This is a genomic window from Nocardia sp. NPDC046763 (assembly GCF_040645495.1).
Classification (GTDB): domain Bacteria; phylum Actinomycetota; class Actinomycetes; order Mycobacteriales; family Mycobacteriaceae; genus Nocardia.
The window spans coordinates 1-57,671 of the sequence record NZ_JBEYYI010000038.1 but is presented as its reverse complement, the minus strand read 5'-3'; the positions used below and the strand labels follow the sequence as shown (position 1 = coordinate 57,671).

General features: G+C 68.1%; 49 protein-coding genes and 2 tRNA genes (1 of these 51 running past the window's edge). 32 read left to right on the top strand and 19 right to left on the bottom strand.

The genetic code is table 11. The annotated features are described in order from the left end of the window. Together ABZ909_RS39130 and ABZ909_RS39125 are read left to right on the top strand one after the other, a co-directional pair. Nucleotides 1–658, top strand: the final stretch of a protein-coding gene (locus ABZ909_RS39130; RefSeq protein ID WP_357010673.1) for an elongation factor G-like protein EF-G2. It extends 1,538 nt beyond the left edge of the window; 658 of the gene's 2,196 nt are visible here — the last part of the coding sequence; its start codon lies off the left edge, out of view; its stop codon occupies nt 656–658. A gap of 126 nt (nt 659–784) precedes the next feature. Beyond that, the gene (locus ABZ909_RS39125; protein ID WP_357010672.1) at nt 785–1,528 is read left to right on the top strand and encodes a DUF4191 domain-containing protein; all 744 of its coding nucleotides are present in this window, start codon (nt 785–787) and stop codon (nt 1,526–1,528) included. A gap of 122 nt (nt 1,529–1,650) precedes the next feature. On the opposite strand, the gene ABZ909_RS39120 is transcribed toward ABZ909_RS39125, so the two are convergent. Continuing rightward, nucleotides 1,651–2,538, bottom strand: a complete 888-nt coding sequence (locus tag ABZ909_RS39120; RefSeq protein ID WP_357010671.1) for an alpha/beta hydrolase-fold protein — start codon at nt 2,536–2,538, stop codon at nt 1,651–1,653. Nucleotides 2,539–2,764: 226 nt separating this feature from the next. After that, nucleotides 2,765–3,295, bottom strand: coding sequence for an RDD family protein (locus tag ABZ909_RS39115; RefSeq protein ID WP_357010668.1), 531 nt, complete (start codon nt 3,293–3,295; stop codon nt 2,765–2,767). A gap of 450 nt (nt 3,296–3,745) precedes the next feature. Here ABZ909_RS39115 and glnA (ABZ909_RS39110) point away from each other — a divergent pair, with 450 nt between their 5' ends. The 4 genes from glnA (ABZ909_RS39110) (at nt 3,746) to ABZ909_RS39095 (ending at nt 8,071) form a co-directional block, all read left to right on the top strand. Next, a complete protein-coding gene (gene glnA, locus ABZ909_RS39110) occupies nt 3,746–5,182 on the top strand; it encodes a type I glutamate--ammonia ligase (RefSeq protein WP_357010665.1) in 1,437 nt (478 codons plus the stop codon). A 182-nt stretch (nt 5,183–5,364) separates the two neighbouring features. Continuing rightward, nucleotides 5,365–5,808 (top strand): SRPBCC family protein, encoded by a 444-nt coding sequence (locus ABZ909_RS39105; protein WP_357010662.1) that lies wholly within the window; start codon nt 5,365–5,367, stop codon nt 5,806–5,808. 225 nt (nt 5,809–6,033) lie between these two features. Beyond that, entirely contained in the window at nt 6,034–6,894 is an 861-nt protein-coding gene (locus ABZ909_RS39100; protein ID WP_357010660.1) for a tyrosine-protein phosphatase, read from the top strand. 511 nt (nt 6,895–7,405) lie between these two features. Then, complete coding sequence (locus ABZ909_RS39095) at nt 7,406–8,071, top strand: trypsin-like serine protease (protein ID WP_357010658.1); 666 nt, start codon at nt 7,406–7,408, stop codon at nt 8,069–8,071. Between the two features lie 35 nt (nt 8,072–8,106). Here the strand turns inward: ABZ909_RS39095 and ABZ909_RS39090 are convergent, their stop codons facing one another. The 3 genes from ABZ909_RS39090 to ABZ909_RS39080 all read right to left on the bottom strand — a co-directional run bounded on the left by ABZ909_RS39090 (nt 8,107) and on the right by ABZ909_RS39080 (nt 9,854). After that, nucleotides 8,107–8,562 (bottom strand): hypothetical protein, encoded by a 456-nt coding sequence (locus ABZ909_RS39090; RefSeq protein ID WP_357010656.1) that lies wholly within the window; start codon nt 8,560–8,562, stop codon nt 8,107–8,109. Between the two features lie 119 nt (nt 8,563–8,681). Beyond that, the gene (locus ABZ909_RS39085) at nt 8,682–8,852 is read right to left on the bottom strand and encodes a hypothetical protein (protein ID WP_357010653.1); all 171 of its coding nucleotides are present in this window, start codon (nt 8,850–8,852) and stop codon (nt 8,682–8,684) included. 135 nt (nt 8,853–8,987) lie between these two features. Continuing rightward, nucleotides 8,988–9,854 (bottom strand): sigma-70 family RNA polymerase sigma factor, encoded by an 867-nt coding sequence (locus tag ABZ909_RS39080; protein WP_357010650.1) that lies wholly within the window; start codon nt 9,852–9,854, stop codon nt 8,988–8,990. A gap of 212 nt (nt 9,855–10,066) precedes the next feature. Here ABZ909_RS39080 and tsaA point away from each other — a divergent pair, with 212 nt between their 5' ends. The 12 genes from tsaA to ABZ909_RS39020 all read left to right on the top strand — a co-directional run bounded on the left by tsaA (nt 10,067) and on the right by ABZ909_RS39020 (nt 24,072). Next, nucleotides 10,067–10,573 (top strand): tRNA (N6-threonylcarbamoyladenosine(37)-N6)-methyltransferase TrmO, encoded by a 507-nt coding sequence (gene tsaA, locus ABZ909_RS39075; protein WP_357010647.1) that lies wholly within the window; start codon nt 10,067–10,069, stop codon nt 10,571–10,573. 77 nt (nt 10,574–10,650) lie between these two features. Continuing rightward, complete coding sequence (locus ABZ909_RS39070; RefSeq protein WP_357010645.1) at nt 10,651–11,853, top strand: helix-turn-helix domain-containing protein; 1,203 nt, start codon at nt 10,651–10,653, stop codon at nt 11,851–11,853. A 175-nt stretch (nt 11,854–12,028) separates the two neighbouring features. After that, nucleotides 12,029–13,486, top strand: coding sequence for a dihydrolipoyl dehydrogenase (gene lpdA / locus ABZ909_RS39065; RefSeq protein ID WP_357010643.1), 1,458 nt, complete (start codon nt 12,029–12,031; stop codon nt 13,484–13,486). An 11-nt stretch (nt 13,487–13,497) separates the two neighbouring features. Beyond that, complete coding sequence (pdhA, locus tag ABZ909_RS39060) at nt 13,498–14,682, top strand: pyruvate dehydrogenase (acetyl-transferring) E1 component subunit alpha (RefSeq protein ID WP_357010641.1); 1,185 nt, start codon at nt 13,498–13,500, stop codon at nt 14,680–14,682. A 22-nt stretch (nt 14,683–14,704) separates the two neighbouring features. Beyond that, nucleotides 14,705–15,688 carry an alpha-ketoacid dehydrogenase subunit beta gene (locus ABZ909_RS39055; protein WP_357010639.1) on the top strand — a complete coding sequence of 328 codons (984 nt, stop codon included), beginning with the start codon at nt 14,705–14,707 and terminating at the stop codon, nt 15,686–15,688. 15 nt (nt 15,689–15,703) lie between these two features. Beyond that, entirely contained in the window at nt 15,704–16,966 is a 1,263-nt protein-coding gene (locus tag ABZ909_RS39050) for a dihydrolipoamide acetyltransferase family protein (RefSeq protein WP_357010637.1), read from the top strand. Nucleotides 16,967–17,260: 294 nt separating this feature from the next. Continuing rightward, nucleotides 17,261–18,169 (top strand): oxygenase MpaB family protein, encoded by a 909-nt coding sequence (locus ABZ909_RS39045; RefSeq protein WP_357010634.1) that lies wholly within the window; start codon nt 17,261–17,263, stop codon nt 18,167–18,169. Nucleotides 18,170–18,255: 86 nt separating this feature from the next. Continuing rightward, nucleotides 18,256–18,783 carry a hypothetical protein gene (locus ABZ909_RS39040; protein WP_357010631.1) on the top strand — a complete coding sequence of 176 codons (528 nt, stop codon included), beginning with the start codon at nt 18,256–18,258 and terminating at the stop codon, nt 18,781–18,783. A gap of 533 nt (nt 18,784–19,316) precedes the next feature. Then, complete coding sequence (locus tag ABZ909_RS39035) at nt 19,317–20,342, top strand: ParB N-terminal domain-containing protein (protein ID WP_357010628.1); 1,026 nt, start codon at nt 19,317–19,319, stop codon at nt 20,340–20,342. A gap of 149 nt (nt 20,343–20,491) precedes the next feature. Then, on the top strand, nt 20,492–21,361 hold the full coding sequence (locus tag ABZ909_RS39030; protein WP_357010625.1) for an alpha/beta fold hydrolase: 870 nt from the start codon (nt 20,492–20,494) through the stop codon (nt 21,359–21,361). Between the two features lie 84 nt (nt 21,362–21,445). After that, nucleotides 21,446–22,825 (top strand): cytochrome P450, encoded by a 1,380-nt coding sequence (locus tag ABZ909_RS39025; protein WP_357010622.1) that lies wholly within the window; start codon nt 21,446–21,448, stop codon nt 22,823–22,825. Next, on the top strand, nt 22,756–24,072 hold the full coding sequence (locus ABZ909_RS39020) for an epoxide hydrolase family protein (RefSeq protein ID WP_357010697.1): 1,317 nt from the start codon (nt 22,756–22,758) through the stop codon (nt 24,070–24,072). Before ABZ909_RS39025 ends, ABZ909_RS39020 begins: the two co-directional genes overlap by 70 nt. A 116-nt stretch (nt 24,073–24,188) precedes the next feature. Here the strand turns inward: ABZ909_RS39020 and ABZ909_RS39015 are convergent, their stop codons facing one another. Next, a complete protein-coding gene (locus tag ABZ909_RS39015) occupies nt 24,189–26,471 on the bottom strand; it encodes a LuxR C-terminal-related transcriptional regulator (protein ID WP_357010619.1) in 2,283 nt (760 codons plus the stop codon). Nucleotides 26,472–26,894: 423 nt separating this feature from the next. Beyond that, nucleotides 26,895–27,452 carry a GyrI-like domain-containing protein gene (locus ABZ909_RS39010; protein ID WP_357010616.1) on the bottom strand — a complete coding sequence of 186 codons (558 nt, stop codon included), beginning with the start codon at nt 27,450–27,452 and terminating at the stop codon, nt 26,895–26,897. Nucleotides 27,453–27,521: 69 nt separating this feature from the next. Here ABZ909_RS39010 and ABZ909_RS39005 point away from each other — a divergent pair, with 69 nt between their 5' ends. From ABZ909_RS39005 to ABZ909_RS38970, 8 genes are all read left to right on the top strand, one after another. After that, nucleotides 27,522–29,258, top strand: a complete 1,737-nt coding sequence (locus ABZ909_RS39005) for a CocE/NonD family hydrolase (protein WP_357010613.1) — start codon at nt 27,522–27,524, stop codon at nt 29,256–29,258. 4 nt (nt 29,259–29,262) lie between these two features. Further along, a complete protein-coding gene (locus ABZ909_RS39000; RefSeq protein ID WP_357010610.1) occupies nt 29,263–30,630 on the top strand; it encodes a M20/M25/M40 family metallo-hydrolase in 1,368 nt (455 codons plus the stop codon). A 162-nt stretch (nt 30,631–30,792) separates the two neighbouring features. Further along, on the top strand, nt 30,793–31,632 hold the full coding sequence (locus tag ABZ909_RS38995) for a lysophospholipase (RefSeq protein ID WP_357010607.1): 840 nt from the start codon (nt 30,793–30,795) through the stop codon (nt 31,630–31,632). A gap of 198 nt (nt 31,633–31,830) precedes the next feature. Next, the gene (locus ABZ909_RS38990) at nt 31,831–32,655 is read left to right on the top strand and encodes a class I SAM-dependent methyltransferase (protein ID WP_357010695.1); all 825 of its coding nucleotides are present in this window, start codon (nt 31,831–31,833) and stop codon (nt 32,653–32,655) included. A gap of 55 nt (nt 32,656–32,710) precedes the next feature. Then, a tRNA-Lys gene (locus ABZ909_RS38985) sits at nt 32,711–32,785 on the top strand. Nucleotide 32,786: 1 nt separating this feature from the next. Next, nucleotides 32,787–32,858 (top strand) — tRNA-Arg (locus ABZ909_RS38980). Nucleotides 32,859–32,885: 27 nt separating this feature from the next. Next, nucleotides 32,886–35,219: a hypothetical protein gene (locus tag ABZ909_RS38975; protein WP_357010604.1), complete on the top strand. Its 2,334-nt coding sequence runs from the start codon at nt 32,886–32,888 to the stop codon at nt 35,217–35,219. A 122-nt stretch (nt 35,220–35,341) separates the two neighbouring features. Beyond that, nucleotides 35,342–36,583, top strand: coding sequence for a hypothetical protein (locus ABZ909_RS38970; protein ID WP_357010601.1), 1,242 nt, complete (start codon nt 35,342–35,344; stop codon nt 36,581–36,583). 142 nt (nt 36,584–36,725) lie between these two features. On the opposite strand, the gene ABZ909_RS38965 is transcribed toward ABZ909_RS38970, so the two are convergent. From ABZ909_RS38965 to ABZ909_RS38955, 3 genes are all read right to left on the bottom strand, one after another. Continuing rightward, nucleotides 36,726–39,740 (bottom strand): bifunctional [glutamine synthetase] adenylyltransferase/[glutamine synthetase]-adenylyl-L-tyrosine phosphorylase, encoded by a 3,015-nt coding sequence (locus tag ABZ909_RS38965; RefSeq protein WP_357010598.1) that lies wholly within the window; start codon nt 39,738–39,740, stop codon nt 36,726–36,728. 267 nt (nt 39,741–40,007) lie between these two features. Further along, nucleotides 40,008–41,348, bottom strand: a complete 1,341-nt coding sequence (gene glnA / locus ABZ909_RS38960; protein WP_357010596.1) for a type I glutamate--ammonia ligase — start codon at nt 41,346–41,348, stop codon at nt 40,008–40,010. A 73-nt stretch (nt 41,349–41,421) separates the two neighbouring features. Further along, a complete protein-coding gene (locus ABZ909_RS38955; RefSeq protein ID WP_357010693.1) occupies nt 41,422–42,897 on the bottom strand; it encodes an alpha/beta hydrolase in 1,476 nt (491 codons plus the stop codon). A 321-nt stretch (nt 42,898–43,218) separates the two neighbouring features. On the opposite strand from ABZ909_RS38955, the gene ABZ909_RS38950 reads away from it, so the two are divergent. From ABZ909_RS38950 to ABZ909_RS38930, 5 genes are all read left to right on the top strand, one after another. Further along, nucleotides 43,219–44,358: a trypsin-like peptidase domain-containing protein gene (locus ABZ909_RS38950; protein ID WP_357010593.1), complete on the top strand. Its 1,140-nt coding sequence runs from the start codon at nt 43,219–43,221 to the stop codon at nt 44,356–44,358. A 164-nt stretch (nt 44,359–44,522) separates the two neighbouring features. Continuing rightward, a complete protein-coding gene (panB, locus tag ABZ909_RS38945) occupies nt 44,523–45,395 on the top strand; it encodes a 3-methyl-2-oxobutanoate hydroxymethyltransferase (RefSeq protein WP_357010590.1) in 873 nt (290 codons plus the stop codon). Between the two features lie 168 nt (nt 45,396–45,563). After that, on the top strand, nt 45,564–46,037 hold the full coding sequence (locus ABZ909_RS38940; RefSeq protein ID WP_357010587.1) for a hypothetical protein: 474 nt from the start codon (nt 45,564–45,566) through the stop codon (nt 46,035–46,037). Further along, a complete protein-coding gene (gene pip / locus ABZ909_RS38935) occupies nt 46,037–46,993 on the top strand; it encodes a prolyl aminopeptidase (protein ID WP_357010584.1) in 957 nt (318 codons plus the stop codon). The genes ABZ909_RS38940 and pip overlap by 1 nt, the downstream gene beginning before the upstream one ends. Next, nucleotides 46,994–47,890 carry a CHAD domain-containing protein gene (locus ABZ909_RS38930; protein ID WP_357010581.1) on the top strand — a complete coding sequence of 299 codons (897 nt, stop codon included), beginning with the start codon at nt 46,994–46,996 and terminating at the stop codon, nt 47,888–47,890. It begins immediately after the preceding gene. 58 nt (nt 47,891–47,948) lie between these two features. Here the strand turns inward: ABZ909_RS38930 and dgoD are convergent, their stop codons facing one another. Genes dgoD through ABZ909_RS38890 form a run of 8 tightly spaced genes read right to left on the bottom strand, consistent with a single transcriptional unit; the run spans nt 47,949 to nt 56,025 of the window. Continuing rightward, a complete protein-coding gene (gene dgoD, locus ABZ909_RS38925; RefSeq protein WP_357010578.1) occupies nt 47,949–49,094 on the bottom strand; it encodes a galactonate dehydratase in 1,146 nt (381 codons plus the stop codon). Further along, nucleotides 49,091–49,846, bottom strand: coding sequence for an SDR family oxidoreductase (locus ABZ909_RS38920; RefSeq protein WP_357010575.1), 756 nt, complete (start codon nt 49,844–49,846; stop codon nt 49,091–49,093). Before ABZ909_RS38920 ends, dgoD begins: the two co-directional genes overlap by 4 nt. 17 nt (nt 49,847–49,863) lie before the next feature. Beyond that, entirely contained in the window at nt 49,864–50,817 is a 954-nt protein-coding gene (locus ABZ909_RS38915) for a sugar kinase (protein WP_357010572.1), read from the bottom strand. Beyond that, nucleotides 50,814–51,482 carry a bifunctional 4-hydroxy-2-oxoglutarate aldolase/2-dehydro-3-deoxy-phosphogluconate aldolase gene (locus tag ABZ909_RS38910; protein WP_357010569.1) on the bottom strand — a complete coding sequence of 223 codons (669 nt, stop codon included), beginning with the start codon at nt 51,480–51,482 and terminating at the stop codon, nt 50,814–50,816. Before ABZ909_RS38910 ends, ABZ909_RS38915 begins: the two co-directional genes overlap by 4 nt. After that, nucleotides 51,472–52,383 carry an SMP-30/gluconolactonase/LRE family protein gene (locus ABZ909_RS38905; protein WP_357010567.1) on the bottom strand — a complete coding sequence of 304 codons (912 nt, stop codon included), beginning with the start codon at nt 52,381–52,383 and terminating at the stop codon, nt 51,472–51,474. The genes ABZ909_RS38910 and ABZ909_RS38905 overlap by 11 nt, the downstream gene beginning before the upstream one ends. A 16-nt stretch (nt 52,384–52,399) precedes the next feature. Then, entirely contained in the window at nt 52,400–53,467 is a 1,068-nt protein-coding gene (locus tag ABZ909_RS38900; protein WP_357010565.1) for an ABC transporter permease, read from the bottom strand. 6 nt (nt 53,468–53,473) lie between these two features. Next, a complete protein-coding gene (locus ABZ909_RS38895; RefSeq protein ID WP_357010562.1) occupies nt 53,474–54,985 on the bottom strand; it encodes a sugar ABC transporter ATP-binding protein in 1,512 nt (503 codons plus the stop codon). Next, nucleotides 54,976–56,025 (bottom strand): substrate-binding domain-containing protein, encoded by a 1,050-nt coding sequence (locus ABZ909_RS38890; protein WP_357010559.1) that lies wholly within the window; start codon nt 56,023–56,025, stop codon nt 54,976–54,978. The genes ABZ909_RS38895 and ABZ909_RS38890 overlap by 10 nt, the downstream gene beginning before the upstream one ends. 155 nt (nt 56,026–56,180) lie before the next feature. Between ABZ909_RS38890 and ABZ909_RS38885 the strand changes: the two genes are divergently transcribed. After that, nucleotides 56,181–57,428, top strand: coding sequence for an ROK family protein (locus tag ABZ909_RS38885; protein ID WP_357010556.1), 1,248 nt, complete (start codon nt 56,181–56,183; stop codon nt 57,426–57,428). 54 nt (nt 57,429–57,482) lie between these two features. Here the strand turns inward: ABZ909_RS38885 and ABZ909_RS38880 are convergent. Further along, the coding region (locus tag ABZ909_RS38880; protein WP_357010553.1) for a hypothetical protein at nt 57,483–57,671 on the bottom strand (189 nt) is incomplete at its 5' end.

Genomic DNA, 57,671 nt, shown 5'->3' with positions numbered 1-57,671 from the left:
CCACCGGGTCGCGCTGCGCGAGACCTTCGCCACCCAGTCGTCCGGGCGCGGGCGGCATGTGAAGCAGTCCGGCGGACACGGGCAGTACGCCATCTGCGAGATCGAGGTGGCGCCGCTCCCCGAGGGGTCCGGGATCGAGTTCGTGGACAAGGTGGTGGGCGGAGTCGTTCCGCGCCAGTTCATTCCGTCGGTCGAGAAGGGCGTGCGCGCGCAGGCCGCGCGCGGTGTGGCGGCCGGATATCCGCTGGTGGACGTGCGAGTGACGCTGTTCGACGGGAAGGCGCACTCGGTCGACTCCTCCGACGCGGCCTTCCAGATGGCCGGGGCGCTGGCCTTGCGGGAGGCGGCCGGAGCGGCGCGCATCAACCTGCTGGAGCCGATATCCGAAGTGCACGTGGTGGTTTCGGACGACTACGTGGGACCGGTGCTGGTCGATCTGTCGAGCCGTCGCGGCCGGGTGCTGGGCACCGAGCCGGTCGGGCTGGGGCGCACCGCGATTCGCGCCGAGGTGCCGGAACTCGAGCTCAGCCGCTACGCCGTGGACCTGCGTTCACTGGCGCACGGCGCGGCCACCTTCACCCGCGCCTACGCGCGGCACGAGGCCATGCCCACGCAGCTGGCGGAGTCGATGCGGGACAAGTCCGGGAGCGCCGGCTGAATCCGGCCGATCCGGCCGCCGCCGATCCCACCGGGTGACATGACGGCCGCCGCGGCGGTACCGACCGCTCGCCATCCCGGTGATCCCGTCGCGAACCAGGTGTACCCGGCCATTAAGCTGGACGTCATGGCAGCAGGCAAGGGCGGTAATCCGTCGAAGGAAGCGAAGGCCGCGGCGAAGGCGGCGCGCAAACAGGCGTCGAAGGAGCGCCGCCAGCAACTCTGGCAGGCATTCCAGATTCAGCGCAAGGAAGACAAGCTGCTGCTGCCGCTGATGATCGGCGCCTTCGTCGGCGTGACCGTGCTGTTCCTGGTGATCGGCCTGATCTTCGGCATGCAGTGGTACCTGCTGCCGATCGGGCTGCTGCTGGGCGCGCTGGCCGCGTTCATCATCTTCGGCCGCCGGGTCCAGAAGAACGTGTACGCCAAGGCCGAGGGCCAGGCCGGCGCGGCCGCCTGGGTGCTGGACAATCTGCAGGGCAAGTGGCGCGTCTCCCCCGGCGTCGCCGCCACCACCCAGCTCGATGCCGTGCACCGCGTGGTCGGCCTGCCCGGTGTCATCCTGGTCGCCGAGGGTTCGCCGCAGCGCGTGAAATCCCTGCTCGCGCAGGAGAAGAAGAAGGTCTCCCGCCTGGTCGGCGACACCCCGATCTACGACGTGGTGATCGGCAACGAGCAGGACCAGGTGCCGCTGAAGGAACTGCAGCGCTACCTGACCAAGCTCCCCCGCAATATCGACGCCAAGCGCATGGACCTCATCGAGGGTCGGCTGTCCGCGCTGGCCACCCGCGGCGGCCCGGCCCTCCCCAAGGGCCCGCTGCCGAGCGGCGCCAAGATGCGCGGCGTCCAGCGCAGCATCCGCCGCCGCTGACCCACCGGAACCGACGAGGCCCGCGTCCCCAGGACGCGGGCCTCGTCTTTTTCCGAAATGCCTTCGGCCACAACACCCGACGCTCGCACGCCGACCGGGTGGACCCGGTACCGACCGGAAGGTCAGCCCACGTGGCGTGAGAGGAAGCGGACGACGTCCGGGGTGACCGTGCGCCAGAACTCGTCGGTGTGTGTGCCCGGGGTGACCAGACCGACCTCGGGGCGGGCGGCGGCGATGTAGCGGCGGCAGCCGTCGATGAAGCGGTCGCGGTCGCCGCACCACACGCCGACGGGGGCCGGGCCCGCCTTGTCGAGGTTGCGCAGCGGGTCGAGTGCCGCCCACTGATCGGCATTGGTGAATGCGTTCCGTTTGGCCATTTCGGTCCACGAGGTGAGCAACCCCGGCGACATGGCGGCAACCGCGTTCAGCGGCCGGCCCTGTTCGAAGCGGAGGCGCGAGTACACCAGCGCGCCGAAGCCACCCATGGAGGTGCCGGTGCAGGCGAACGGCAGTCCGCCCGGCGCGCCCAGGCGGCGCTGCGCCAGCCAGCCGGGAACCTCGTTGAGCAGCATGGACATTGGATCGTCGCCGGTGCCGTGGTCGTGCCAGTAGTTGTCGCCGCCGTCCAGGGCCACGAAACCGAAGGCCGGGGACAGCCGGGTGGCGACCCCGGCGGCCAGCACGTCGGCGATATTGCCGACGGCCGCGGTGCGGGCGGTGCCGTGCAGGCCGTGTAGCAGCAGCGATACGGGCAGGTTCTCGGTGGGGACGCCGCGCGGCAGGATGGTGACCAGGTCCACGTCGCGGCGGCGGGTGGCCGAATAGACCCGTTCCACCCGGACGTCCGGGGTGATGCCGACCACGGTCTGCCCGATCTCCGCCGGATCGACCGCCGCATTGCCGCCGGCGCTGACGGCCGCGCCCGCGCCGGCCAGGCCGAGCAGGCCGGCGGTCGCGAACAGGGACCGCCGGCTGAATCTCCACGCGGCAGCCCGGTAGTCCTCGACCATCGATCCTCCATCGGCACAACATCAGCTATCTGCCAGACGTCAACCTGGCGGCTGCATCACGGCAAATCGCCGCAACCATACCGATCGAAAGCAAACTACGGTGAACGTTTGGCAACGGCTTGCCACACACTGCACCAACAGCATCGCAGGTCACAGGCCCGGCGCAGGCCGACGCGCGCGCTGTGCCGTGTTTGGAATCAACCCGCGCGGAAGTTCGCGACGAGGGTCAGCGGCTGTAGACGAGGGCGGTGCCGGTGGCGCGGTCGTGCATGCCGCGGCCGTCGCTGTCGGTGAACAGGGCGGGGATGACGAACAGCAGGATGAGCTGCCGGACCAGGGCACGAACGAACCCGACCGGTGCATCGGCATCGACCCGGCTGACCCGCAGCTTCAGGAAGTACTGGCCGGGCGTGAAGCCGAACAGCGTGACCGCGGCGATCCCCAGCACGAACCACACCAGCAGCGTCGGCGTCGACAGCGCCTGGGTGATGACCTCGAAGTGCGAGGGCGGTTGCTGGCCCTTGGGAATGGTCATCTTCGAGATGATGTGCTCGGCATCGGGCCGCACGATGATCGCGGCCAGGCCCATCGAGATGAACCAGTCGACGAGCAGCGCCAGAACGCGGCGGGTGAAGGGGGCGAGCGCGCCGCGTCCGGATGGCGGCAGGCCGAGTTCCTTGCCCTGGTAGTCACCGGGCGGGTTGTCTCCGGATTCGGCGTTCGGTCCGGACAGCCAGGAGCCGGTGATACGAGCCATGGGCTCAGCTTATGCGGCGTCGGCGGGCCGGTTTCGCGCCCCTGCCGGTCGGGGTGCGAGGACGGAACCGTATCTGGGTGCGTCCTAGCGGTTCACCCGATTCCGGACGGGCGCGCAATCGCTCAGCATTCGAGATTGCCAGGTGGATGCCCGGCGGTGAGGATTGTCACGATGACCGGGCCGGAGCTGGCAAGGCCCCTAACTTTTCAGAGTCTTAACAGCCGCTTCGGGCAGGTCGGTGGCAGGATGTCCCTGCTGGTCGAGCATTGCTCGGCGACCGCTGCGGCGTCTTCGCGAACCCGGGGGCACCGCCGAACCCCCGGCCAGCAGTGCGTGTAACACTGGCGAAACACAGCCTTGATTACAGGGAAACACCGCGTCCATACCGTGTGGTCGCGACGAACCCATGCAGTCACCACTGGCTGGGAACCGATCCGTAAGGAGTACTAAGTGGCGTTCAGCACGGCCGACGAGGTCATCAAGTACATCAAGGAGGAGGAGCTCGAGTACGTCGACGTTCGGTTCACCGACCTCCCCGGTGTGCAGCAGCACTTCTCGATCCCGGCGAAGGCGTTCACCGCTGATCTCGCCGAAGAGGGCCTCGCCTTCGACGGTTCGTCGGTGCGCGGCTTCCAGTCGATCGACGAGTCGGACATGCTGCTGCTGCCCGACTTCAGCACTGCCCGGATCGATCCCTTCCGCGCCGCGAAGACGCTGAACATGAACTTCTTCGTGCACGACCCGTTCACCCGCGAGGCCTACTCCCGCGACCCGCGCAACATCGCGCGTAAGGCCGAGGAGTACCTGCGTTCGACCGGCATCGCCGACACCTGCTACTTCGGTGCCGAGGCCGAGTTCTACATCTTCGACTCGATCCGCTACGACTCGGCCATGAACGGCGCCTTCTACGAGATCGACTCGATCTCGGGCTCCTGGAACACCGGCGCCGAGTACAACGCGGACGGCACCCCGAACCGTGGCTACAAGGTCCGCAACAAGGGTGGTTACTTCCCGGTCGCCCCGTACGACCACTACGTCGACCTGCGCGACAAGATCTCGACCAACCTGCAGAACGCGGGCTTCGACCTGGAGCGCGGCCACCACGAGGTCGGCACCGCCGGTCAGGCCGAGATCAACTACCGCTTCAACACCCTGCTGGGCGCCGCTGACGACCTGCAGCTGTTCAAGTACATCGTGAAGAACACCGCGTGGCAGGAGGGTAAGACCGTTACCTTCATGCCGAAGCCGCTCTTCGGCGACAACGGCTCGGGCATGCACGCCCACCAGTCGCTGTGGAAGGACGGCAAGCCGCTGTTCCACGACGAGTCCGGCTACGCGGGCCTGTCGGATCTGGCGCGTCACTACATCGGCGGCATCCTGCACCACGCCCCGTCGCTGCTGGCGTTCACCAACCCGACCGTGAACTCCTACCACCGTCTGGTGCCGGGCTACGAGGCCCCCATCAACCTGGTGTACTCGCAGCGCAACCGCTCGGCCGCGATCCGCATCCCGATCACCGGCTCGAACCCGAAGGCCAAGCGCATCGAGTTCCGCGCGCCGGACTCCTCGGGTAACCCGTACCTGGCCTTCGCCGCCATGATGATGGCCGGCCTGGACGGCATCAAGCGCAAGCTCGAGCCGATGGCCCCGGTCGACAAGGACCTCTACGAGCTCCCGCCGGAGGAGGCCAAGAACATCCCGCAGGCCCCCACCTCGCTGGCGTCGGTCATCGACCGCCTCGAGGAAGACCACGACTACCTCACCGAGGGTGGCGTGTTCACCGAGGACCTGATCGAGACCTGGATCGACATCAAGCGCACCCAGGAAATCGCGCCCGTCAACCTGCGGCCGCACCCGTACGAGTTCGAGCTGTACTTCGACGTGTAAATCGTCGGGTCGCAAGCGATCTCAGGAGCCCCAGCCGCATCGCGGTTGGGGCTCCGCCCTTTTCCGGACGCTGCTGGAGCCGGGACCGACCGGCCCGGGGGGCGTCCGCGTCTGGGGAATGTGCAGGTGACGCGGGTAGTGCGCTACCCCGGAACGACCGGGTGCGGGCCTATGATCGGCGCATGCCTGTGGACGTGGTGACCACGATCGAGATCGCGCGGCCTCGGGGGCGGGTCGCGGAGTACACGATGGATCCGGCGAATGCCCCGGTCTGGTACAAGAACATCGGGTCGGTGGCGTTGCAGACGCCGGGTCCGCTGGCGATCGGGTCCGAGATGGCGTTCGAGGCTCGATTCCTGGGGCGTTCGCTCGCCTACACCTACGCGGTGACCGAGTTCGAGCCGGGCCGTCTACTGGTCATGCGGACCGCCGACGGACCGTTTCCCATGGAGACCACGTACGCGTTCGAGGACACCGCGAGCGGCGCCACCACGGTGACTCTGCGCAATCGCGGTGAGCCTGCCGGATTCTCCCGTTTCATCGGCCCGCTCATGGTGCCGGCCATGCGGCATGCCAATCGTCAGGATCTGAAGAAGCTCAAGGAAATCCTCGAAGCGACCCCGTGACGCATCCGAGGGGTATCGGGCCAGGAAGCTCGCCTATAGTTGCGTGAAATTCACTGGGGCGCAAGCGTATTGATGACGGTCCAGGTGCGGTCCCGGTGGGTGGGGTGGGAGGTTCGGTGGGTGGGAGGAAGCGTGAGTAGGACTGCGGGGGACACGTAAGCACCCCTAGCGTCCCGGGGTGTGAAAACCAAACGTTTTGCACGACTTCGTGTTTCAGTATTCGCCTTGACCGCTATCGCTACTGCACTACTCGGTGCGGGAGGGCTGCCGACGGCCGTGGCCGCGCCGATATTGCGGGCGGATGCCACCCAGATCACACTGCAGGGGGCGGTGAATGTCCGGGATGTGGGCGGGTATGTCACCTACACCGGGGATCCGACGCTGTCCGGCAAGGTGATTCGGTCCGATGCGCTGAACAAGCTGACCGATGCCGATGTCCAGAAGCTCGGCACGCTGGGCATTCAGGAGGTGATCGACTTCCGCACACCGGCCGAGGTACAGGCGCTGGGTGCGGACCGGCTGCCGGCCGGGCTGACCGCGGTGGCGCGGCCCATCGACGACGGCGGCATGTACGTGAAGATGGCGCAGGCCATCGGATCCAAGGATCCGGTGCAGCAGCAGGCCGCGCTCGGGGACGGCAAGGCCGAGCAGATGATGAAGGACGCCTATGTCAGCTTCCTGAGCGCGGATGCGGTGGCCAAGTTCGGTCAGACCATCAAGGACATCGCGGCCGCCAACGGCGCGACGCTCTACCACTGCACGGCGGGCAAGGACCGGACCGGGTGGATGACGTATGTGCTGCTGCGCGCGGTAGGTGTACCGGAGACCATCGCGCGCCAGGACTACCTGCTGTCCAACCAGTACCGCGCCGCGGCCGACGCCGCCCAGCGGGCGCAGTTGAAGGCGGCCGGGATCATGCAGAACCCGGACCTGCTGATCCCGCTGCAGGTGGTCAGTGACGAGTACCTGGACACCGCGGTCAACCAGATGAACCAGCAATACGGCGATTTCGACGACTTCCTCACCCAGGGCCTCGGCCTGGACGCCGGCACCATCCTTCGCCTCCACCACAACCTGGTGGGCTGACCCCACATCTCCGGGCCCCGTCGCGGGATCTGCGGCGGGGCTCTGGTCATCCGAAAGCGGCTCGCGGCCCAGCCGCGGTCCGATCCGCGCGAGTAGCAACAACCGTCCGATTCGGGTATCGCACTACCCGTGTCGGAGCGACGGGTCCGGCGCAGGATCGTAGTGGTCAGAACCCTGTTCGTCACCTATTTCGGGGGGATTCACGATGAGGCGCCTCTTGGAACGCCGACCGCTCACGGCCGAGGAGTTCGAGACCTGCGCGGGCAAGTTCGAGCGGAGCGGTCGGTCCCATGCCGCGACGACGCCACAGCGAGCCGGTCGCGGCGTTGTCGTACTGCCGTGTCGGGGGCGCGGCGAATACGCGCCGGGACAGCTGGCCGGATTCCTGCCGAAGGATACGCCGGTTCATACCCGCCCGCACACGGAAACCATTGCACCGCAGATACATTCGCGCAGATCCACGGGTGATGCCCGGCCGCCGGTCGTCTCTTCCAGCGCTCGGTGGCACCTGTTGACCGACCACACCTGGCCGTGGATTCTGACCGGGCGGGTCACCAACAGTGATGGCATGGCGGGATCCGGCGTGCTGGTCGGCGCCCGGCTCATGCTGACCGCGCACCATCTGCGGCCGAGCCAGAGCATCGGCCAGGGCAGCTGGTGGATGACCTTCTCGCCGCACTTCGACAGCGGCGCCGATCCGAACACGCCGTTCGGTTCGAGCAATGTCAGCGATCTGGCGCACTACAACGCCGAGCACGACACCGAATACGTTGCCGGGCACGACTTCATGCTGTGCCGGTTGTTCGAGCCGATGGGCCTTCAGCTCGGCTTCCTGGGCGCCACCTCGTTCGCGGACAGCTGGCGCGGGCTCCAGGTCTGGCACCACATCGGCTACCCGGCCGACGTAGGTGGCGGGATGCGCCCGGCTGTGCAGATCAGCCAGAGCATGGACGACGAATACGAGGAGGACAACGGCCGGTGCATCGAGACCGAGGCCAGTCTCGATCATGGCAATGCGGGTGGCCCCTTCTTCTCCTGGTTCGATGACGGCCATGTCCGGCTGTGCGGCGTCGTATCAGGTGCGGCGAGTTCCGACGGCGATCTCGACAGTGCCCTCACGAGCGGCGACGCCATGGTGTGCTTGATCGATTGGGGTCGCTCCGCCTGGCCCGCGTGAACCGAAGCGCCGGGTATGCCCCGGCCGCGGGCAGATCAGGATCGGGGCGGCGCGGCGAACGCGGAGAGGTCCAGGGCGGTGGTCTCGGTCCAGCCGGTGGCGCGCAGGTCGTCGGGGGTGGGGACGCCGAGGGCCTCGTGCAGGCCCCGAGCGGCCGAGCGGGCCAGGTCCTCGAAGCCGGTGCGGGTGATGGGCCAGTGCATGGTGCGCCGCCAGTTCTCGATTTCGTGCTGGAGGGTGGGCGCGGTCCAGCCCAGCTCGCGCAGGAGGCGGTCGGCGGTCCGGGAAATCGGTTCGGCGAGATAGTAATTGCCGGTGAGTTCGGCGGAGAGTTTGATGTCGAACTGCTGGAATTGCACGTAGCGATTGCCGGTGGCGGCGAGGATGACGGTGGCGCGGGAGGGTAGTTTCGCAAGGCAGCCGGCCAGGCCGTGCACAAACACGTCCCAGTCGGTCGTGACAACTTGCAGGGGCTGACTCCGGATGCCCATCGCGGCCGATCATACGCCGTCAAAACACGGCGTCGGCGAAAAACCGTGGCGCCCAGTCCGATCAGCGGAAGCCGCGGCGGTGTCGACTGGAGAGCCGTCGCGGTTTCCTGGTGATCGGCTTACCGCTGTCGGGGCATCGGGGCGGGGCCGAGTATGGCGAGGGGTGTGCGGGCCAGCGTCCGCTCGTCACTTTCCCGCGACGGGAGCAGCTGGCGGGCAACGAATTCCCGCACCCGCCGCGACACCGAGTCGAAGACCGGAATCGACGCGGCCGGCGCCGGAGCGGCCATTACGTTCATTGCACTCCCCTCGATGGGTCAGGATGTTCGACAATTCATTCTGCCCATCGAACATCGGTGCGGCCGTTAATCTCCCGTGAATATTTGCTCGCCGCGCGCGGATTTACGATTCCTTGACGACCGCTCTCAGCCGAGCACTTCGAGAGTCAGATCGCCCAGCAGATCGGGGTCGGCCAGCATTTCGATGGCGGTGATACGGCCGTCGACGACGGTGAAATCGAAGACGACGCGCGCGGTGCCGCCGGTCGACCACACCAGGCCGGCGAGGCCGTCGACGAGGGCCGGGCGGGCGGCCTTGGCGCGGCCCGCGAAGGTGGTCGCGACCGCCTGTGCGCCACGGACTTCGGGGTCCGCGCCCATGGTGACGCCGATGGCGTCGGCGCGCACCACCACGTCGGGGTCGAGCAGTTCCAGCAGGGCCGCGAAGTCGCCGCCGCGGGAGGCGCCCAGGAAGGCGTTGACGACTTCCTGCTGGCGTTCGCGGTCGGTGGCGATCTCGTCGCCGCCGCGCACGCGGCGGCGGCCGCGGCTGGCGAGTTGCCGGGCGGCGGCGGGGGTTTTGCCGAGAATGGGGGCGATGTCCTCGAACGGTACGGCGAACATGTCGTGCAGGACGAAGGCCAGTCGCTCGGTGGGGGTCAGGGTGTCGAGCACGACCAGCAGCGCGGCGCCGATCGAATCACCCAGCAGCGCTTCCTGTTCCGGGCCGAAGGTGGCCTCCGGCGCGTCGTAGTCCGCGAGCGCGTCCTCACGCCGGGTGCTGCGGGACTGGAGCATGTTCAGGCAGACGCGGGAGACGACGGTGGTGAGCCAGCCGGCCAGATTGTCGATCCCGTCGGTCTCGGAGCGGCTGAGCCGCAGCCAGGCTTCCTGGACGGCATCCTCGGCTTCGGCGGTGGAGCCGAGCATGCGGTGTGCGAGCGCCTGCAGCCGACCACGCTGCAGCTCGAATTCCCGTGCCACCAGGTCCAGTTCGTCACGCTCGTTGCCCATTGCCGAAGTCTCCTCGATCACGACCGGTCGGTCCATCCGAACCGTGCGGGCGCATCCGGGAAATCGGGGCCCACACCTCCCTGACCGAGCAACCCGGCCGAATGTGACAGCGGCGACGAAACACCAGGTCAGAGGGGGCAAGACTCGGTTCACCATCGCCCTCGGCCAGGATCCGATCATGGACGCCACCCACCACGTCGGCTATAACGGCAATGGCCAGGGCTTCGGCCTCGACCCCGCACGGCATGGCCGCCGCATCGCCACGGTGGAAGGAGCAGACGATCTTGTCCTCGGAACACTCCGACAACCCCGATCATTTCGAGGTGCGACCGGTGGGCCGGGTCCGCTCCCCGCTCACCGACCGCACCGGCGCGCCGCGCCAGGCCGACGAGGACGCTCCGCCGGCCGATATCGTCCTCGCCCCCGAATTCGCCGCGGCCGCAGCCGATCTGCGCCCGGGTATGCGCGTCGTGCTGCTCACCTGGCTGCACGCCGGAAGTCGCGATGTCCTCGCGGTCAATCCGCGCGGCGATCGCACCCGGCCGCCCACCGGCGTCTTCGCCACCCGCTCCCCCGACCGCCCCAACCCGATCGGCCTGCACGAGGTCACCATCACCACGGTGTCCCCCGAGGTGCTCGGCGTAGCCGGCCTGGAAGCCATCGACGGCACCCCGATCCTCGACATCAAGCCCGTCCTCGGCTCGATCGAGACCCGCTGACGCACCGGGCCACCCCACCCGCGCCGGGCCGACCGGGTGTGGACGAGCGTCCGGGACCGCGGCGTAGGTTGAGGGTCATGGCGGCACCCAGGCATCCGATCCCGGCGGTCGGCACGCAGCGGCTGGCCGCGGCGTGTCAGGCCGAGGTGCCCGCATTGACCAAGCAGCTGATCGCGGCCATCTTCACCGACAATCCGGGGTGGACGGACTACACGGCGGTGCCGCGGGCGGACCTGCGAGACGGGTGCCGGCGGTATCTGACGCGGATCCTGGATCTACTGGGCGGGCAGCCGCCGGATCCGGACGGGGACGATGTGGCCGCGGCCATCGGGCGGCGCCGGGCCGAGCAGGGCGTGCCGTTGGAGGCCATGCTGCGGACCTTCCGGCTGGGCGGCCAGATCGTGTGGGAAGCGTTGCTGGACAAGGCCGATGACATCGGTTCGGCGGAGACCCGGCTGGTCGGTTCGGCAATGTGGGCGGTGGTCGACGGCATGTCGTCGGCGCTGGTCACCTCGTACCGGAACACCGAACTCGACCGGGTGCGCAGCGATGAGCGGCGCAGGCATTCGCTGATCGAGGATCTGCTGGCGGGGCGGGCCCACGACGCCACCTTCGCCGCGCGGGCGGGACGCGAGCTGAATCTGCCCGCGAACGGCGCGTATCTCGTGGTGGTGGCGCGCGGCGAGGGCGGGCCGCGGCTGCACATGGGGGCGGAGGCGGCGCTGGGGGTGTCGGGGATCCGGTCGGTGTGGCACGAGCGGGTGGATTCCACCGTCGGGCTGGTGTCTCTGGAGCATCGCGGGAGTTCCGCTGTGCTGCAACAGATTCGGCCTCTAGTTCGGGGGCGTGCGGGGGTGTCCCCGGCGGTGCCGGGCCTGGCGGCGATCGATACCGCGCACGGGCTGGCGGTGCTCGCGCTGGAGACGGTGCCCGGTGACGAACAGGGGCTGCTGGTCTCGCTGGACGAGCGCTACCCGGAGGCGTTGCTGCTGCGCTCCCCCGATCTGACCGATCTGCTCGTCGCGCGCACGCTGGGCCCGGTGCTGGATCTGCCGCCCAAGGAGCGCGACATCCTGCTGCGCACGCTGGCCGTCTGGCTGGCCGAGAACTACTCGGCCGCGAACGCCGCACCGAAGCTGCACTGCCATCGCAACACGGTCATCAACCGCCTGCAGCGCATCACCCTGCTGCTCGGCCGCCCGCTCGAGGGGCAGCGCGCCTACCTGGAGCTTTCCCTCGCCCTGGCCGCCCTGGACCTGACCGGCGCCACCGGCGACTGAGCCGCCGAAAACACGCTACTCACGGGTACTAATTGTGCTCTGCGCCCAGTCCCGCCCTGTCATATATGGGCTTTGAGTGCATTGATTGTGCATTTGGTGACCGACAAACTCGATCGGAATGACTCGCATCACAACCGATGGCGGGTCGAGCAATCGAGAACGAGGAGCACCACGAGTGCCGGAATTCGATCTTCTGGTGATCGGCGGCGGTCCGGGCGGTTACGTGGCCGCCATCCGCGCCGCTCAGCGGGGCCTGAAAGTGGCCCTAGCCGAAAAGGAACGCCCTGGCGGCGTCTGCCTGAACTGGGGCTGCATCCCGACCAAGGCCATGCTGCGCTCCGCCGAGGTCTTCCACACCATCGCGCACGCCGCCGATTTCGGCATCTACGCCGATAACCTGCGCTTCGACTACGCCGCGGTGCGGCAGCGCAAGGACGGCATCGTCAAGGAGCTGACCGACGGTGTCGCGGGTCTGCTGAAGGCCAATGGCGTGACCGTCATCGAGGGCCACGCCCGCTTCACGAGCCCGACCACCGTCGAGGTGGTCGAGGCCGGTCCGTCGCCGATCTTCGAGGGCGGCCCGCGCTACGCCGCCGCCCCGACCGCGAACGCCGTCCGGACCGTGAGCGCGCAGGATGTCATCGTCGCCACCGGTTCGATCCCGGCCGTGCTCCCCATCCCGGGCGCTGATCTGCCGGGCGTGATCACCTCCGACGGCGCGTTCGGCCTCACCGAGGTGCCGAAGCGCCTGGTCGTCATCGGCGGCAGCGCGGTGGGCGCGGAGTGGGCCAACCTGTTCCACGAGTTCGGCAGCGATGTCACCGTGGTCGAGATGCAGGATCGCCTGGTTCCGTTGGAGGACAAGGAGATCGGCACCGCCCTGGTGCGCTCGTTCACCAAGCGCGGCATCAAGGTGCTGACCGGCGCGACGGTCACCGCCATCGCCCAGAGCGGCAATGGACTCACCGTCACCGTCGGCGGCCCGCAGGCGCAGGAGCTCGCCGCGGACGTGGTGCTGGTCGGCGTCGGCCGCCGCCCGAATACCGCCGGGCTGGGCCTGGACGTCGCCGGAATCGACACCGACGCACGGGGTTTCATCCCGGTCGACGCGCAGCTGCGCACCGCCGTCGAGCACGTCTACGCCATCGGCGATGTCACCGGCAAGGCGCTGCTCGCGCACGTCGCCTCGCATCAGGGCCTGGTCGCGTCCGACACCATCGCCGGCCACGACGCCCACATCGACTACAACGTCATCCCCGCCGCGACCTTCACCCACCCGGAGATCGCGAGCGTCGGCCTCACCGAGGACGCCGCGAAGGCCGCGGGCCACGACGTCATCACCGCCAAGTTCCCGTTCGCGGCACTGGGCCGGGCCAAGTCGTTCGGCGATCAAGAGGGCTTCATGAAGATCGTCGCGGGCAGGCAGCACCAGGAGGTGCTGGGCGTGCACATCATCGGCCCGTCGGCCAGCGATCTCATTACCGAAGGGGCCCTGGCGATTTCGCTGGAGGCGACCCTCGACGAGCTCGCCGACACCATTCACGCCCACCCCACCCTCGGCGAGATCGGCATGGAGGCCGCCCTGGTCGGGCTGGGCCTGCCGGTTCACGTCGCGCCGCCCCGGAAGCGTTGAGGAGTTCCGTCATGACCACGACCACCGCCGCGCCGCGCAAGACGGCGCGCAAGGCGACCCGCCCGGCCGACAAGACCGCCGACGTAGCCGCGTTCGGCAAGGACGCAGCCGAAAACCTGCTCGGCGGAGCCGATTTCGGCGGCACGGATGCGAACACGCTGCGCGAGCTGTACACGGACATGCTGTTCATCCGCCGCTTCGAGGAGCGCACCGCGCAGGCGTACCAGCAGGCCAAGATCGGCGGCTACTGCCACCTCAACCTGGGTGAGGAAGCCACCGTCGTCGGCGTCGGAAAGGCCATGCGGCCCACGGACTATCTGTTCACCAACTACCGCGAGCACGGTTATGCGCTGGCCAAGGGCATCGAGCCCGGCCGCGTCATGGCCGAGCTGTACGGCCGCTCCACCGGCACCTCCAAGGGCTGGGGCGGATCGATGCACATGTACGACACCGAAACCCGCCTGCTCGGCGGTTACGCCATTGTCGGCGGCCAGGTTCCGCTCGCCATCGGCGCGGCACTGGCCATCGACTACCGGGGCGGCGACGACGTCGTGGTGTGCCAGATGGGTGAGGGCACCACCAATATCGGCGCCTTCCACGAGTCGCTGAACATCGCGGCGCTGTGGAACCTGCCCGTCGTGTTCCTGGTCATCAACAACCAGACCGGCATGGGCACCACCGTCGAGAAGTCCTCCGCCGAACCGGATCTGTGGAAGCGGGCGTCCTCCTACCGCATGCGCGGTGAACGCGTGGACGGCACCGATGTGCTGGCCGTGCGCGAGGTCGCGAGCGATCTCATCGAAACCGCCCGCCGCGAGGGCAAGCCCGCGCTGCTCGAGGCCGTCTCCTACCGCCTCAAGGGCCATTCCGTGGTCGACCCGGCCAAGTACCGCACCGAGGACGCCGTCTCGACCGCGGTAGAGCATGACCCGATCGTGCTGTGGCACCACCGCTTGCTGGACGCGGGCGTGCTGAGCGAGGACTCCGCCGCCGCCATCGAGGCCGATGTCAAGGAACGCGTCCGCGCCGCGGTCGATTTCGCCGATCAGTCCCCGCACCCGGACCCGGCCACCCTGTTCGATTACAACTACGCGACCCCGGTCGCGGGCGATTCCCGTCGCCTGCCCGGCGATCCGCTCTTCGCTGTGCCCGATGCGGGGCCCTCCGTAGTTGCGCAAGCTACCGCTACCGCCTGAAAAGGACATCACCGTGGCTGTCATGACCTACCGTGAAGCGCTGCGCGAGACCCTCCGCGAGGAGATGCGGCGCGACGACGACGTCTTCCTCATCGGGGAGGAGATCGGCGTGTTCGAGGGCTCCTACAAGATCACCGCCGGCCTGCTGGCCGAGTTCGGCGAGAAGCGGGTGCGCGACACCCCGATCGCCGAAGAGGGTTTCGTCGGCGCGGCCATCGGCGCCGCCATGCTGGGCCTGCGCCCGGTCGTCGAGATCATGACGATCAACTTCTCGCTGCTGGCGCTGGACCAGATCGTCAATCACGCCGCCAAGATCTACGGCATGTTCGGCGGGCAGACGTCGGTGCCGATGGTCATCCGCACCCCCGGTGGCGGCGGCCAGCAGCTCGGCGCGACGCACTCGCAGAACATCGAGCTGTACTACGCGTTCGTGCCGGGCCTGAAGGTGGTCGCGCCGAGCACCCCCGCCGATGCGAAGGCGCTGCTCAAGGCCGCCATCGACGATGACGATCCGGTGCTGTTCCTGGAGAACCTCTCGCTCTACAACACCAAGGGCGAGGTGCCGGACGACCTGCCGCCCGCCGAGATCGGCAAGGCCGCGATCACCCGCGAGGGCACCGACATCACGCTCATCGGCTACTCGCGCATGGCAACCGTGTGCACCCAGGTCGCCGAAAAGCTTGCCGCCGAGGGCATCTCGGCGGAGGTCGTCGACCTGCGCAGCCTGCGGCCGCTGGACCGCGACACCATTGTCGCCTCGGTCAAGAAGACCGGTTGTGCCGTCATCGGCGAGGACGACTGGCTGACCTACGGCATCGGCGCGGAGGTCGCGGCCTCCATCTCCGACGGCGCGTTCGACTACCTCGACGCCCCCGTGCGCCGGGTGGCCATGGCCGAGGTGCCACTGCCCTACGCCAAGCCCCTGGAGAAGCTGGCGCTCCCGTCGCCCGACTCCCTCTACAGGGCCGCCCTCGAAACCCTTGCCGCCGTGGGCAAGCGACGCTGAGAACCGGAAGGAATCATGCCTGAAGTAACCATGCCCCGGCTCTCCGACACCATGGAGGAGGGCATCGTCTCGGCCTGGCTCAAGCAGGTCGGCGACCAGGTCAAGGCCGGCGAGATCCTCGCCGAGATCGAGACCGACAAGGCGCTCATGGAGCTCGAAGCCTACGAGGACGGCGTGCTCGAGCAGATCATCGCCGAGCCCGGCACCACCGTCGCCATCGGCGAGCCGATCGCGATTCTCGGCGACGGCAGCGGGGCCTCCGCTCCGGCTGCGGCTCCCGTACCCGCGCCGCCGGCTCCCGCCGCCACGACCGTTAGCGTGCAGGCGAATTCGGCTGCAGCCGCCGGAAACGGCAGTGCCCCTGCGGTTCCGGCCGAGTCCGGCGAGCGCAAGAAGTCGTCGCCGCTGGCCCGCAAAGTCGCCAAGGAACTCGGCGTCGACATCGCCGCCGTGACCGGTACCGGCCCCGGCGGCCGCGTCACCAAGCAGGATGTCGAAAACGCAGGCAGCGCAGTCGCTCCGGCCGCTCCCGCCGCCGTGCCCCCGGCTCCTGCCGCCCCGGCTCCCGCGATCGCTCCGGCCACCGGCGACTACGAAGAGATCCCGCTGACGACCATCCAGCGCGTCTCGGCTCAGCGCCTCACCGAGTCCAAGCAGCAGGCCCCGCACATCTATCTCACCAGTGCGATCGATGTGACCGAGCTGCTCGCCTTCCGCACGCAGATCAACAAGACCCTGGAGGAGGCCGGCTCCGGCAAGGTCAGCGTGAACGACCTGCTGGTGAAGGCGGTCGCCACCGCGCTGCGCCTGGATCCAGCGGTGAACGTCTCCTTCGCGGGCGACAAGCTGTTGCGGCACAACGCGATCAATATCGGTATCGCGGTCGCCACCGAGGCGGGCCTGCTGGTCCCGGTCATCCACGACGCCGACCGCAAGAGCGTGTCCGCCATCGCCGCCGAGGGCCGCGACAAGGCCGCGCGCGCCCGCGACCGGAAGCTGAAGGGCGATGACATGTCCGGTGGCACCTTCACCATCTCCAACCTGGGCATGTTCGGCATCGAGCAGTTCACCGCGGTCATCAACCCGCCGGAGTCCGCGATCCTCGCGGTCGGCGCGGCCCAGGACGAGCTGAAGCTGGACGGCGAGAAGGTGGTGGCGCGCAAGATCCTTCGCGTCACGCTGTCGGCCGATCACCGTTCCATCGACGGCGCCGTCGCGGCCCGCTTCCTGCAGCAGCTGAAGGAGCTCATCGAGCACCCGCTGCGCATCGTGACCTAGTCACGCCCCGATCGCCGTCCGATTTTCGATCCAGGATCGGACGTCGCCCGCCATCCGGCGCGCGCGGTTACCCATGCCACACCGCGAGACCGGAAGCCGAACTCACCCGGCGGCGGGTAGTGAACGCCGGATGGCGTGGACCGGGTTACCCGGCCGGTCCCCGCCGTCCGGCCTTTCGCGTCTCAACGGTCGGTGACGGTTGCCATGCTCGCGACATGATGAGAAGATTTGTTAGTAACTCTCTCATTCTGTCGGAGTGTGGCGCTCCGGCGGGAGTGATCAAAGGAGATCAGGATGACCACCGCCGCCGCGCTCGACCATGAGACCAACGGCCGTCCCGAACGCCGCGCGTTCGAACCCGGCAGCCGGATGTGGGACGACGTCGGCCTGCTCACCTTCTCCCTCACCGCCGGGTCCGCCTTCCTGCTGCAGACCATGGAACCGACCATCGCCGCGGTGGTCGACGAGCACTCGACCTTCCGCACCGACCCGATGGGCCGGGCCACGCGCAGTATCGCCTCGGTCATGATGTGGATCTATGGCGGTGACGAGGCGCTCGCCGAGGCCGACCGGCTGCGGCGGATGCACGCCACCCTGAACTCCACCGACGCCCAGGGCGTCAAGCACCAGGCCCTCGCGTCCGCGCCCTGGGCGTGGGTCCTGCACACCGGCGTCTTCGCCTTCACGGAGGGCAACAAGTACTTCTCCGGCGAGAAGCTCACCGACGCCGACAAGGAGTCCTACTACCAGGAAACCGTGCAGCTCATGCGCAATTTCTCGGTGGCCCCCAAGGAGATTCCCGCGACCTATGCGGAATGGGAGCCCTGGTTCCAGGATCAGGTCGAGAACCACCTCGTCGCAACGAATGTCGCCTACGACTATCTGAAGGTGATCCGGAAGATCGCCCCACCCAAGCAGATCCCCGCTCCACTGCATCCCGTCTGGCGCGCGGTCACCAACCCGGTCGGCCGCCTCCAGTACTTCGTCACCGTCGGCACCACTCCCGAGCTGGTCCGCGACCGGCTGGGCCTGGAGTGGACCGCCAGAGACGAACGCGCCCTGCGCCTGCTGGGTCGCGTCATCGGCCGCACCGTCCCCCTGCTCCCCGAGCGCATCCGCTACTTCCCCATCGCCTACGAGGCCCGCCGCCTCGAACGCGACCGCGCCCGCCTCCGCAAGATGATCAACCTCCGTCCCGTGTAATCACCGGGATCGGGGAGCTCTCAGCGCGGGAAATCGGGCGAAAAACCACAGCGAGAGCTCCCTCGTCAGAAAACGGGGCGGACGGGGTGGCGGAGGAGGGTGCGCAATTGATTGCGGCGTGGCGCGAAGATCGCCGGTGGCAACGTGACATCTCCAGGCATCAAGACGATCGGCTGTTCGCTGCCCGGAGTGATGCCTACGCCCATCTACTGGGCTCCATCGAGTACTGGGATGCTGCGTTGTTCCGACCGGTGCGAGACAGGGATGTGATACCCGGAGACTTGGACCGCCTCGATGCCGCATACGAAGCAGCGATCCGTGGTCTGGGCTCGGTGAACCTCTTTGCGCCCGAGCATGTTCGGGCCTGGATATTGGAGGCCATGCGGCCGAGGATGGACATGACTCAGATGGTTGCCCGGGGTGCAGATTCCGACGTGAAGAGGATGCTGGACGCCTGGCGCGAAGCTCAGATTGCATATAGAACGCTACGCGCATTGATGCGTGCCGACCTTGGCATGGACGCGGAGGCGGCGTTCCTCGAACACGCTGGCAACAATGCGCCCGAACACATCCTGCCGTGGGCAAACCCCGAACTTGATGGATCCACAGGGTGACATCAGTTCATTGGAGGATTCCAGGAGCAGTTCGATGAGCTCGCGGACGCGCTCGGAGGTCGTCGCGGGACGGACGGGGACGACGGGTTCCAGCAGCTGCTGGGTGTAGGCGCTGTGGGTTCGTCATCGCATTGGGCGCGTCGAGATCGCAGATTGTCGAACTCACTGCCCAATGCCACGAGTGTTGGCCGGTGCACGAACTCGTGGCTGCACGGCGCCGGGCAGATGAAGTTGGTTCGCCCGGCAGCGGCACCGAACGCACCTTCCACCTACGGAAACATGACTGAAACACGTTTCGTGACAGCAATGTATTGCTACGCGTCATCAGATCGGGCATGGATGCAAGCGCATTGGGTTTCCATGAAATGCAATGTGGCACAACCATATTGATGCGATCTTCGGATCACTCCGGCGTCGATCGGGGCGCGGGCATGGCCCGATTCATCGTTGGACCGCCTGATGAACGGGTTCTAATGTCGTTTGCGGTGCGAAGGTTCACCAGCTATCAAATCCGTTGAGGGACAAGGGGAGCCATGAAATCGAGTGATCAACCGCCGGTGCGGCGAGCGGCAGGGTCGATGTCGGGTGCGGAAGTCCCCTTCGGCGGCGGGGAGGGCGAGGTGGTCTGGGCCGCGACAGCGACGCTGCTCGTCGGGGATCATCCGCGGATCGGCGGAGTGGATGCCGAGCACGTCAAGATGCTGGCGGAATCGCAGGCTCGGCTGCCGCCGATCCTGGTGCACCGTCCGACCATGCGGGTGATCGACGGTGTGCATCGGTTGCGGGCGGCCGAGTTACGTGGCGACCCTCGGATCGAGGTCGTGTTCTTCGACGGGAACGAGTCGGACGCATTCGTGCTGGCAGTGCGGGCGAACATCTATCACGGACTGCCGCTGTCGTCCGCCGACCGAACTGCAGCAGCGCTGCGGCTGCTGCAGACCCACTCGCAGTGGTCCGATCGCGCGCTGTCCACGGTCACCGGCCTGGCGGCGAAGACGATCGCGGCGCTCCGGACCGATTCCGATGGTTCCGTCCCGCAGGTAGCGGCCAGGCTCGGGCGTGACGGCAAGGTCAGGCCGGTGGACAGCGCCGCGGGACGCACCCGGGCGAGCCGGCTCCTCGCGGCACGGCCGGATGCCTCCTTGCGCGAGATCGCCAACGCTGCCGGCATTTCGCCGGCGACGGTACGAGATGTCCGAGCCCGGTTGGATCGGGGTGAGGCCCCGGTGCCTGAGCGAGGCCGGCGAACACCGAAGCCGGTCCGCGTCCGCGACCAGACGGCCAGCGAGCTCCTGAGTGCGATGTACCGGGATCCGTCCCTGCGGCTGACCGGTTCCGGCCGCACGCTACTCAGGCTGCTGAGCTCTCCACTCTTGGGCGAGCGCACCCGCGAACAGCTGGTCATGACCGTGCCACCGCACTGCGCCGACCTGGTCGCGCAGATAGCTCGCGAATGCGCCGCGGGCTGGCACAAATTCGCCGATGAACTGGCCGCACGCCCGCGGACGCTGGTCGATGGTATCCATCCGGCCGCGATCGGGGAACCCCAAAAGAATTAGCGTCTCGTGTTCAAATGACAACGCGATGGCAGTTGAACATCCACCACACCCGTCTATTGCGCTGGAATTATGCGAACCTCTAACCTCTGGCCGTAGATTCGCAAAATTCCGGCTTGCGCCGAAACGAGCAGTGGAAAGGGTCTCCAACTATGTCCGACATGCGATCAGAACATTCCATAGAGTTACCGGACGGCACCGTATCCGTGGCCAATACGTTCCCTGCCGAAAATGCAGAAGATGCGCCCGTTGTCATCGTCTGGCCCGGCATCGCAGCGCCTGGAATGCTGTATTCCGGGCTCGCGTCGGAGCTTAGTCGTCAGGGGTTCACTGTCGTGGTCGGTGAACTACACGGTCAAGGGAATTCGTTTCCGCGCCCGAAACGGTCCAGCCGTTACGGCATGCATGACCAGATCATCTACGACTACCACCTGACCACCGAATACGCGCGCGGTCTCGCACCCGGACGCCCTGTCTATGTCATGGCGCACAGCTTCGGCGGGCAGCTGGCCGCCTGCCATGTGGCCCGTGATCAGCGCATTGCCGGGCTGATCTTGGTCGCCTCCGGGCTTGCGCCGGTGGACGAGCTGCGGAGGGTGTCCAAGCCGCAGTGGTTGTTGGCCAAGGCGCTGTTCGGCGCCATCGCCAGGACCGGGTGGGCGCCGGCCACCAAGGTCCTCGGACGGCCGACCCGTGGTTTGGCCATGGACATCGCGCATATGGTGCTGACCGGCAGATTCGAGCTGCACGGAGCCGAGTTCGATTACGAAGCGGCGATGCGGCGGAGTGAGACCCCGGTACTCGCGATCAATTTCTCGGGAGACCGCCGCGTTTCGATTCGTGAGACCGACCTGCTGGTGAGTAAATTCCGCCGCGCTCCGCTGCGTCGAGAGGTCATCGACTCGGGACTCGGCCACATGTCGTGGTTGAAATCACCGCAGTCGGTCGCGGCGATGGCGGCGGAATTCATCGGGAAGTCGACTGTGGTCGGGTCGTCGAAAGATTCCCGGGCCTTGGCCTGAAGTGCGCAAATTTCGATCTACAATTCGTTTCGAGGTGGAATAGAAATGGCTGACGTCAACGGCTGTCCGGTGGATCATTCACAAATGGAGGCCAGGGACGGCAACGGCGAGATACTCCCCATGCCCGGAACCCATGACAAGTACGGCATCGCCACAGCCGTGAACACCAAGAAGTACGGTCTGCTCGGCGTGGTCGAGCAGCTGTGGCGCGAGCACGGAGACGTCTCCGAGCTTCGGGTCGGTCCGCGCCGGATCGTCGTGCTGGCGCACCCCGATCACGTCCGGATGGTGACGCTGGAGCAGATGGACAAGTACACCAAGGGGGCGAGCTACGATCCGGTACGCAAGTACTGGATGGGTGAAGGCGTCGCGACCAGCGTTGGCGCGCAATGGAAGTCGCAGCGGCAGGTGCTGGCGCCCTTCTTCACGCCGAAGTCCGTGCGCGAGTATGTGCCGCTGTTCTTCGACGACGTGCGGTGGTTCAGTACCCAGTGGACGCCGGAGTCTGCGGGTGGCGAACCGGTGGACATGGTGCCCGAAATGGCGACCCTGACCGCCTCCATCCTGCTCAAGACGCTCTTCAGCACGGCGGGCCGGGAGGTGATCGCCCAGTTGAAGGGCGCTGTGGAGATCATGATCACGTATACCTCCGGGCGCAATACCGACAAGTTCAAGGCGCCCGAGTGGATCCCTACGTCGGGCCGAAGGAGCTACGACGACGCTCGTCGCCGTGTCGACGATTTCATTCTCAGTGTGATCGCGGAGCGCAGGCGGATGCCGGTCGAGGACCGTCCCGCTGATCTGCTCACCAAGATGATCGCCAACGAGGCGAAGCTCGGCCCAGCCGACCGGGCCGACCGCGTGCTGCGCGATCAGTGCGTGACCATGTTCATCGCCGGATACGAAACTACTGCGCGCACACTGGCTTTCGTGTGGTATCTGCTGGCCAACAACCCTGAGGCCGCGGTCCGGCTGTGGGCCGAGGTGGATGCCCTGCCCGACGATTTCACCGTCGACGACCTCGAACGGGCGCCGTACTCGCTCTGCGTGATCAAGGAGGCCCTGCGTCTGCATCCGCCCGCGCCGCTCTACCTGCGCGACGTGGTGGAGCCGGTGCGTATCGGCCCGCACGTCGCGGCGGCGGGCTCGATCGTGGTGGTGGCACCCTATCTGACGCATCGGCATCCCGAATTCTGGGCCGACCCGGAGCGATTCGATCCGGATCGCTGGGCGGACGACGCCGAGAAGCGCATGCATCCTTTCGCTTTTCATCCGTTCTCCGCGGGGCCTCGGGTGTGCATCGGCAGGAGCTTCGCCTATCTGGAGGCGCAGATCCTACTGGTCACCTTGGCCCGCTTGTTCGCTCCGGAGCGGGTCCCTGGGTACGCACCGAAATGGCGTATGCGCGGCGTGCTCGGTCCAGAGGGCGGAATGCCGATGCTCATCAGGCGGCGGGTGAAGTGATCGAACTCCAGGATCAGGAGGCCACATCCATGACAGATTCCACGGACACATTCGTCGTCTCGGTTCCGCAGTCGCAACTCGACGATCTGAAGGCCCGGCTGATGGGCACCCGCTGGCCGGTCGACATCGACGAGCACGAGACCTATTACGGCACCAGCATCGCGTTCATGAAGGAGCTGGTCGACTACTGGATCAATGACTTCGACTGGCGCGCAGCAGAAACCGAGATCAACACTTATGACAACCATCGGGTGCTGGTCGACGGCGTCCCGATCCATTACCTGAGGGAACGGGGCAAGGGGCCGGCGCCGATACCCCTGATCCTGTCGCACGGCTGGCCGTGGAGCTTCCGGGAGTGGACCAAGGTCGTCAAGCCGCTGGCCGACCCCGCCTCCTACGGAGGCGATCCCGCCGACGCGTTCGACGTGATCGTGCCGTCGCTGCCCGGCTTCGGCTTCTCCACGCCCATCGACCGGCCGGATATGAACTTCTGGAAGATGGCCGAACTGTGGCACGCGCTGATGACCGAGCACCTCGGTTTCGCGAAGTACGCCGCCGGCGGCGCGGATTACGGCGCGCTGATCACCGCGCAGCTCGGCCATGCGAATGCAGCTGCGTTGCACGGTATCTGGCTAGGTCACCCCGTCCATCTCGATGTGTTTCAGGGCGAACGCCCGTGGGACGGGACCGGCGGATTCATGGTTCCGCCGGGCGTGCCCGACGAGATCCGGAACGGGATCTTGGCCTTCCAGTACCGCTATGCCTCGCACGCTGCGGTCCACATTCTCGATTCCCAGAACCTGTCGCTCGGTCTCGCCGATTCGCCGGTCGGCATGCTGGCGTGGATCTTGCGGCGCTGGACCGAGTGGAGCGATTCCGACGGCGATGTCGAAAGCGTATTTCCCCGCGACCATCTGCTGGCCAACGCAACCCTGTGGTGGGTGACCAATACCATCACCACGTCCGTTCGGTCCTATGTCAACGCTAACCGATATCCGTGGCAGCCATCCCATGACCGAGTGCCGATCATCGAAGCCCCAACGGGTTTCACATTTCTCGGTTTCGAGAACCCACCCGGTGTCGGCACAGAGGACCGGGTCCGGGTCTTCCTCGACGATGTGCGCCACAAGGGCTGGTACAACCCGGTCCACCTCGGAGCACATGACCGGGGAGGTCACTTCACTCCCTGGGAGAACCCCGAAGCGGTCGTCGAAGACATTCGGGCTACCTTCCGAAACCTGCGGTGACAGAGGAGGAGTGATGGATCTCGGAGTGGCACTGCCCACCACCGGCAGGTCCACCTCCACCGCCGCGATCGTGCGGGTCGCGCGGTTTGCCGATCGCCGCTACCGACGGCCGTCCGTCATGCGGTCTGCTGCGTCCCCCGCTCGATGACGAGCGCGACATGCAGGCGGGACGGGCAATCCAGCTTCGTCATGACCTGACGTAGATGGTTCACCACCGTCCATTCCGCGATTCCCAAGCGGCTGGCGATCATTCGGTTGGTCATGCCTTCGGCGACCAGCCGAGCGATCTCCAGTTGCCGCTTGGTAAGCCGGGAGAGCAGCGGCGATCCGAGATCCGCGCTGGACAGTAGTGGCGTGGACAGCGCATAGGCGATGGCCTCGTCGATGTCGAGGACCGTGCCGATTGCGCTGACAGCCGGATCCTCCGACTCCTTCGACGATTCGAATCCCTCGACGGGCAGTCCCGGAGAATGCTCGGTGAGCTGGGAAAACGAGTACGTGACCCGGATCCAGTGCGCCGCCGCCGAGAGCCGGTGAATCTGTTCGGAATATTCCGTGCCCGCGGCACGATAGGCGCGCGCGCAACCCTCCAGCGCCGTAACCAGCTCGAGGAGGTTCATCACCGGTTCCGGCGTGCGCAACACGAGATGGAAGACCTCCAGTGCGCGATGTGGAGCCCGGGCGCGCAGCAGGGTACGGCCGAGAGCGTTCAGGACGGCGAGCCGATCGCGGCGACGCGGTAGCTCGGCGGCACGATCGCGGAGGGCCAACCAGGTTTCGTCGTCGTCCACCGGTCCGTCGCCGAGATCGATCAGCGCTTCCATGAGCTCGCCGACCGCCTGTTCCCCGGGCGTCGCGGCGGCCAAGGGAAAACCGTCGAGTAAGTCTCGCGCCTGCGCGGTCTTGCCGATCTCGTGGTAGGCATGGGCCAGGTATCGGGCGGTCCGGTAGGCGAGGGCGGGGTCGGTTGTGCCGACCACCGCCGCGAGCAATCGGACCGCGTCGTGGTAACGCCCGGAGCGAAAGGCCCAGCGGCCGAGGAGTTCACGGCAGGCGGCCGCCACGGTGGGATCGCGGGTATCCGAATCGGCGGCCAGCAGTAGCGCGGCGACGATCGACTCGGTGTCCGCGAGCATCGCCCGCTCGATCCAGACATCCTCCAGATCGGACAGCAGCTGGATCGCGTCCCGGTATGCGCTGTGGTCGATCAGGTAGTGGACGGTCGCGATCAGATCGGGCAACCAGCGATCGATGAGGCGAAGCGCCGCAGGGCGTCTGCCGGGTTCGGACAGCAGCCGCGTTATCTCGTTTGCGAGCCGGCGTAGCCCGCCGGCCCGCCGGGAAGACACACGCGCGGCGCGCTCTGGATCCGCGTGCAGCAGCTGTCGGCAGAACGAGCGGGTGAAACCGGAGATCGCATAGGTGTAGTGGCCGTTGTCGGCGACCGCGTGGTCGAGCAGGCTGCGATTGACCAGTTCGACCAGTTTCTCGGCGACGATGTCGCGCTGCTCTCCGCTGAGCAGCAGAACTTCCTCGAGATCGGTGAGCACATCGGACGCGGCGACATGCAGCAAGAGGATGACGGCCACGTCGTCGAGGTCGGTCATTCCCCACTCCACGCAGGATCGAATACTGCGGTGCCGCACCGGGATATCGACGAATGGTGAGTTGGGCAGCGGCTGCCCGGACCGGATCCGCCGGAGTGTCCGCTCGGCGCCGAAGCGGCCGATGGCGGTCGCGGCAAGTTCCAAAGCGACTGGCACGCCGTCCAATTCGGTCGCGATCTCTTCCAGTACGGATCGGTCCGCCGCGGCCGCGGCACCGCGAAACCGGGTTTCGATGCTGTTCGACAACAGCTGCGCGGCGGGGCTGAGCCCGTGCCGGTCGGGTACAGCCGTGGTGCGTAGGGGCGGCACCAGGTACAAGACCTCTTGATAGAGGTCGAGCGCGCGTCGGCTGGTCGCGACCACGGCGAGATTCGGACAGCGGGCCAGCAACAAGGACAATCCGTCGGCGAGATCCCCGGCGAGATGATCACAATCGTCGGCCAGCAGGATCATCGGTTCGGTACCGATGCCTGCCGCGACGACATCAGGGCCCGGTGCGGCGGCGCTTGGCTCCGGAGTGCGCCCGATCGCATCCAGTATTGCGCGCCAGGCCTGTGTGAGATCACTCGTCTCGGCCAAATCGACTGCGATGATTGGAGTCTCGCCGTTTCTCAAGGCCGTGGCGGCCAGGCGGCTCTTGCCGACGCCGGCTCCCCCGGTCACGGTCAGCAACCGAATCCGTTGGTCGAAGACGAGCCGTCGAAGCTCCGCCAGCTGCGAATCCCGTCCGATCAGGATCGGATTGCGATGGTCTGCTGCCGGGGCATTCCGGAGGGACTGAAGATCGGTCATTCTCCACCTGTTTCCTGTTTTGGAGCTCGGGTGGACGACGCGCGGCCAGTCCGGCATGGAATCTGGCGCCGCTGCCTATCGATTCACGAGTTTAGTGAACTCGTCACGTTTCGCCGAGCGGGCGCAGCAATCCGAGCCTGACAGATAGTTGCCCTCGTCCTTCACCCTGCACGGCGGTAGGCGCAGCCACCATTCACCTTGCGGGCGAAGCAAATTCAGGTGGCACACGCGATCGACGGTATCGGGTGGACCTGGACTGCGGCCGCTGGAACCACCTACGGCCCGTGCGTGGCGCTCCGGGAGGCGGTCACGTTGCCCCTATGCTGGTGCTTCGGTCACAGTGATCGTGACCGACCAACTCCGCAACGCGCCGACGGCGACACCCGAAACCGGGAATCGAATGCCACGGTGAGACCTCCCTCGTCAGGAGACGGAGCGGACCGGATGACGAAGCAGTGTGCGCATGGCGGCATCCTGGGCCCGGCGCGGGTCCGAGAGGTAGATCTCGTGGTGGCGGCCGTTCATCGTCAGGTTGTGTTCGACCATGAAGGTTTCCATGCGGGCGAGGGTCTCGGGCTCGGTGGCGTACGGGCCGCGGTGCATCACCTGGATCGCGTCGCCCTCGGTGAGCTGTTCGAAAGTGGCTCCGGAGACCATGTCCGGGGTCACCGGATCGGGCATGCGGATCATCATGGTCCAGTGCCATTCGTCACGCGGCACCTGCAGGGCGGGGCGGTCCGATTCGACCCACCACAGGCCCTCCAGCTTGGGGACCACGAAGTCGTTGCCTTCGGCCTTGGCGATCTTCTTCGCGCCGTAGGCGGCTCGGTACAGGGTCGAGACGGCCTCGGTGTAGGCGTCGCCCAGGGGTGCGCCGACACCGCTGACCGTGGCGTAGTTGCAGGTCCGGAAGGTGCGCAGGACGGGGTCGGTGGGGGCGTCGTAGTAGTGCCTGTCGGTTTTGGTCAGGTCCAGTTTCATGGCTGCTCCTCCTCGGGGTCGATTCGAGAATGCGGTCTCCCGTGACGGGAGGGTCAAACCCGGCGCGGTGTGGCGACCGGGAAACGGACCGCGCACCCCGGTTCCTGGGGCTGGATCGCGGCCGCCGCAACCACCAAGGTCACTATGGTGAGCATGCGGATGGTGTTGTGGCGCGCGTTGATCGGCGTGCTGCTACTGGTGGTGGGAGCTGTGGCGGTGCCGGGGCGGGCGGGGGCCGAGGCGCGGTTTCAATGGCACGAGGAGTTCATCACCGCACCGGACGGGACCCGATTGCACGCGGACGTGCTGCGGCCCGTCGGAATCGCCGACGATGTGCGCACGCCCGTTATCATGACCGTCAGCCCGTACCGGGCACACCTCATGCGGCTGAGCGAGCCGCGGCTCGCGGGCGGGCCGTCCACCGACGATCTGCCGGTGTCGATGTTCCTGCAGGCCGGATACACCTACGTGATCGTGGATCTGCGCGGGTTCGGCGGCTCCAACGGCTGCCCCGACTTCGGCGGGCCGGGCGAGCGGTCGGATGTGAAGACCGCGGTGGAATGGGCTGCGGGACAGCCGTGGTCGACCGGCCGGGTCGGGCTGGCCGGCACCTCCTACGAGGGCTGGACCGGGCTCATGGGACTGGCCGAGCAGCCCGCGGGCCTGGCGGCGGTGGCCGCCTTCGAGCCGGTCGTGGATCCCAACGCCTACTTGTACATGCAGGGCATCGCCTGGAAGTTCTCACTCAAGCCGATCAGTGAGAACGGCTTCCGGCCCGGCGATCTCGCGGGCTTCGAGCATCTGCTGATCGCCTCCACGCCCGCGCATCCGACCGATTCGGCCGAGTACAAAGCGAATGCTTCGAGCATCGATCCGGCCTGCTATCAGCACTACCTCGCCGAAACCACCAACCACGACGCGAATTCCGCATTCTGGCGGGACCGGGATCTGGTTGAGAAGGTGCGGGGCAACACCATTCCGCTGTTTCTCAGCCAGGGCTTCGTCGACTACAACACCCGCCCCGATCGGGTCTTCCCGCTGTGGAACGCGCTCGGCCCGGGCGAGCACAAGGCCTGGTTCGGGCAGTGGGGTCACCGCGACTGCACCGAGAAATGTGGTTCGCCCGACTTCGCCGCCGAGCTGCTGGCATTCTTCGACCGGCACGTGGCGGCCAAGGATGTGGGGGTGCCCGGACCCCGGATCACCGTCGGCCAGTTCGACGGCCGGTGGCGTTCGGAGACCGCATGGCCGCCCGCCGACAGCCACGCCCTCGACATCGATCTGCGTACCGGACGCTACAACGACCGCGGCCTGCTCCCGGGCGCGGACCGCGAGATCTGGACCGTCACCCAGCCGCTCGACCAGGACCAGCACCTGTCCGGCGCGGCGACGGCCACCCTCGGCCTGGACGGGCCCGCCGCCGCGGCCGTCACCGTCGAGGTCTACGACATCGACCCGAACAACCGAGCGACCGTCATCACCCGCGGCATCGCCCCGGTCACCCCGACCGCCCAGGTCCGGCTGCTCGCCCAGGACTGGCCCATTGCCGCCGGCCACCGGATCGGCATCCGCATCACCGACGTGGTCGACGACGTGTGGGCGCATCCGCCGGCCTTCGCACCGGTCACCGTCACCACGGCTCAGATCCACCTGCCGCTGCTCGCCACCATCCGCAACCCCGACCTGCCCGGCGACATGAGCGAGGCCATTCCGAAGTGGCGGAACGAGAAGTCGGTCTCGCTGGCCCCCGATGTGGTGAACAATGCCAGTGTGACCGTGAACTTCCCGCCCAGGGCCGGCGGCTAGGCCCATGACCAGCACCGCGCCGACCGACGCCCCCACCGTCGACGATGTCACCGCCGAGCGGCTGGCCGCGGCGCTACGCTGCCGAACCGTCTCCTACGAGGACCGCAGCCGCATCGACCCCACCGAATTCGACCACCTCACCGCCCACCTCGAACAGTCCTTCCCACTGGTCCACACCCACCTCACCTGGGAAACCTTCGGCCACAGCCGCCTGTACCGCTGGGCGGCCACCGATGGTGGGCCGGATGGGGCCGTGGCGGCGATTCTGCTGGCGCATCAGGATGTCGTGCCGGTGGACGATCTGGCGGGGTGGACGCATCCGCCGTTCGATGGGGTGGTGGATGACGAATTCATCTGGGGGCGTGGGGCTATCGATGACAAGAGCCGGGTGCTGGCGATTCTGGAGGCGGTCGAGCGGGCGCTGAGTGCCGGCGTAAGACCCAGGGAGACCATCTATCTCGCGTTCGGGCACGACGAGGAGATCTTCGGCGCCGAGGGCGCGGGACGGATGGCGCAGCGGCTGCGTGACGCCGGCGTCCGGGCCCGGTTGCTGGTCGACGAGGGCGGCGTGATCACCACGGGTGTGGCCGACGGGATCGACGTGCCGGTGGCCACGATCATGGTGGGCGAGAAGGGGTTCGCGACGGTGCGGCTGTCGGTGACCGATGTGGGCGGACATTCGTCCATGCCGGGACGGCAGACCGCGGTCGGGCGGCTGGCGCGGGCGGTGGCGCGGATTCAGGATCACCCGTTCCCCTTGCGGTTGACGCCGGTCGCGGTCGACATGCTCACGCGGGTACGGGAATTCATGTCCGAACCGCGCCGGACGCTGCTCGGGCTGGTGCACGTGGCCGGTGCCATCGCGGCGCGGGTGCTGGCGGCCCGGCCGCAGACCGAGGCGCTGGTGCGGACCACCACCGCGCCGACCATGATCAGCGGCGGCGTGAAGCCCAATGTGCTGCCGCAGCGGGCCGAGGCGTTCGTGAACTTCCGCATCCTGCCGGGCGATTCGGTGGCCGACGTGCTGGCCCACTGCCGGAAGGTGGTGCGGGACAAGGTTGTGTCCATCGAACTCGACGGCACCACCTCGGAGCCCTCGGCCGACCCATCGGCGGGCCCGGACTTCGATCTCGTCGCCGCCCTCGCGCGCGAGGTGGCGCCAGGCATCGCGGTCACGGTCGGCATCGTCCCGGGCGCCACCGATTCCCGCTACTACGACGATCTCGCCGCCACCCGCTGCAATTTCGCGCCGATCATCCTGACCGCCACCGATCTGGAGCGCATTCACGGCACCGACGAACGCATCTCCCGCGCCGATTACGCCCGATTGATCCGATTCAACCGGCTGCTGCTCGACCGCCTGGTCGGCTGACCCCGGCAACCACCGATCCCACCGCACGGATTCGCCCGTCCGGCCCCGCCACGCACCGGATGCGCGAGAATGACTCCGCCGGTACTCGACATTTCGGGCGCACCGTGTTGGGCGGGCGCGTCCTCCGGCAGCATGACGACCTCGAACCGAAGGGAGCGGCGAATGACCCGCACGGAAACCGGTGAATTCGAAGGAGCGGAGGGCCGCGTGTTCTGGCAGGCGTGGCTGCCCGACGGCGAACCCCGCGCCGTCGCCGTGATCGTGCACGGGTATGCCGAGCACTCCGGCCGGTACGCGCATGTCGCGCAGCGGCTGACCGAGTCCGGGTTCGCGGTCTACGCGCTCGACCACACCGGGCACGGCAAGTCGGAGGGCCCGCGGGCCAATGTCGTCTCGCTGGATACCGCGGCCGACAATGTGCGCACCATGCTCGCCACCGCCACAGGACGCCATCCCGGGCTGCCGAGCTTCCTCATCGGCCACAGCATGGGCGGCCTCACCACCGCCTACCTGGCCACTCGCGACCAGCCGGAGGTGACCGGCATCGTGCTGTCGGCCCCGGCCATCGAGATCGAGGCGGGCAATGCGGTGCAGCGCCTGGCCGCGCCGCTGGTGTCGAAGTACCTGCCGAATCTGCCGGTGGTGAAGCTGGATTCGACGCTGGTGAGCCGCGACCCCGACGTGGTGCGGGCCTACGACACGGATCCGCTGGTGCACCACGGCGGCGTCCCGGCCCGCACCGCCGGTGAGATGCTGCGCGCGGGCGAGTTCGTCAAGTCCCACCTGGACCGCCTGACCGCCCCGCTGCTGGTCCAGCACGGCGCCGCCGACGCTCTCGCCTCGCCCACCGGCAGCGACCTGCTGGAGCGGAGCGCGGCGTCGAAGGACAAGACGGTCATCCGCTACGACGGGCTCTACCACGAGATCTACAACGAGCCCGAGCAGGACAAGGTGCTCACCGACCTGGTGAACTGGCTCGAAGCGCACCTGCCGCCGAACTGATCCGGCCGTACGACCGGTCTTCCGGCCGGAATCCGCTGCACCACACCGGATTCCGGCCGCTACCGGTGGGCCGTCAGGCAGGCGTCCGCGCCGTCCAGCACCCCCGTCCGGAAAGCGTCGAAGGCCCGGGCACGGCGCGGGCGACACGCATCCGGAAAATCAGCTGAGACGGCCGCCGCATCCATGGCACAGTCGAGGATCATGAGCGACTACCGCCGCCTGAACCGGGCCAATTGGGACGATCGCGCTCCGCTGCACGCCGGTTCCGGCGACTACGCCCTCGACAAATTCCGGACCGATCCGTCGTTCCTGAGCCACGTGGTCCGCTTCGACCTGCCGCGCCTCGGCGACATCCGCGGTCTGGACGCGGTGCACCTGCAATGCCACATCGGCACCGACACGCTCTCCCTCGCGCGACTGGGCGCCACCATGACCGGCCTCGACTTCTCCCCCGCCTCCCTGGCCGAGGCCCGCAAACTCGCCGAAGCCAGCGCCACGCCAATCGATTTCGTCGAGGCCGACGTCTACGACGCCGTAACCGTGCTCGGCGCTGCGCGATTCGATCTGGTCTACACGGGCATCGGGGCGCTGTGCTGGCTGCCCGACATCCGCCGATGGGCCGAGACGGTGGCCGGGCTGCTGCGGCCGGGCGGGCGGCTGTTCATCCGTGACGACCATCCCGTCCGGATGGCGGTGGACGAGGCCCGCACCGACGCTCTCACCCTCGGCTACCCGTACTTCGAGACGCCGGAGCCGATCGTGTTCGACGACGGAACCACCTATGTGGACACCGATTTGGCGGTCGCCCACAGCACCACCCACGAGTGGAATCACGGCCTCGGCGAGATCGTGGATGCCGTGCTGCAGGCCGACCTGACCCTCACCCAGCTCGTCGAGCACCACAGCGTGCCGTGGGAGGCGCTGCCCGGTCGCATGGTGTGCGGCGAGGACTCCGAATGGCGGCTCGCCGAACACCCCGAACGGCTGCCCCTCAGCTTCACCCTCCAGGCGCGCAAACCCTGACATCGAAAAATGTTCGTGCGCATCCGGTTCCACCCCGGATACGATCCGGACGCCACATGGAGTAGATCAGCGGTAGATCACCCGGCTCTTATCCGGGAGGGCGCAGGTTCGAATCCTGCCTCCATGCCCACCCTGGCCTAGCTCAGCGGCAGAGCACCCGGCTTCGGACCGGGAGGGCGCGAGTTCGAATCTCGCGGCCAGGTCTGCTCGTCACCGATTCAGGAGTTCCCTTGTCCGATCAGGTCTTTCGCTACGGTCCGCAGCGGTATGCGACGGGGCAGCTGTCCCGCGCGCTGACCGCCATCGCGCGGGCCGGGGCGAACAAGGCCGAACGGCGGCGAGCAGAGGCCAAGGCACAACGGTGGCGCGAGGTTCTGGACGGGCTGACGAGCGGCCGCGTCACGGTCGGCAGCCGCACCCCTGTCGCCGACCTACCCGCCTGGGTGACCCTGGAGGTCACGCACGGCGGATTCACCACCGGCCGAGCCCTTGCCGAGGCCCCGCTCACCCAGGACGAGGCGGAACGACTCGCCGACCTGCCCGCCGAGGTGCCCGGCGACAACCCCCGCGAACGCCTCGATCTCTGGTACCTGGGCGACGCCGGCCAGGCCGAACTCCTCGAAGCCCTGCGCATCGGCCACTATCGCATCCAGCTCCCCGAGCACGCGGCGCTGCCCGTCGTAGCCCTGTTGCTGGACAAGGGTTTTCCCGAGCAGGCCCTCGACCTGGTCGCCGAACTCCGCCCGCACATGTCGCGCCTACGCTTCACCCCCGCCTTCGACCCCGTCGCCCGTCCGTCCGGCGCGGCGGTGCGCGTGGCGACCGTCGGCGAGGCCGCCGACGGTCTGCGCGCCGTGCGCACCCCGGAACAGCTGACCCTCATGCACGCCACCATCGAGGTCTGGACCCCGCTCTACGAGCGCCTGGTCGCACTCTGGTGCGCCATCGTCGATGGAGACCTCCCGAGCCTCGACCGCACCGGCACCGTCACCGGCGGCCTTCCGGGCAGCACCCTCCCGCCCCACTGGATGCACGAACGTGCCCGCTGGCTGGCCGATTTCGAGTCCGCCCGCGGCTCCCACGAGTTCCGCGGCCGCCACGCCCACCGCAAGAGCAACTTCGCGCGCCTGCACGAGGCGCTGCTGAGCGACACGAATGAACTGAGCCCGCGGCAGATCGACCGGGTTCGGCGGGCGCTGGCCAACACCGTCGCCCGGCACGGGGAACCCGGTAGCGCCGCACGGCAATCCGCGCGGGCGGAACAGGCCGCCGCTATTGCCGCGCCGCTGTATACGGATTTCGCCGGCGTCCTCGTGACGCGCATCGAACGCTTCCCCGCGGACGGTGGCCTGCCCTCCCTCGACCCCGTGACCACGCCGATCGGGGCGGACGACAGGGTGGCGATCGCCGACGGCACCGCGATCCCGCAGCATTTGCAGGACAAGGCGATTCGCGCGCTCGAAGCGCCCGCCGACGAGCTGGTCCGGCGCGGCATCATCGGTTCCGGCGAGGTGCTGGCGGCGGTGCTGCCGCAGCTCACCTCGCGGCTATTGGCCGCCGATATCGCGGATCCGGTGGCCGCGAGCCTGTACGAGCAGCTGTACACGGCCTTCCGGCAGCGACGCAGCCTGCTGCTGCTCGACCTCCAGCATCAGGTGCGGTTCGACGAATTGCCCTGGGTCACAGCCCTCAACGCGCTACGCACCCTCGCTGGGAAGTCCACCGGCGGAACCGGTCCGGTGCAGCCTGGTGGTGGTTCGGCGGCGCGGCGGCTGCTGCGGCAGACGGCCCTGCTGGCCATCGAGTCCTTTCCGGAGGCGGTGCTGCCGAACCCGCTGGTGCGGGAATTCCAAACCCTCGCACAGCAGGCCGGGCTGCGGGTGCCGCTGGTCGAGGAGGTGGCGGCGGATATTTTCATGGGCACGTTCACCGAGAAGTGGCGGGCGGCGGCGATCATTGCGAGCCGGACGCTGGCAGGCACCCTGTACCAGCGGTATTACGACCTGCCGTCGGCCGACGAATGGCGCACGGGTGCGCGGAGCGAAATCCGCTGGGGCAAGGCCACTGCCACCGATTTCACGGAGCTGTGCGCGCGGCGCGCCGTCGAGGCGGGCACCCGGCACGACTATGTCGCCCGCAATGGCGCGCTGCTGGAGCAGAGCCAGATCCTGACCACTCACAATCTGGCGGTCCTCGTCGACGCTCTGGATCTGGGCGAACAGTTGCGCGAGTCCGCGCCCGATCTGGCGAACCGCACCTTCGACCGGATCATCCAGCGCCTGAGTCAGCCCGCCCACGGTCATGCCGCCCTCATCCAGGTGAAGAACGCCGCCTACGCGTGGCGGCAGGGCGTATTCCTGCTCAGCTATTGCGATTTCGCCACCCAGACCGGCCAGATCGACCGGCTGATCGATCAACGCGCCGCCCCGCGCCTGGAGCCGGCCGTCGCGGGATTGGCTCACATCGTGACAGGCGGCAGGTTCGTGCGGAACGGGCTCGAGCCGAACGGCACCGGCCGCCGCTTGCTCGGCTGGGCGGTGGGACGCCACTGGTATTTCGGCTGACCGCAACCGTTTCGGTTGACGATGCCGGAAGCCCGAATCACTCCCCGACACGGTGGGGTACGGAACCCGCGCCCCACCCCCGGCGTCCAAGTGAGGACACGCCGGACGATGGGAGGACGTCGATGGAACCGGAAGCCTTGCGGCGCAGGGCCCGATTGAGTCAATCGGGCGCCGAACACGAGCAATCGCGCATCGCCGGGCGCGGACTCGACCCGGATTACATCCGGCGACTGGAGCATTTCCCCCGGTTCTCGCACGCGCAGATCCACGCCCGCGTCCAGGCCATGAACCCCGGCGACATGCACGCCGCCGCCCAGATCTGGGTGCGCATCGCCGACAGCATGTTCGGCGCCCTGAGCACCCTGCACGCCACCGTCCAGACCACCCTCGCCGACGCCATGTCCGGCCACCTCGCCGACGCCGCCGAGACCGCAGCCCGCCAATTCGTCCGCGACGCCACCGATGTCGCCGCAATCGCCCACAGCACCGGCCACCGTGTGATCGCCGCCGCCTATGGCGCCGAAGCCGTCCGGAAAACCGTGCCACCACCCGTACCCGACGGCCCCGCCGGCTCCGGAGGCGAGCAGTACCACCTCGCCCTCGCCGCCCTGGACGCCAATTACGTCCCGATCTACCCACCCGCCGGCGCGGCCGTCCCCGCGTTCTTCGCACTCAGATCCCCCGGCGACACCGCATCCGAAGACTTCAGCGGCACACCCGATTCCGCCCCGGGCGCAGGCCGGCCCACCAACCCGCTCGCGGATGCCGGGAACGGCCCCGGCGGAACTCACGAGCCCGAGCGTCGGTCTCCCGACGCCACGGCCGAGGCAACCGATCCGGCCGGTGCCCTGCACACTCCGCGATCCGGCTCCCAAGCCGATACCCAAGACCTCGAATACCGGAATCCGGACCGTCGAGCCCACGGCGATCACCCTTCGACCGCCCTTCGGCCGACCGATATCGAAACCAAGCCCACCACCACACCACCCACGTCCCCGTTCACCCCGAACTCCGGCGGCCGCCCGACTCTCCCGTACTCCCCCGCCCCCATCCCCGCCACCCCCGACCCGGGCCGGAGCTTCCCCGGTCCGCCCAATCCCGAACCTCTCACTCAACCGCGACAATCCAACTCCCCCAACAACTTCGGCCCACCCGCCTCGGCATCGCCCGCCGGCATGATCGCCCCCGGCGGCCGCCCCACCGCCGACCCCGATTCATCCCACCGCACCCCGCCCTGGCTCATCCGCGACCGCCAGGACGAACTCCTCGGCACCCCACTCCCCCATGTCCCACCGACAATCGGCGCCGAATTCCCCGCAGCCCGAAACGATCTCGTGCAACCGAACAGCGACGGCTCCGGCTGATCCCCGGCCGAACGAGCGCCGCGACCCAGCGATGGAGCGTTTCCGCGGCCGCATCGCGCGGTACGCCGGCGGCCTCGAAAAGGCCCTCCGCCGCGACCCGCCTGTTCCCCGGCAGACGGAGAGGGACCTCACCGCGGGGCTCCTATTCGCCGCCGAAGACCCGTTCCACGACTGTTTTGGCGCGGCGGGTGACGCGCATGTAGTGGTCGAGGAATTCGCTGCCGTCGTCGTTGGGCCAGCCGGCGACTCGGGCTACGGCGGAGAGGAGGGTGCCGGGCCCGGGGAGTTGGTCGGCGGGTTTGCCGCGGACCAGGACCAGGGCGTTGCGGGCCTTGGTGGCGGTGAGCCAGGCGTCGCGGAGGAGGGCGGCGTCGGCGGTGTCGATCAGTTCGGCGCGCTCGATGGCGTCGAGGGATTCGAGCGTGGAGGTGTTGTGAAGTTCGGGGACCTCGTGGGCGTGCAGGAGCTGCAGGAGCTGGACGGTCCATTCGATGTCGGCGAGGCCGCCGCGGCCCAGTTTGGTGTGGGTGGCGGGATTTGCCCCGCGCGGCAGGCGTTCGGAGTCGACGCGGGCCTTGATGCGGCGGATCTCGCGGACGCCCTCGGGGGACATGCCGCCCTCGGGGTAGCGGATGGGATCCACGGTGCGCAGGAAGCGGATTCCGAGTTCGCGGTCACCGGCGACCTGATGGGCGCGCAGCAGGGCCTGTACCTCCCACGGCTGCGCCCACTGCGCGTAATAGGCGGAGTAGGCGGCGAGCGTGCGGACCAGCGCACCGTTGCGGCCTTCGGGCCGCAGCCCGGCGTCGACCTGGAGCGGCGGGTCGGTGCTCGGCGCGCCGAGCAGCCGCTGCACCTGTTCGGCGACACTGATCGCCCATTTCACCGCGACGGTCTCGTCCTCGCCGGGCCGCGGATCGCACACGAACAGCACGTCGGCGTCGGAGCCGTAGCCGAGTTCCATCCCGCCCAGCCGGCCCATGCCGATGACGGCGAAGTCGGCGGGCGCGGGCCTGCCAAGTTCGGCCTCACTGGCCCGGATCACGGCCTGCAGGGCCGCCTCCAGGGTAGCGATCCACACCGAGGACAGCGCCTCGCACACCTGCGGGACATCGAGCATGCCCAGCACATCCGCCGAGGCCACACGGGCCAGCTCGTGCCGTCGCAGCGAGCGCGCGGTCGCCACAGCCCGCCTCGGATCGTCGTAACGCCTTGCGCCGGGCAGGATTCCGCGCGCCACATCCGAGGGCTTGGTGGCCAGCAGCAGCGGCCCGTCCGGCCCGTCGGCGTACATGCGAATGGTCTCGGGCGCATTGATCAGCAGATCCGGCAGGTACGCCGAGGACCCGAGCACGATCATCAGCCGCTGCGCGATGGCACCCTCGTCACGCAGTTCGCGCAGGAACCAGATCTCGTTGTCGAGACCCTCCGACACCCGCCGATAGGCCAGCAGGCCCGCGTCGGGATTCGGTGTCTCACCGAGCCATTCGAGCAGGGTCGGCAGCAGCAGCGCCTGGATCCGTCCCTTGCGCCCGACCTCCCCGGTCAGCGCCTTCAGATGCCCGAGCGCGTTCTCCGGCGCCACATAGCCCAGCGCCGCCAGCTGCCGCACCGCCGCCTCGGGGCTGAGTCGCAGTTTGTCCGCGTCCAGGCGCGCAACCGATTCCAGTAGCGGCCGGTAGAACAGTTTGGCGTGCAGCCGCCGCACCCGCACCGCATTGCGCTTGATCTCGCTGGTGAGCACCCCGACCGCGTCCTGCCGTCCGTCGGGCCGCATGTGCGCGGCGCGGGCCAGCCAGCGGATGCCCTCCTCGTCCTCGGGGGCGGGCAGGGTGTGGGTGCGCTTGAGTCGCTGCAGCTGCAAGCGGTGTTCGAGCAGCCGCAGGAATTCGTAGGAGGCGGTCAGGTTGGCGGCGTCGTCGCGGCCCACGTAGCCGCCCGCGGCCAGCGCGGTCAGCGCCTCCACGGTGCCCTGCACGTGCAGCGATTCGTCGGCCTTGCCGTGCACCAATTGCAGCAGCTGAACGGCGAATTCGACGTCGCGCAGACTGCCGTGGCCCAGTTTCAGTTCGCGTTCGCGCAGGTCCGCGGGCACCAGGTCCTCGACGCGCCGCCGCATGGCCTGGACGTCCGCCACGAAGTCCGGTCGCTCGGACGCCGCCCACACCATGGGCATCAGCGCGTCGCGATAGGCGGCGCCGAGTGCGAGATCGCCGCTGGCGGGCCGCATCTTGAGCAGCGCCTGGAATTCCCAGGTGCGCGCCCACCGCTTGTAGTAGGCGATGTGCGAGTCCAGGGTGCGCACCAGCGCGCCGGCCTTGCCCTCCGGCCGCAGCGCCGCGTCGATCTCGAAGAAGGCCGCGCTGCCCACGCTCATCATCTCGGCGGCGAGGCGGGTGGCGGTGGTGTCGGCCGGTTCGGCGACGAAGATGACATCCACGTCGGAGACGTAATTCAGTTCCCGCGCACCGCATTTGCCCATAGCGATGACGGCCAGCCGGACCGGCGTCTCCCGGTCGGGGCACACCCGGGCGATCGCCACCGACAGCGCCGCGGTGAGCGCCGCGTCGGCCAGATCGGTGAGGTGCTGACCGACCTGCTGGTACGGCAGCACCGGCTCGTTCTCCACGGTGGCGGCCAGATCGATGGCGGCCAGCAGCATGAGCTGATCGCGATACCGCTTGCGCAGCAAGGCGATCGCCTCCGGCCCGGCCACGCCCGCCCGGTGCATCATGGGCCCCGCGTTCGCCCCGGTCTCCGCGGTGGCGCGCACGGCGTCCAGCAGATCCGCGAGCAGCTCCGCGCGATCGGGCAGCGTCTTCCGCTTCAGCAGCTGCCAGGAGCCCGGATCCGCCACCAGGTGATCGGCGAAGGCGCTCGACGAGCCGATGAGGGCCAGCAGCCGCCCGCGCAGCGCGGTGTCCCGGCGCAGCTCGTAATCCAATGCGGCCCAACCGCTCCCGAGTTGCTCACGCAGCCGGATGAGCGTCAGCAGCGCCAGATCGGCGTCGGGGGACCGCGACAGCGCCCACAGCAGTGGCACGCTGTCCACGTTGTCCCATGCCAACTCTCGCAGAGAGTCGGCAGCCGACGGCTCGAGCAGACCGAGCCGTCCGACACCGGGGACAGCGGAGCGAGCAGTCGGTGGCCGAACCATGCCCTTCAAATTACATGGCACGCTGTTCGGACGTGCTGCCCATCCCTCCCAAACGGGACATCGTTGCCCGCTCGCAGCTGGTTCGACTCCTGAATGCACCCACCCCGGTTCCGAAAATCCCGAGAGCACTACCCCAGAGTTCGCGGCCCGCCTCGGCCTGGACCGGCGGAGCGAAGCGGGGGAGCGGAGGAGGGAAGGCCGAGGTTCCGGCTCCATAGACCTGCGCCTAGGCCGCGAACCGCCCGGAGCGAAGCGAAGGGCAAAATATCACAGCCCGAGGTATTCCTTCAGCTCGTACGGCGTCACCTGGGCGCGGTAGCCCGCCCACTCGCGGCGCTTGTTGCGCAAGAAGAAGTCGAAGACGTGCTCGCCCAGCGTCTCGGCGACCAGCTCGGACTTCTCCATGGCCTTGAGCGCCTCGTCCAGCGACGCCGGCAGTTCACGGAAGCCCATGGCGCGACGCTCGGCGCTGGTCAGCGACCACACGTCGTCCTCGGCCTCCGGCGGCAGCGTGTAGCCCTTCTCGATGCCGCGCAGGCCCGCGGCCAGCAGCACCGCGAACGCCAGGTACGGGTTGCAGGCGCTGTCAGGGCTGCGGATCTCGACCCGGCGCGAGGCCGACTTGTTCGGCGTGTACATCGGAACCCGCACCAGCGCAGAGCGATTCGACCGGCCCCAGGAGGCGGCCGTCGGCGCCTCGCCGCCGTGGATCAGGCGCTTGTAGGAGTTCACCCACTGGTTGGTGACCGCGGAGATCTCGTGCGCATGCTCGAGAATGCCCGCGATGAACGCACGCGCGGTCTCCGACAGGTTGTCCGGGTCGTCCGGATCGGCGAAGGCGTTCTGCTCACCCTCGAACAGCGACATGTGGGTGTGCATGGCCGAACCGGGGTGGTCGGCGAACGGCTTGGGCATGAAGCTGGCCCGCACGCCCTCGTCGATGGCCACTTCCTTGATCAGGTAGCGGAAGGTCATGACGTTGTCGGCCATGGACAGCGCGTCCGCGTAGCGCAGGTCGATCTCCTGCTGGCCCGGCGCGCCCTCGTGGTGGCTGAATTCCACGGAGATGCCCATGGATTCCAGCGAGTCGATGGCGTGACGGCGGAAGTTCGGGGCCTCGTCGTGCACGGCCTGGTCGAAGAAGCCGCCATTGTCGGCCGGAACCGGCATCGAACCGTCGTGCGGGCCCGGCTTCAGCAGAAAGAACTCGATCTCGGGGTGCACGTAGCAGCTGAAGCCCAGGTCACCGGCCTTGTTCAGCTGGCGGCGCAGCACGTGCCGGGGATCGGCCCAGGACGGCGAACCATCCGGCATGGCGATATCGCAGAACATGCGCGCCGAGTGCTGGTGCCCCTTCGACGTGGACCACGGCAGCACCTGGAAGGTGGACGGATCCGGCTTGGCCACCATGTCCGCCTCGGAGACCCGGGCAAACCCCTCGATGGCCGAACCGTCGAATCCGATGCCTTCCTCGAAAGCGCCCTCCAGCTCGGCGGGCGCGATCGCGACAGACTTGAGATAACCCAGGACATCGGTGAACCACAGTCGCACGAATCGGATATCCCGTTCTTCGAGCGTCCGGAGCACGAATTCCTTCTGACGGTCCATGACCGCGAGCGTAGGGTCCTGGAGTTAAATCCGTGTTACATGAACGTCAGGAGGCGCGGCGAGTCGTGCCCACTCAACACGTGAGGCCCGCCGCAGGCTCTTTCAGATCAACGAGATACGAAATCACCGGGTCGTCGACGCACTGAACTCCGGAGAGCGACACGGTGTGTCGGGTGCCCTTGTAGGTGATCAGCGACGCGCTGAGCTGCTGCGCCAGATCGACGCCGGCCTGGTACGGGGTGGCCGGGTCCTCGGTCGTGGAGATCACCACGGTCTTCGGCAGTCCCTGGATCGAAAGCTTGTGGGGCGCGCTCGTATTCGGGACGGGCCAGATGGCGCACAGTTCCAGCGGCGCGGCATTGCCGCCGTGGCCGTCGTCGAGGAAGGGGGCGACGCGTCGATAGTCGGCGTCCTGCTTGGCAGCGACGGACCGGTCGGTAATGGCCGGGTCGTCGACACAGCGAATGGCATTGAACGCGTCGGAACTGTTGTCGTAGGTGCCGTCGTCGTGGCGGCCGTCGTACATGTCGGCGAGGGCGAGCAGCGTGTCACCGCTGCCCTGGGCCAGTTCACGCAGGCCCTTGGTGAGCGCGGGCCACAGGCGGTTGGAGTAGAGAGTCTGCTGCACACCGGTAATGGCGTCGCCGTAGTGCAGGCCGCGCGGGTCCTGGGTGGGAACCGGCTTGTCCCACAGCGGATCCACCAGCGCGCGGAACTTCTTGGTGGCCTGCCCCGGGTCATCGCCGAGCGGGCAGTTGGTCTTCTCCTTGGCCGCGCAGTCCGCGGTGTAGGCGTCGAAGGCCTTCTGGAAGCTGGCTGCCTGCGCCACCGACTCCTTGACCGGATCCTGCTCGGGATCCAGCGCGCCGTCGAGCACCAGCGCGCGCACGTGGTCGGGGAACTTCTCGGCGTAGGCGTAACCGAGGCGGGTGCCATAGGAGTAGCCCAGGTAGGTCAGCTTCTGATCGCCCAGCGCTCCGCGGATCACGTCCATGTCCTGCACGACTTCCCGGGTGCCGACGTGGGCCAGGAAGTCCTTGCCGGTGCGATCGACGCACTTGTTGGCGAAGTCCTTGTTCTCGGCCTCCGCGGCCGCGATACCCGCGGGCGAGTTGTCCTTGTTGGGCTCGGCGCGCTGGGCGTCGTCCTCGGCCGCGGTCATGCACCTGATGGCGGGCTGCGACGCGCCGATGCCACGCGGATCGAAGCCGATCCGGTCGAACCGTTCGGCCAGCTGGGTGCTGTCACCGAGGGTGACCATGTTCAATCCGGTCACGCCGGGACCGCCCGGGTTGAGCAGCAGCGAGCCGATCTTGTTGCCGGTGGCCCGGACTCGCGAGATCGCGATCTTGGCGGTCGCCCCATTGGGATTGGCGTAGTCGACCGGCACCGTCACCCGCGTGCACTCGGCGTTCTTGGGCATCTCGTCTTCGCTGTAATCGGCACAGCTGCCCCAGGTCAGAGTCTGGTTGTAGAAGGAATCCATCCCCACCGGTGTGCTCGAGGTGGGCTTGCCGTTCACCACGCTGGTGCACGCAGCCGCGGTCATCGCCAACGCCGTCACCAGGAGCACGACCCGGCCGGTTCGCATCAACGCCATCCCACGATCGTGCCATCCCGCCGAAATCACCCTCGCACCCCTCGTCCGGTCCATATATCTCTCCGTTTACATTGCGGCCGCCACCGCTGTGTACATCGCGCCCGCCACCGCTGTGCGAAACGCCACGCATGGCACGGATTCGGCAACGGTAGAGGTTCGGAGCCGAGACCACCGAGTACGTGGGCGTTCACACGGTAAGTCCCCAGCCCGCTCTCAGAAACGGCATGCTTAATGGGAAGTGACCTGGGGGCTCTACCTATGAGGGATGTCATGACCGTGCAACCACATTCGCCGAATCGGTCCGCCGCGGCCGGTTCCGGTTCATTGCGTTCACGCACCATCCGCGCCGCGGCCGCCGCGGCAGTGGCACTGGCCGCCACCCTGGGCCTGGTGGCCTGCGGCCCCTCTACGCTACCGGGGAATCCGATCGTGCAGTCGCCGGGCGGCGTCACCCGGAGCCAGCCGATCGACTTCACCACACCCCCGGCCGATCTGGACTCCGCCGTGCAGGGCGTGGTGCCGGGCATCGTTGACGTGAACACCGAGTTCGGGCTGCAGAACGGTGAGGGCGCCGGCACCGGCATCGTGCTCAGTTCGGACGGCTACGTGCTCACCAACAACCATGTGGTCGAGGGCGCGACCAAGATCTCGGTCACCGATCTGGGCAATGGCCGGACCTACGGCGCCACCGTGGTCGGCTTCGACCGCAGTGAGGACATGGCGGTCATCAAACTGACCGGTGCGTCCGGTTTGCAGACCGCGCCGCTCGGCGATTCGGACAAGGTGGCGGTCGGCGACGCGGTGGCCGGGGTCGGCAATGCGGGTGGACGCGGCACGCCCACCGCGGCCGCAGGCAAGGTGACCTCCCTCAACCGGGCCATCACCGCCAGCGACGACTCCACCGGCACCTCGGAGCAGCTGACCGGGCTCATCCAGGTCGCCGCCAATATCGAGCCCGGGGATTCGGGCGGGCCGCTGGTCGACGCGGCCGGACAGGTCATCGGCATGGACACCGCCGCCTCCAAGGGCTTCCGCTTCAGCATCGGCGGCGGTGAGGGCTTCGCCATCCCGATCAACAAGGCGCTGTCGGTGGCCAAGCAGATCCAGGCCGGCCAGGCCTCGGATCGCGTGCACATCGGCGACACCGCGTTCATCGGCGTCTCGGTCAGCTCGGTCACCGGCGGCGCGGAGATCCGGGGCGTGGTCCAGGGCGGCCCGGCGGACCAGCTCGGTCTCGAGGCCCGCGACATCATCACCGGCGTCGACGACCACGCGGTCACCTCGGCCAACGACCTCACCTCGACCATGGATCAGCACCACCCGGGTGACACCGTCACGCTGAAGTGGACCGACCAGACCGGCCAGTCCCAGTCGGCCCAAGTCCAATTGGGCAAGGGCCCGATCGGCTAGCCAGTAGCGGGGAAGAGAGGCGAGGGTGCACCCCTCGCCTCTCTTCTGCGCGCGGTGTGAGGAATTGCATCCCTGGCGGGAGCGGCCGGAATGGCAGACTGACATTCGTCAGAACAACCCGGGGACCCGGTCATGGGCCTCGAGGAACGACGAAAGGGACGATGATGTCCGTATCCGATGCGGAAACCCCTGTGTACGGGTCTGCGGCACCGAAAACTCCCAAGCGCGGGGAGGCGGAGCGCCGGCGGAAGACGCGAGTGCAGCACCTGCAGCAGATGAAGCAGGCCGGTGAGCGCTGGTCCATGCTCACCGCGTACGACTACTCCACCGCCCGGCTCTTCGAAGAGGCCGAGATTCCGGTCCTGCTGGTCGGCGATTCGGCCGCCAATGTGGTGTACGGCTACGACACCACGGTCGCGATCACCGTCGACGAGCTCATCCCGCTGGTGCGCGGCGTGGTGCGCGGTGCGCCGCACGCACTGGTGGTGGCGGATCTGCCGTTCGGCAGCTACGAGTCCTCCCCCGAACAGGCCCTCGCCACGGCCGTCCGCTTCATGAAGGAGGGCGGCGCGCACGCGGTGAAGCTGGAGGGCGGCGAGCGGGTGGCCGACACCATCCACAAGCTGACCGCCGCCGGCATTCCGGTGATGGCGCACATCGGGTTCACCCCGCAGAGCGTCAACACCCTGGGCGGGTTCCGGGTACAGGGTCGCGGCGACGGGGCCGAGCAGCTCATCGCCGACGCCATTGCCGTGCAGGAGGCCGGGGCCTTCTCGGTGGTCATGGAGATGGTGCCCGCCGAGCTGGCCGGGCAGGTCACCCGCAAGCTGACCATTCCGACCGTCGGCATCGGCGCCGGCGCGGAATGCGATGCGCAGGTGCTGGTATGGCAGGACATGGTCGGCTACACCGGCGGCAAGACCGCCAAGTTCGTCAAGCAGTTCGCGGATGTGGGCGGTCAATTGCGCACCGCCGCAGCCACTTACGCCGATGAGGTGCGGCGCGGCGTGTTCCCGGGTCCGGAGCACAGCTACTGAGCCGCCCGGCCGCGCGGTGATCGAGGACGCCCCCGCGAGGATCGCGGGGGCGTTTTATTCATAGCAATTGGCTATCGACATCTATTCGCTGCCGATCATCTCGGTCCACAGCGAACTTTTGGTGGCAGACTCGGAAGCCAACGAGCTGGATCGACCAAAGGGAAGTTCATGGATCGTGGAACGAGTCGCTGGATTCGGCGGGCGCCGCTACTGGTTGCGGCGGTGGCCGCCGTCGCATTGACCGCGGCCTGCGGGGGTAACTCCTCAACGGGATCGACGCAGCCGCAGGGCTCCTCCTCGCCGCTCTCCTCGACGCCGGGCAAGCCGACCACCACGGGCGGACCGACCACGTCGGCGGGCAGCGGCTCGGGGGTGGCCGTCTCCGACGCGGCGGCCAAGCAGCTGTGCGACCTGATTCGACCGCAGCTGTCGGACTGGCGGGTGCAGACGCCGACCATGGACAAGATCTCGCTGAACGCGACCGTGATCCAGTGGGCGACCCAGAACGGCTTCCTGCTGCAGTTGCCGAGCAATCGGGGCCTGGTCGACCAGGTCACCACCAAGGCCTGTCCGGATGTGCGCGATCAGGCCCTCTCCGCGATCGAGATCCCGGACCTGGCCTCGGGCCTGGCGGCCGGCTGATGCGCACCCTGTACCCGCCGATCGAGCCCTACGAGCAGGGCATGCTGGACGTCGGTGACGGTCAGCGGCTCTACTACGAGGTCAGCGGGAATCCGGACGGCAAGCCGGCGGTCTTCCTGCACGGCGGCCCCGGCGGCGGCACGTCGCCGTATCACCGGCAGTTCTTCGATCCCGAGGCGTACCGCATCATCCTGGTCGATCAGCGGGGTTGCGGCCGGTCCACGCCGCACATCGCGGACGGGGCGAGCCTCGAGCACAACACCACCTGGCATCTGGTCGCCGATATCGAAAGGCTGCGAACGCATCTCGGTGTCGAGCAGTGGCTGGTGTTCGGCGGATCCTGGGGTTCGACGCTGGCCCTGAGCTACGCCCAGGCCCATCCGGACCGGGTCACCGAACTGGTGCTGCGCGGGATATTCCTGTTGCGGCGCAAGGAAATCGATTGGTACTACAATGGCTCCGCGGGGTACGTGTACCCCGATGAGTGGGAGAAGTTCCTGGCGCCGGTGCCGGAAGCCGAACGCGGGCAGGATCTGATCGAGGTCTACCACCGCCTGCTGCACTCCCCCGATGCCGCCCTTGCCACCGACGCGGCCGTCGCGTGGTCCACCTGGGAGGGTGCCACGAGTTCCCTGCTGCCCCAACCGGATCGGGTCGCCGAAAGCGCCGATCCGCGCTTCGCGCTGGCCTTCGCGCGCATCGAGAACCACTACTTCGTCAATCACGGCTTCCTCGACGAAGGGCAACTGCTGCGCGACATCGGGCGCATCGCCCACATTCCGGGCGTCATCGTGCAGGGCCGCCACGACGTGGTGTGCCCGGCCACCAGCGCCTGGGATCTCCACCGGGCCTGGCCCGGTTCGGAATTACACCTGGTGCCCGACGCCGGCCACGCCGCTCTCGAACCCGGCATCACCCACCATCTGGTGGAGGCCACGGACAAATACAGGATGTAGATGAGTACCACAGCCGGTCCCGCATTGATCGACGCCGTAGCCGCCGATGTGGACCGGCTGTGTACCGCCGAACCCGATGTGCGCCAGGACCTTCCGGATTCGGTGCACAAGATGCGGGTGGCCACCCGGCGACTGCGCAGCGTCCTCAAGTCCTACCGCCGGGTGCTGCGCCGCAAGCCGGTCGGTGAGATCACCGACGAATTGCGATGGCTGGCCGGACTGCTCGGGGTGGCGCGGGACGCCGAGGTGCGGGCCGACCGGTTCGCCGCGCTGCTCGGCGACACCGGGGTGCCGTTCGACGAGCAGACCGTGCCGCTGGGTGAGAATTCCGCTCCGCGAAGGGATTTCGGCCAGCGACTGGTCGACGAAGAGCGCCGGTTCTACGCCGGGGCGCACCGGGCGGTGGTAGAGGCCTTCGACAGCCGCCGCTACCGCAGCCTGGTGAAGCGCCTGCACGGGCTGATCGCCGACCCGCCGCTGCGCGCCTCGCACGCCGACGAGCCGGCCGAACCGGTCTTCGCCGGCGTGCTGCGCCACGACTTCCGGGAACTGCGCCGCCTGGTGCGCACCGAGCCCGGCCTGTCCGGGGAGGCACGCGTCGAGCATCTGCACAATATTCGTAAGGCCGCCAAGCGATTACGATACTCGGCCGAGGCCGCCACCGAGGTGCTCGGCAAGCCCGCCGAGGAGCTCGGCAGGAAGGCCAAACGCCTGCAGGGTGTGCTCGGCGATCACCGGGACGCCGTGGAGGCCCTGCAGACGTTGCGCACCTACTCCTCCGAGGCCGGCGAGTCCGGCTATCAGCGGCTCTGCGATGCCGAGGAGGCGGCGGCCACCAAGGCGCTCGAGGAATACCCGGACGCGATCGAGTTCCTGCGCGACCAGCCCCTCGGTTGACCAGCGCCCGGCAGGCCGGTTGATGCGAATGCTCGCCGGGTCACCGTGGCCCGGTGATTCACCATTCGGCGAGCGAACCGTCCCTGCGGTGCCAGATCGGATTGCGCCAGCGGTGGCCGGTTTCGGCGGCGCGGGCCACGGCACGGTCGTCGATGCGGATGCCGAGGCCGGGTTCGCGCAACAGGCCGACATGGCCGTCGCGGTAGTCGAAAACCGTTGGGTCGATCAGATAGTCGAGCAGATCGGAGCCCGTGTTGTAGTGGATGCCCAGACTCTGCTCCTGGATGAGCAGATTCGGGGTGGCGAAGCCGACCTGCAGGCAGGCGGCGAGGGCGATCGGACCGAGCGGGCAGTGCGGGGCCAGGGTGACATCGCGGGCCTCAGCCAGCGCGGCGATGCGCCGGACCTCGGAGATGCCGCCCGCGTGGGACAGGTCCGGCTGCACCACGGCCACACCGCGATCCAGCACCGGGAGGAAGTCCCACCGCGAATACAGCCGCTCGCCGGTCGCGATGGGAATGCTTGTGCCGCTCGTGATCTCGCAGAGGCGGTCACCGGCCTCCGGCACCAGCGGTTCCTCGACGAAGAACGGCAGGTACGGCTCGAGCAGAGGCAACACGCGCCGTGCCATGGCGACGGACAGGCGCCCGTGGAAGTCGACGGCGATATCGAAGTCGTCGCCGGTCGCCTCCCGCACGGCGGCCACCCGGTCGACGATGTCCAGGGTCGCGCGGGGCGTATCGATCGGCTCCAGTTCGGCCGATGCGTTCATCTTGATCGCGGTGAAGCCCTGGGCCTTTCGCTCCAGCGCGGTGGCCGCGACAGCGTCGGGGCGGTCGCCGCCGATCCAGCTGTAGACGCGGATCCGGTCGCGCACCGCACCGCCGAGCAACTGCCACACCGGTACGCCGAGCGCCTTCCCGGTGATGTCCCACAGGGCCTGGTCGATGCCCGCGACCGCGCTCGACAGGATGGGTCCGCCGCGGTAGAAGCCACCCTTGGTGAGCGTCTGCCAATGTGCCTCGATGCTCATCGGGTCCTTGCCGACGAGGTAGTCGGAGAGTTCTTCGACGGCGGCGGCCACGGTGTGCGCGCGGCCCTCGATCACGGGCTCGCCCCAGCCGGTGATGCCTTCGTCGGTGTCGATGCGCAGGAAGCACCAGCGCGGCGCGACCAGGTAGGTGGTGAGTGCGGTGATCTTCACCGGGATTCCTTTCGCACGCTCCAGCCACCGTCGACGACCAGGTTCGCGCCGGTGATGAAGGAGGCGTCGTCGGAGGCGAGGAAGGCGACCGCGGCCGCCACCTCCTCCGGCGCGCCCAGCCGGTCCAGAACCGTTGCCCGAGCAGATAATTCCCGCCCTTCCGCATCCACGTCGTCCCACACGGGCGTCAGGATGGGCCCGGGCAGCACGGCGTTCACCCGCACCCGGTCCCGCCCGTACTCGACCGCCAGCTGCCGCACCAGGGCGGTCAGCCCGCCTTTGGCCGCGGCATAGACCGGATACCCTGGCAGCCCGAACTGGGCATGCACGCTGGACACCGCGACCACATTGCCGCGCCGGGCACGCAGATCATCGATGAACGCCCGCACGCCCAGGAACAGCGGCGTCAGATTGACCGCGAGCCCGTCATCCCACTGCCGCCTGCTCAGCTCGTGCGCGGGAACGATCGCCTGCCGAGAAGCATTGCTGCACAGGAAATCCAAGGGCCCGAACCGATCGTTCACCCGCGCCCGCAGCGCGTCCCACGACTCCTCGACCGTGACATCGCACCACTGGAATTCGGCCTGCGCCCCCATCGCCCGAATCTTCTCCGCCACCTCACGCCCACCGACCTGATCGATATCCGCGACGACCACCGCCGCCCCCTCGGCCGCCAGCCGCCGCGCCGTGGCCGCCCCGATCCCGGAGGCCGCCCCGGTGACGACCGCGACCCGGTCCGCCAGACGACACATGCTCTTCCCCTTCGTCCTCATCGCTGAACATCGGCTCCATCGAGTAGCCCGAGCTCGTCCCGATAGGGCAGCCCCGCCCAATCCCCCGGTACCGAGACCGCGAACGCACCGCAGAGGGACGCCAATCGCAAACGCTCCGAGACGGATCCGCCGTCCAGCAGCCCGGCGAGGTATCCGGCGACGAACGCGTCCCCGGCGCCGATGGGATCGACCGCGGTCACCGGCACCGCCTCCTCCCGCAGCAGGACCCCGTCGGCCCAGGCCACCGCGCCTTCGGCGCCGAGCTTGAGCACCACCTCCGAAGGACCCGGGGCCGCAAGCGATTCGGCCACCGACACCAGGGGTTCCGAGCCCCCGGTCCGCAGGAGCATGGCCGCCTCGTCCGCGCCTGCGAAGAGGATGTCGACGCGCGAGGTCAGCTTGGTGAGTTCGGCGGCGGCCCGGCCGGGCGACCACAGTGCGCGGCGATAGTTGACGTCCAGAGATATCGGGACACCCGCATCGGCCGCGATGCCTACCGCCAGATCCACTGCGGCACGGGCCGAATCACTGAGGGCGGGAGTGATGCCCGTGATGTGCAGGACACCCGCGGCGGCGATCTGGGCGGTGTCGATCTCGTTCACCGACAGGCGGGAACCCGCCAGGCCGCGCCGGTAGTAGGTGACCCGGGTCCGGTCGGCGGTGCGGCGCTCGCGCAGCATCAGCCCGCTGGGCAGCTCCGGATCGATGCGGCAGCGCGAGACGTCCACCCGTTCGGCCCGCAACCGTTCCAGGATCATGCGCCCCACGGCGTCCGCGCCCAGAATGCCGGTCCACGCGCTCTCGTGCCCCAGCCGTCGCACGCCGACGGCGACGGTGGCCTCCGCCCCGGCGAAATCCATTCGCATGGCCGCGCCGGGGGCCAGCGGACCGGGGTCGGTCGCCGCCACCACACCGAGCGCCTCCCCGAGCGTTACCAGTCCGCCCCTCATGACAGCTGGTCCCGAACGACGAGCGCGCGCTCGCGCAGCGCGTCGAGATCGCCACCGGCACAAGCGTCCCCGATGAGCGGCGATCCGATCCCCAGTACCGCGGCCCCCGCATCCAGATACGCGCGAGCCTCGCCGAGCCCGATCCCACCGGTGGGCACCAGCGGAATATCGGGCAGCGGCGCACGAACAGCCTTGATGTACCCCGGCCCGCCCACCATGGCCGGAAAGACCTTGACCATGCTGCTCCCCGCCGTCCACGCCCGATGAATCTCGGTGGGCGTGAACGCACCCGAGACCACCGGCACACCGAGCCGGCGGCCCTCCACGATCACCTCGTCGATCACCGCCGGAGTGATCAGATACGCGGCACCCGCCTCGACCGCGAGCGCCGCATCCTTCGCGGTGAGCACGGTGCCCACTCCGATCGGATGCGCGAACCCCGCGCATTCACCGACAGCCTCCAACGCCCCGGCGGATGTCAGCGTGAATTCCACCGCGGTGATACCGGATTCGTGCAGCACCGCGGTCACCTCAGCGAACCTGTCGGCGGTCGGTGCACGCAGAATCGCGATGACCGGAATCTCCGGCCGCAGCGGGTCGACGGATGTCGGATCCGCCCCTGCGCCGGCGGGCTTCCAATGCGCGCGCGGTGTCTCATCGGCCATCGACGGAAACCAGCCTCTCGTCTGCGAACGGCGTCGACGGCAGGCCGATTGCTCCGGGGACGCAGGCAAACAGCCGGCCCGCGTGGGGTTCTCGTGCGGCTCGGTCCTCGGCCGCGGTGGTTATCACCAGAACATCCAGGTCGGGTCCGGCGAAGGCGCAGCTCGAGACCTGGGAGGGGCCGACTTCGACCGTGGTGTGGAGGTTGCCGGAGTGGTCGAAGGCGCGGACCTGGCCCGCACCCCAGACGGCGATCCAGACATTGCCGTCGGCGTCCACGGTCAGGCCGTCCGGTTCGCCGTCGGGGAAGTGCGCGAATGGCCTCCCCTCGCCGAGAGTTCCGGTGTCGAGGTCGTAGTCGAAGACGTCGACGCGGTGGGTGGGGCTGTCCGCGTAGTAGAGGGTGCGGCCGTCGGGGCTCCAGCCGAGGCCGTTGGAGATGGTCACGCCGGTGCGGAGGGTGGTCAGCGTGCCGTCGGGGTCGAGGCGGTACAGCTCGGCGCTGCCGATCCCGTCGTCGGATTCGGCCATGGTGCCCGCGAGCAGCCGGCCGCGTGGGTCGACCTTCGCGTCGTTCAGGCGGCGGCGTACCCCGTCGTCCGGCAGTGGCACGGTGACGACCGGACGCTCGGCGGCACCGGCGCCGTCGATGCGGAAGATGGTGTCTCCCACCGTCGCCAGCAGCCCTCCGGAGGTGCACGGCAGCACCGCGCTGACCGGCGGGTCGAGGCTGATCGGCGCGCGGACAACGAGATCGGGGGTGTCGGCGGCGAGGGTGGCGCGGTGGATGCGGCCGCCGCGGATATCCACCCACAGCAGTTCCTCGGTGCGCGGGTCCCAGACGGGTCCTTCGCACAGTCGGCCGGGCGGAGGTGCGCAGACGTGTGCTCCGAGAGTTCTCATGGTGAGCTCCGGCCCGCTATGTCGGCAGTCCGACGGCGCGTTCGCCGCTGCGGCGCTGTTGGATCACCACGGCTGCGACCAGCAGCGCGCCCTGGGCGACGTTCTGCCAGAACGTATTGACGCCCACCACGTTCAGGCCGTTGTCGAGCGCGCCGAGCAGGATGACCGCGAGCAGCGTGCCGCCGACCGTGCCCTTGCCGCCCTTGAGTGCGCAGCCGCCCAGCGCCGCCGCCGTGATCGCCTTGAGTTCGAGGCCCTCGCTACCGGAGACCGGCTGGCCGGATCCGGTACGGGCGGTCAGGATGATGCCTGCGATGGCCGCGACCACGCCAGCCAGCATGTACACCGCGATGAGGTACTTGTTGATATTGATGCCGGAAAGTCGTGCGGCCGTGTCATTTCCGCCGATGGCATAGATATTGCGCCCGATGTCGGTGTACTTCAGCAGCACGTGCACGCCCAGCGCGACCAGGCCGAGGACGATCACCGGCACCGGCAGCCCGAGGATCTTGCCGCGCGCCAGGAAGATGAACACATCGTTGTCGAGGACGAAGCCCTGCGCCTTGCCGCCCGAAATCAGCTGGGCCAGACCCTTGTACGCGGCCAGCGTGGCCAGGGTCGCGATGACGGGATTGACCCGGCCGTAGACGATGATGATGCCGTTCGCCAGACCCAGCACCAGTCCGACACCGATCGCGGCCAGGATCCCGGCGAAGGCGTTGCTCCCTGCCGAGGTGAAGGCCATGGCGCTGATGACCGAGGCGACACCCGCCTGCGAGCCGACCGAGATGTCCAGGGCTCCGCAGATGATCACCACGGTCTGCACGACGGCGAGCAGGCCGAAAACCGTGACCGCGTCACCGATTCCGGCGATATTGCGCGGATCCAGGTAACCGTCGTTGAGCCAGGCGAAGATCGCCACGACCACGACCAGCGCGCCGATCAGGCTGAGATTGCCGGTGCCGATGAACCGGACCACCCGGCGCGGGGTGAGTGCGGTCAAACCGCCGAGGTAGCGGGCGAACGGCGGCGGTGGGGCGGAAACCGCGGCCTCCGTGTTCATGTCGATTCGTTGGTCGGTCATGATTTCCTAAGATCGCTGCGCGGTCAGGTCGTCGGCCATGGCCAGGGCGAGGATGGCCTCCTCACTGGCGTCGGCGCGGTCCAGTTCGCCGGTGACGCGGCCCTGCTGCATGACCACGATGCGGTCGGCGAGGCCGAGGACTTCGGGGAGTTCCGAGGAGATCACCAGCACCGCCACCCCGGACTCGGCCAATTCCTCGATGACGTGGTAGATCTCGATCTTCGCGCCGACGTCGACGCCGCGCGTGGGCTCGTCCAGGATGAGCACGCTGGGTTTACGAGCCAGCCAGCGCGCCAGCACCACCTTCTGCTGATTGCCGCCGGAGAGTTTGCGCACCTCCTGCTCGATCGAGGGCGTCCGCACCCGCAGCGACTCGACGTATCGCAGGGCCAGTTGGCGTTCCGCGCCGCGGCGCACGAAGCGCCAGCGGCGCAGGCGATCCAGCATGGCGAGCGAAATATTGTCGCGCACACCGCGATGCAGCAGCAGTGCCTGCGCCTTGCGTTCCTCGGGCGCGTAACCCATGCCGGCCCTGACCGCGTCGCGCGGCTGGCGCAGGCGCACCCGGGTGCCATCGATCCGCACCTCCCCGGACCGGATCGGCAGGTCCCCGGCCAGCGCGCCTGCCAGCTCGGAGCGACCCGCGCCGACCAGCCCGGCCAGCGCCACCACCTCACCCGCGCGCACCCGCAGGCTCACGTCGCGCACATCGTCGGTGGTCACGTGGTCCACCTCGAGCAGCACCCGCCCGAGTTCGGAATGCTTGCGCGCGAACACCGTCGACAGATCGCGGCCGACCATGATCCGCACGATCTCCTGATCGTCGGTGTCGGCGGTGTCGCGGACGCCGACCAGCGCGCCGTCCCGCAGTACGGCGACCCGGTCGGCCAGCTGGAAGATCTCCCGCATCCGGTGCGATACGTAGATCACCGCGAGGCCGCGGTCGCGCAGGCGGCCGATCAGCGCGAACAGCGATTCGGTCTCGTGATCCGACAGCGAGGACGTCGGTTCGTCGAAGGCGATGACCTTGGCGTCGGTGGTCAACGCCCGCATGATCTCCACCAATTGCCTTTGCGCCGCAGTCAGTTTCGAGCCGACGGTGTCCGGATGCAGGTCCCGGTCGAAGCCGAGGCGGGCGAGATCGGAGCGCATGCGGGCCCGCAGTGCCGCGCGATCCAGCAGCCGGCCCGCGCGGCGCGGCAGTGCACCGAGGTAGACGTTCTCGGCGACCGAGACGTGCGGCACGATCTCCGGTTCCTGGCCGATCACCCGGATGCCCGCCGTGCGCGCCGCCGCAGGACTCGCCAATTCCAGTGCCACACCGTCGAGTTCGAGGGTGCCGCCGTCGGGACGATGGTCACCGCCGAGGATCTTGATGAGCGTGGATTTCCCCGCGCCGTTCTCCCCCATCAACGCGGTCACCATTCCGGCGGGGAAGTCCAGGCTCACCTCGCGCAACGCGGGCACGCCCGCGAAACCTTTGGTGAGCCCGGAGACCCGCAGTCCCGTCAACTGCACGTGACCCCCGCCTGCTGCCAGTTGGTGGCGTCCACCATCCTGGTCGGAGCGAAGGCCTCGGCGGGCATGGCCTTTCCGTTCCTCAGGTAGTCGTACATGGTCTGCACGGCCAGCGCGCCGACGTCCTTGCCATTGATGAACAGAGCCGCCTTGAAACCGGTGGGCTTGCCGCCGCGCCATTCCTTGCAGGCCAGATACGCGCCCAGGCCGACGCCGAGCACATTGTCGGCGGAGTAGCCCGCGTTCTGGATGGCCGCGACACCGCCGCTGACGTTCTCGTCATTGCAGCCCATGACGATCCAGTTCTTGACCGAGCGGTTGCCCGCGACGGTGGCGGAGATCTTGTTCTGGGCGTCCGACGGGGTGTTGTCGGTGCCGACCTCGATCACCTTGACGTCCGCGCCCGAAGCGTCCTTGAAGGCCTTCTGATTCGCCTTCACCCGATCGGTACAGACCGTCACATCCTGCTTCCAGGCGTCGACGATGGCGGTGTCCTCCGCCTTCCAGCCCGCCTTCTTGAAGTCCTCGCCCGCGCGGGTGCCGACCTCGGTTCCCATTTGCGTGCCACTGAATCCGACGCGCGGCACCAGATTGTCCTTGTTGCAGGAGGCCGGATCAGGGCCATTGGTGCAGACCTGGTCGTCGGAGGTGAGCAGGGCGACCCCACCCGCCTTGGTCAGCTGCGCGACCTGCGGGCCGACCGAGGGATCCGGGACGACCACGATGACGCCATTGGCCTTCTGGTTCACCGCGTTCTGCACCTCGGTGACCGCCTTGTTGGCGTCATTGCCGAGGTTCACCACCTTCAGGTCGACGCCGAGTTCCTTGGCCTTGGCCTTCGCGCCGTCGGCCTCACCGATGAAGTACTCCTGGTCGCCTTGCTTCTGGGCGTAGACGAGGTTGATCGTGCCCGAAGTGTGCTGCGGGCCTGTGTCGTTCGAGCCGGAATCCTTGCCCGACGAGCAGGCGGTCGCGGCCAGGGCCAGAGCGGCTCCGCAGACCAGCGCGCTGGTCCATCGGCGTCGGTGGGTCCAGGACATGAGCACTCCTAGGTGATCTGCCACACAGTAGGCATCGGTAGTGATGCCGGTTACAGTAGGACTTCGGATAACTGTTGTAAATACTGTTGGCAGAAGTAGTCTCGGGAAGAGCCCGGGTATCTTCGCGGGCAGCAGCGAAAGGAGCGGGCGAGGCCGTGTACCAGTTGACCGCGCGGGATATCAGGCGCCGCAACAGGTTCTGCGTACTGCAGGCGGTGTACGCCGCGGCGGGGCACACCAGCCGGCAGGAGATCGCTCGCGCCACCGGGCTGTCGTTCGCGACGATCGGCAATATGATCGCCGAACTGCTCGAGGTGGGGGTGCTCGCCGAACTCGGCTACGAGGCGGCGGGAATCGGAAGGCCGCGCGCCCAGCTCGCCATCAATCCCGACCGCGGCAGGCTGATCGGCGTCGATATCGCCGAAACCAGCATCCACGTTGACGTTTTCGACCTCGCGATGTCGGTGCTGCGGTCGAGCGAGATCCCCGTCGATTCCGCCGCGACCACGCCGGACGACATCGTCGAGCTCATCGTGCAGGGCATCGACGAGGTCATCGCCGGCGATGCCGGCAAGGTGCTCGGCATCGGCCTGAGCGTGCCCGGACTGGTCGAACCCGAGACCGGGAAGTCGGTGTTCTCACCGTACTGGCACTGGCACGACGTCCCGCTCAAAACCCTGCTCGAGCAGCGGCTACCGTATCCCCTGTACCTGGACAACCCGCTGAAAGCCAGTACCGCAGCGCAACTCTGGTTCGGCGCCGGCCGCGATGTCGACGACCTCATCGTCGTAACCCTCCGCGCGGGCGTCGGCATCGGCGTCGTCATCGACGGCATGCTCTACCGCGGCGTCACCAACAGCGCCGGCGAATGGGGCCACACCAACCTGGTCCTCGACGGCCGGTCCTGCACCTGCGGCCGCAACGGCTGCGTCGAAGCCTATGTGAGCGCCCCCGGAATCGCCGCGACCCTCCGCGAAATCGATTCCACGAGTGACCTTCTCGCCGTCGACGACGCCACCACCGTCGCGGCCGTCGCCACAGCCGCCGCCCGCGGCGACGAAACCGCCCACGCCGTAATCGAAAAGACCGGCCACTACCTGGGCGTAGCCATAGCCAACCTGGTCAACCTCTTCAACCCCCGCCGCATGGTCTTCGGCGACCTGGTCGCCCGCCAGCTCGGCACCCCACTGCTGGAAGCAACCCGCCGCGCTGCCGCCCACCACGCCATGTCCGACCCCTTCACGGCCGTGACCCTCGAACTGGACACCCTCCCCCACAATCCTTCCAGCCTCGGCGCGGCAACCTTCGCCCTGGAGGGATTCCTGGCCGACCGAGAAACGTTCACCTCCATAGCCACCCGCCGAGCCCGCCGAACCGACACCCCGCCCCTGACCACGGCCTGACCACGGCCGCACCCCGCCGTTGGTTACCGTCTCATGCCTCAGGTCGAGGAATGGTCAGAGATGGTCGATCTCGGTGAGATCGATGTCGATCTCGAACGGCACGGTCAGCTGAAGCCGATCGTGATGAATTCCGGTGAGCGCGTACATATTAGCCTCGATCCACCGATCCGGTTTCGGGTTGGTCTGTGTGTCGAAGGCGCGCATGCCAGCGGGTTTCGGGCGCGAGGTAGCCGCTGGTCTGCC

Excerpts from the sequence above, each read along its gene's own strand:
- ABZ909_RS39125 (WP_357010672.1), top strand. The coding sequence starts at position 785 with ATGGCAGCAGGCAAGGGCGGTAATCCGTCGAAGGAAGCGAAGGCCGCG.
- ABZ909_RS39120 (WP_357010671.1), bottom strand. The coding sequence starts at position 2,538 with ATGGTCGAGGACTACCGGGCTGCCGCGTGGAGATTCAGCCGGCGGTCC.
- ABZ909_RS39115 (WP_357010668.1), bottom strand. The coding sequence starts at position 3,295 with ATGGCTCGTATCACCGGCTCCTGGCTGTCCGGACCGAACGCCGAATCC.
- ABZ909_RS39105 (WP_357010662.1), top strand. The coding sequence starts at position 5,365 with ATGCCTGTGGACGTGGTGACCACGATCGAGATCGCGCGGCCTCGGGGG.
- ABZ909_RS39090 (WP_357010656.1), bottom strand. The coding sequence starts at position 8,562 with ATGGGCATCCGGAGTCAGCCCCTGCAAGTTGTCACGACCGACTGGGAC.
- ABZ909_RS39085 (WP_357010653.1), bottom strand. The coding sequence starts at position 8,852 with ATGGCCGCTCCGGCGCCGGCCGCGTCGATTCCGGTCTTCGACTCGGTG.
- ABZ909_RS39080 (WP_357010650.1), bottom strand. The coding sequence starts at position 9,854 with ATGGGCAACGAGCGTGACGAACTGGACCTGGTGGCACGGGAATTCGAG.
- tsaA (WP_357010647.1), top strand. The coding sequence starts at position 10,067 with ATGGCCAGGGCTTCGGCCTCGACCCCGCACGGCATGGCCGCCGCATCG.
- ABZ909_RS39070 (WP_357010645.1), top strand. The coding sequence starts at position 10,651 with ATGGCGGCACCCAGGCATCCGATCCCGGCGGTCGGCACGCAGCGGCTG.
- pdhA (WP_357010641.1), top strand. The coding sequence starts at position 13,498 with ATGACCACGACCACCGCCGCGCCGCGCAAGACGGCGCGCAAGGCGACC.
- ABZ909_RS39055 (WP_357010639.1), top strand. The coding sequence starts at position 14,705 with ATGACCTACCGTGAAGCGCTGCGCGAGACCCTCCGCGAGGAGATGCGG.
- ABZ909_RS39050 (WP_357010637.1), top strand. The coding sequence starts at position 15,704 with ATGCCTGAAGTAACCATGCCCCGGCTCTCCGACACCATGGAGGAGGGC.
- ABZ909_RS39045 (WP_357010634.1), top strand. The coding sequence starts at position 17,261 with ATGACCACCGCCGCCGCGCTCGACCATGAGACCAACGGCCGTCCCGAA.
- ABZ909_RS39035 (WP_357010628.1), top strand. The coding sequence starts at position 19,317 with ATGAAATCGAGTGATCAACCGCCGGTGCGGCGAGCGGCAGGGTCGATG.
- ABZ909_RS39030 (WP_357010625.1), top strand. The coding sequence starts at position 20,492 with ATGTCCGACATGCGATCAGAACATTCCATAGAGTTACCGGACGGCACC.
- ABZ909_RS39025 (WP_357010622.1), top strand. The coding sequence starts at position 21,446 with ATGGAGGCCAGGGACGGCAACGGCGAGATACTCCCCATGCCCGGAACC.
- ABZ909_RS39020 (WP_357010697.1), top strand. The coding sequence starts at position 22,756 with ATGGCGTATGCGCGGCGTGCTCGGTCCAGAGGGCGGAATGCCGATGCT.
- ABZ909_RS39015 (WP_357010619.1), bottom strand. The coding sequence starts at position 26,471 with ATGACCGATCTTCAGTCCCTCCGGAATGCCCCGGCAGCAGACCATCGC.
- ABZ909_RS39010 (WP_357010616.1), bottom strand. The coding sequence starts at position 27,452 with ATGAAACTGGACCTGACCAAAACCGACAGGCACTACTACGACGCCCCC.
- ABZ909_RS39000 (WP_357010610.1), top strand. The coding sequence starts at position 29,263 with ATGACCAGCACCGCGCCGACCGACGCCCCCACCGTCGACGATGTCACC.
- ABZ909_RS38995 (WP_357010607.1), top strand. The coding sequence starts at position 30,793 with ATGACCCGCACGGAAACCGGTGAATTCGAAGGAGCGGAGGGCCGCGTG.
- ABZ909_RS38970 (WP_357010601.1), top strand. The coding sequence starts at position 35,342 with ATGGAACCGGAAGCCTTGCGGCGCAGGGCCCGATTGAGTCAATCGGGC.
- ABZ909_RS38965 (WP_357010598.1), bottom strand. The coding sequence starts at position 39,740 with ATGGTTCGGCCACCGACTGCTCGCTCCGCTGTCCCCGGTGTCGGACGG.
- glnA (WP_357010596.1), bottom strand. The coding sequence starts at position 41,348 with ATGGACCGTCAGAAGGAATTCGTGCTCCGGACGCTCGAAGAACGGGAT.
- ABZ909_RS38955 (WP_357010693.1), bottom strand. The coding sequence starts at position 42,897 with ATGACCGCGGCTGCGTGCACCAGCGTGGTGAACGGCAAGCCCACCTCG.
- ABZ909_RS38950 (WP_357010593.1), top strand. The coding sequence starts at position 43,219 with ATGACCGTGCAACCACATTCGCCGAATCGGTCCGCCGCGGCCGGTTCC.
- panB (WP_357010590.1), top strand. The coding sequence starts at position 44,523 with ATGTCCGTATCCGATGCGGAAACCCCTGTGTACGGGTCTGCGGCACCG.
- ABZ909_RS38940 (WP_357010587.1), top strand. The coding sequence starts at position 45,564 with ATGGATCGTGGAACGAGTCGCTGGATTCGGCGGGCGCCGCTACTGGTT.
- pip (WP_357010584.1), top strand. The coding sequence starts at position 46,037 with ATGCGCACCCTGTACCCGCCGATCGAGCCCTACGAGCAGGGCATGCTG.
- ABZ909_RS38930 (WP_357010581.1), top strand. The coding sequence starts at position 46,994 with ATGAGTACCACAGCCGGTCCCGCATTGATCGACGCCGTAGCCGCCGAT.
- ABZ909_RS38920 (WP_357010575.1), bottom strand. The coding sequence starts at position 49,846 with ATGTGTCGTCTGGCGGACCGGGTCGCGGTCGTCACCGGGGCGGCCTCC.
- ABZ909_RS38915 (WP_357010572.1), bottom strand. The coding sequence starts at position 50,817 with ATGAGGGGCGGACTGGTAACGCTCGGGGAGGCGCTCGGTGTGGTGGCG.
- ABZ909_RS38910 (WP_357010569.1), bottom strand. The coding sequence starts at position 51,482 with ATGGCCGATGAGACACCGCGCGCGCATTGGAAGCCCGCCGGCGCAGGG.
- ABZ909_RS38905 (WP_357010567.1), bottom strand. The coding sequence starts at position 52,383 with ATGAGAACTCTCGGAGCACACGTCTGCGCACCTCCGCCCGGCCGACTG.
- ABZ909_RS38900 (WP_357010565.1), bottom strand. The coding sequence starts at position 53,467 with ATGACCGACCAACGAATCGACATGAACACGGAGGCCGCGGTTTCCGCC.
- ABZ909_RS38890 (WP_357010559.1), bottom strand. The coding sequence starts at position 56,025 with ATGTCCTGGACCCACCGACGCCGATGGACCAGCGCGCTGGTCTGCGGA.